At 60.2% G+C, this 57500-nt stretch carries 53 protein-coding genes (1 of these 53 running past the window's edge); 22 read left to right on the forward strand and 31 right to left on the reverse strand.

Annotated elements, in window-relative coordinates:
- Positions 1-404: 404 nt before the first annotated feature.
- The 14 genes from IC37_RS23130 to IC37_RS23200 all read right to left on the reverse strand — a co-directional run bounded on the left by IC37_RS23130 (position 405) and on the right by IC37_RS23200 (position 13308).
- Positions 405-776: a DUF6124 family protein gene (locus tag IC37_RS23130; RefSeq protein WP_030128275.1), complete on the reverse strand. Its 372-nt coding sequence runs from the start codon at positions 774-776 to the stop codon at positions 405-407.
- A gap of 516 nt (positions 777-1292) precedes the next feature.
- The gene (locus IC37_RS23135; protein ID WP_030128274.1) at positions 1293-2303 is read right to left on the reverse strand and encodes an iron ABC transporter permease; all 1011 of its coding nucleotides are present in this window, start codon (positions 2301-2303) and stop codon (positions 1293-1295) included.
- Positions 2300-3247 carry an ABC transporter substrate-binding protein gene (locus tag IC37_RS23140; RefSeq protein WP_030128273.1) on the reverse strand — a complete coding sequence of 316 codons (948 nt, stop codon included), beginning with the start codon at positions 3245-3247 and terminating at the stop codon, positions 2300-2302. The genes IC37_RS23135 and IC37_RS23140 overlap by 4 nt, the downstream gene beginning before the upstream one ends.
- Positions 3244-4032, reverse strand: a complete 789-nt coding sequence (locus IC37_RS23145) for an ABC transporter ATP-binding protein (protein WP_030128272.1) — start codon at positions 4030-4032, stop codon at positions 3244-3246. Before IC37_RS23145 ends, IC37_RS23140 begins: the two co-directional genes overlap by 4 nt.
- 190 nt (positions 4033-4222) lie before the next feature.
- Positions 4223-5602 carry a PepSY domain-containing protein gene (locus tag IC37_RS23155; RefSeq protein ID WP_030128271.1) on the reverse strand — a complete coding sequence of 460 codons (1380 nt, stop codon included), beginning with the start codon at positions 5600-5602 and terminating at the stop codon, positions 4223-4225.
- Between the two features lie 124 nt (positions 5603-5726).
- Entirely contained in the window at positions 5727-7724 is a 1998-nt protein-coding gene (locus IC37_RS23160) for a TonB-dependent copper receptor (protein ID WP_371916347.1), read from the reverse strand.
- Positions 7725-8068: 344 nt separating this feature from the next.
- Entirely contained in the window at positions 8069-8500 is a 432-nt protein-coding gene (locus tag IC37_RS23165) for a DUF2946 domain-containing protein (protein WP_030128269.1), read from the reverse strand.
- A 21-nt stretch (positions 8501-8521) separates the two neighbouring features.
- Positions 8522-9001 carry a copper chaperone PCu(A)C gene (locus IC37_RS23170; protein ID WP_030128268.1) on the reverse strand — a complete coding sequence of 160 codons (480 nt, stop codon included), beginning with the start codon at positions 8999-9001 and terminating at the stop codon, positions 8522-8524.
- A gap of 48 nt (positions 9002-9049) precedes the next feature.
- The gene (locus tag IC37_RS23175; RefSeq protein ID WP_030128267.1) at positions 9050-9448 is read right to left on the reverse strand and encodes a DUF2946 domain-containing protein; all 399 of its coding nucleotides are present in this window, start codon (positions 9446-9448) and stop codon (positions 9050-9052) included.
- A 116-nt stretch (positions 9449-9564) separates the two neighbouring features.
- Positions 9565-9888, reverse strand: coding sequence for a DNA-binding protein (locus IC37_RS23180; protein ID WP_030128266.1), 324 nt, complete (start codon positions 9886-9888; stop codon positions 9565-9567).
- A gap of 4 nt (positions 9889-9892) precedes the next feature.
- Positions 9893-10228 carry a type II toxin-antitoxin system RelE/ParE family toxin gene (locus IC37_RS23185; RefSeq protein ID WP_030128265.1) on the reverse strand — a complete coding sequence of 112 codons (336 nt, stop codon included), beginning with the start codon at positions 10226-10228 and terminating at the stop codon, positions 9893-9895.
- 56 nt (positions 10229-10284) lie between these two features.
- Positions 10285-11010: a cobalt-precorrin-6A reductase gene (locus IC37_RS23190; RefSeq protein ID WP_030128264.1), complete on the reverse strand. Its 726-nt coding sequence runs from the start codon at positions 11008-11010 to the stop codon at positions 10285-10287.
- Positions 11007-12104, reverse strand: coding sequence for a cobalt-precorrin-5B (C(1))-methyltransferase (locus tag IC37_RS23195; protein WP_030128263.1), 1098 nt, complete (start codon positions 12102-12104; stop codon positions 11007-11009). Before IC37_RS23195 ends, IC37_RS23190 begins: the two co-directional genes overlap by 4 nt.
- Positions 12097-13308, reverse strand: a complete 1212-nt coding sequence (locus IC37_RS23200; RefSeq protein WP_030128262.1) for a bifunctional cobalt-precorrin-7 (C(5))-methyltransferase/cobalt-precorrin-6B (C(15))-methyltransferase — start codon at positions 13306-13308, stop codon at positions 12097-12099. The genes IC37_RS23195 and IC37_RS23200 overlap by 8 nt, the downstream gene beginning before the upstream one ends.
- Before the next feature lie 144 nt (positions 13309-13452).
- Between IC37_RS23200 and cobG the strand changes: the two genes are divergently transcribed.
- From cobG to cobJ, 4 genes are read left to right on the forward strand one after another with little or no spacing between them, the layout of a single operon-like run.
- Complete coding sequence (cobG, locus tag IC37_RS23205; RefSeq protein ID WP_033864800.1) at positions 13453-14775, forward strand: precorrin-3B synthase; 1323 nt, start codon at positions 13453-13455, stop codon at positions 14773-14775.
- Entirely contained in the window at positions 14768-15394 is a 627-nt protein-coding gene (locus tag IC37_RS23210) for a precorrin-8X methylmutase (protein ID WP_008069015.1), read from the forward strand. Before cobG ends, IC37_RS23210 begins: the two co-directional genes overlap by 8 nt.
- Entirely contained in the window at positions 15394-16125 is a 732-nt protein-coding gene (locus IC37_RS23215) for a precorrin-2 C(20)-methyltransferase (protein ID WP_030128260.1), read from the forward strand. Before IC37_RS23210 ends, IC37_RS23215 begins: the two co-directional genes overlap by 1 nt.
- Positions 16125-17825: a precorrin-3B C(17)-methyltransferase gene (cobJ, locus tag IC37_RS23220; protein WP_030128259.1), complete on the forward strand. Its 1701-nt coding sequence runs from the start codon at positions 16125-16127 to the stop codon at positions 17823-17825. Before IC37_RS23215 ends, cobJ begins: the two co-directional genes overlap by 1 nt.
- A gap of 53 nt (positions 17826-17878) precedes the next feature.
- Here the strand turns inward: cobJ and IC37_RS23225 are convergent, their stop codons facing one another.
- Positions 17879-18475, reverse strand: a complete 597-nt coding sequence (locus IC37_RS23225; protein WP_030128258.1) for a MarC family protein — start codon at positions 18473-18475, stop codon at positions 17879-17881.
- A 260-nt stretch (positions 18476-18735) separates the two neighbouring features.
- Here IC37_RS23225 and IC37_RS23230 point away from each other — a divergent pair, with 260 nt between their 5' ends.
- The 3 genes from IC37_RS23230 to IC37_RS23240 all read left to right on the forward strand — a co-directional run bounded on the left by IC37_RS23230 (position 18736) and on the right by IC37_RS23240 (position 20951).
- The gene (locus IC37_RS23230; RefSeq protein WP_030128257.1) at positions 18736-19527 is read left to right on the forward strand and encodes a hypothetical protein; all 792 of its coding nucleotides are present in this window, start codon (positions 18736-18738) and stop codon (positions 19525-19527) included.
- A 66-nt stretch (positions 19528-19593) separates the two neighbouring features.
- Positions 19594-20316, forward strand: a complete 723-nt coding sequence (locus IC37_RS23235; RefSeq protein WP_030128256.1) for a hypothetical protein — start codon at positions 19594-19596, stop codon at positions 20314-20316.
- Complete coding sequence (locus IC37_RS23240; protein WP_030128255.1) at positions 20313-20951, forward strand: hypothetical protein; 639 nt, start codon at positions 20313-20315, stop codon at positions 20949-20951. The genes IC37_RS23235 and IC37_RS23240 overlap by 4 nt, the downstream gene beginning before the upstream one ends.
- 21 nt (positions 20952-20972) lie before the next feature.
- On the opposite strand, the gene IC37_RS23245 is transcribed toward IC37_RS23240, so the two are convergent.
- From IC37_RS23245 to gcbA, 13 genes are all read right to left on the reverse strand, one after another.
- Positions 20973-23747: a hybrid sensor histidine kinase/response regulator gene (locus IC37_RS23245; protein WP_030128254.1), complete on the reverse strand. Its 2775-nt coding sequence runs from the start codon at positions 23745-23747 to the stop codon at positions 20973-20975.
- Between the two features lie 99 nt (positions 23748-23846).
- Positions 23847-25142 (reverse strand): phosphoribosylamine--glycine ligase, encoded by a 1296-nt coding sequence (gene purD, locus IC37_RS23250; RefSeq protein ID WP_030128253.1) that lies wholly within the window; start codon positions 25140-25142, stop codon positions 23847-23849.
- 152 nt (positions 25143-25294) lie between these two features.
- Positions 25295-26902: a bifunctional phosphoribosylaminoimidazolecarboxamide formyltransferase/IMP cyclohydrolase gene (gene purH / locus IC37_RS23255; protein ID WP_030128252.1), complete on the reverse strand. Its 1608-nt coding sequence runs from the start codon at positions 26900-26902 to the stop codon at positions 25295-25297.
- Positions 26903-26983: 81 nt separating this feature from the next.
- Positions 26984-27304 (reverse strand): DNA-binding transcriptional regulator Fis, encoded by a 321-nt coding sequence (gene fis / locus IC37_RS23260; RefSeq protein WP_030128251.1) that lies wholly within the window; start codon positions 27302-27304, stop codon positions 26984-26986.
- A complete protein-coding gene (gene dusB, locus IC37_RS23265; protein ID WP_030128250.1) occupies positions 27301-28311 on the reverse strand; it encodes a tRNA dihydrouridine synthase DusB in 1011 nt (336 codons plus the stop codon). The genes fis and dusB overlap by 4 nt, the downstream gene beginning before the upstream one ends.
- 184 nt (positions 28312-28495) lie before the next feature.
- On the reverse strand, positions 28496-29716 hold the full coding sequence (locus IC37_RS23270) for a DUF3426 domain-containing protein (protein WP_030128249.1): 1221 nt from the start codon (positions 29714-29716) through the stop codon (positions 28496-28498).
- A gap of 30 nt (positions 29717-29746) precedes the next feature.
- On the reverse strand, positions 29747-30625 hold the full coding sequence (prmA, locus tag IC37_RS23275) for a 50S ribosomal protein L11 methyltransferase (RefSeq protein ID WP_030128248.1): 879 nt from the start codon (positions 30623-30625) through the stop codon (positions 29747-29749).
- Between the two features lie 327 nt (positions 30626-30952).
- Entirely contained in the window at positions 30953-32311 is a 1359-nt protein-coding gene (gene accC / locus IC37_RS23280; protein WP_030128247.1) for an acetyl-CoA carboxylase biotin carboxylase subunit, read from the reverse strand.
- A 17-nt stretch (positions 32312-32328) separates the two neighbouring features.
- On the reverse strand, positions 32329-32790 hold the full coding sequence (gene accB, locus IC37_RS23285; RefSeq protein ID WP_007907430.1) for an acetyl-CoA carboxylase biotin carboxyl carrier protein: 462 nt from the start codon (positions 32788-32790) through the stop codon (positions 32329-32331).
- A 48-nt stretch (positions 32791-32838) separates the two neighbouring features.
- Positions 32839-33291, reverse strand: a complete 453-nt coding sequence (gene aroQ / locus IC37_RS23290) for a type II 3-dehydroquinate dehydratase (RefSeq protein ID WP_007937215.1) — start codon at positions 33289-33291, stop codon at positions 32839-32841.
- 132 nt (positions 33292-33423) lie between these two features.
- On the reverse strand, positions 33424-35163 hold the full coding sequence (locus IC37_RS23295; RefSeq protein ID WP_030128246.1) for a protein-disulfide reductase DsbD: 1740 nt from the start codon (positions 35161-35163) through the stop codon (positions 33424-33426).
- A 97-nt stretch (positions 35164-35260) separates the two neighbouring features.
- The gene (locus IC37_RS23300; protein ID WP_030128245.1) at positions 35261-37207 is read right to left on the reverse strand and encodes a methyl-accepting chemotaxis protein; all 1947 of its coding nucleotides are present in this window, start codon (positions 37205-37207) and stop codon (positions 35261-35263) included.
- A gap of 51 nt (positions 37208-37258) precedes the next feature.
- The gene (gene gcbA / locus IC37_RS23305) at positions 37259-38929 is read right to left on the reverse strand and encodes a diguanylate cyclase GcbA (protein ID WP_030128244.1); all 1671 of its coding nucleotides are present in this window, start codon (positions 38927-38929) and stop codon (positions 37259-37261) included.
- Positions 38930-39254: 325 nt separating this feature from the next.
- Between gcbA and IC37_RS23310 the strand changes: the two genes are divergently transcribed.
- The 10 genes from IC37_RS23310 (at position 39255) to IC37_RS23355 (ending at position 48924) form a co-directional block, all read left to right on the forward strand.
- Positions 39255-40406, forward strand: a complete 1152-nt coding sequence (locus IC37_RS23310; protein WP_030128243.1) for a DUF2515 family protein — start codon at positions 39255-39257, stop codon at positions 40404-40406.
- A complete protein-coding gene (locus IC37_RS23315) occupies positions 40403-41140 on the forward strand; it encodes a hypothetical protein (RefSeq protein WP_256580786.1) in 738 nt (245 codons plus the stop codon). Before IC37_RS23310 ends, IC37_RS23315 begins: the two co-directional genes overlap by 4 nt.
- Positions 41119-41625, forward strand: a complete 507-nt coding sequence (locus IC37_RS23320; RefSeq protein ID WP_030128241.1) for an Hcp family type VI secretion system effector — start codon at positions 41119-41121, stop codon at positions 41623-41625. The genes IC37_RS23315 and IC37_RS23320 overlap by 22 nt, the downstream gene beginning before the upstream one ends.
- Complete coding sequence (locus IC37_RS23325; RefSeq protein ID WP_030128240.1) at positions 41622-42098, forward strand: hypothetical protein; 477 nt, start codon at positions 41622-41624, stop codon at positions 42096-42098. The genes IC37_RS23320 and IC37_RS23325 overlap by 4 nt, the downstream gene beginning before the upstream one ends.
- A 155-nt stretch (positions 42099-42253) precedes the next feature.
- Entirely contained in the window at positions 42254-43321 is a 1068-nt protein-coding gene (locus IC37_RS23330; RefSeq protein WP_030128239.1) for a DUF2333 family protein, read from the forward strand.
- Positions 43322-43324: 3 nt separating this feature from the next.
- Complete coding sequence (locus IC37_RS23335) at positions 43325-43894, forward strand: NUDIX hydrolase (RefSeq protein WP_030128238.1); 570 nt, start codon at positions 43325-43327, stop codon at positions 43892-43894.
- A gap of 178 nt (positions 43895-44072) precedes the next feature.
- Complete coding sequence (locus IC37_RS23340; RefSeq protein WP_007907444.1) at positions 44073-44444, forward strand: translation initiation factor Sui1; 372 nt, start codon at positions 44073-44075, stop codon at positions 44442-44444.
- Positions 44445-44667: 223 nt separating this feature from the next.
- Complete coding sequence (gene speA / locus IC37_RS23345; protein WP_030128237.1) at positions 44668-46581, forward strand: arginine decarboxylase; 1914 nt, start codon at positions 44668-44670, stop codon at positions 46579-46581.
- Between the two features lie 232 nt (positions 46582-46813).
- Complete coding sequence (locus IC37_RS23350; RefSeq protein WP_030128236.1) at positions 46814-48130, forward strand: type VI secretion system Vgr family protein; 1317 nt, start codon at positions 46814-46816, stop codon at positions 48128-48130.
- On the forward strand, positions 48127-48924 hold the full coding sequence (locus IC37_RS23355) for a DUF4123 domain-containing protein (protein ID WP_030128235.1): 798 nt from the start codon (positions 48127-48129) through the stop codon (positions 48922-48924). The genes IC37_RS23350 and IC37_RS23355 overlap by 4 nt, the downstream gene beginning before the upstream one ends.
- Positions 48925-48930: 6 nt before the next feature.
- Here IC37_RS23355 and IC37_RS23360 read toward each other — a convergent pair whose 3' ends face one another.
- Both IC37_RS23360 and IC37_RS23365 read right to left on the reverse strand, forming a co-directional pair.
- The gene (locus IC37_RS23360) at positions 48931-50271 is read right to left on the reverse strand and encodes an MATE family efflux transporter (RefSeq protein ID WP_030128234.1); all 1341 of its coding nucleotides are present in this window, start codon (positions 50269-50271) and stop codon (positions 48931-48933) included.
- Positions 50272-50461: 190 nt separating this feature from the next.
- Positions 50462-50755, reverse strand: a complete 294-nt coding sequence (locus IC37_RS23365) for a hypothetical protein (RefSeq protein ID WP_008011267.1) — start codon at positions 50753-50755, stop codon at positions 50462-50464.
- A 191-nt stretch (positions 50756-50946) separates the two neighbouring features.
- Here IC37_RS23365 and IC37_RS23370 point away from each other — a divergent pair, with 191 nt between their 5' ends.
- The 5 genes from IC37_RS23370 to IC37_RS23390 all read left to right on the forward strand — a co-directional run bounded on the left by IC37_RS23370 (position 50947) and on the right by IC37_RS23390 (position 55480).
- On the forward strand, positions 50947-51249 hold the full coding sequence (locus tag IC37_RS23370; protein ID WP_030128233.1) for a MazG-like family protein: 303 nt from the start codon (positions 50947-50949) through the stop codon (positions 51247-51249).
- Complete coding sequence (locus tag IC37_RS23375; protein ID WP_030128232.1) at positions 51249-51998, forward strand: methyltransferase domain-containing protein; 750 nt, start codon at positions 51249-51251, stop codon at positions 51996-51998. Before IC37_RS23370 ends, IC37_RS23375 begins: the two co-directional genes overlap by 1 nt.
- A gap of 12 nt (positions 51999-52010) precedes the next feature.
- Complete coding sequence (locus IC37_RS23380) at positions 52011-52637, forward strand: DUF4136 domain-containing protein (RefSeq protein ID WP_030128231.1); 627 nt, start codon at positions 52011-52013, stop codon at positions 52635-52637.
- 52 nt (positions 52638-52689) lie between these two features.
- Positions 52690-53247 (forward strand): DUF4136 domain-containing protein, encoded by a 558-nt coding sequence (locus IC37_RS23385; RefSeq protein ID WP_030128230.1) that lies wholly within the window; start codon positions 52690-52692, stop codon positions 53245-53247.
- 250 nt (positions 53248-53497) lie between these two features.
- Positions 53498-55480 (forward strand): TadG family pilus assembly protein, encoded by a 1983-nt coding sequence (locus IC37_RS23390; protein WP_030128229.1) that lies wholly within the window; start codon positions 53498-53500, stop codon positions 55478-55480.
- Here the strand turns inward: IC37_RS23390 and IC37_RS23395 are convergent.
- On the reverse strand, positions 55450-57500 hold the 3' portion of the coding sequence (locus IC37_RS23395) for an ATP-binding protein (RefSeq protein ID WP_030128228.1). The gene runs 718 nt beyond the window's last position; 2051 of the gene's 2769 nt are visible here — the last part of the coding sequence; its start codon lies off the right edge, out of view; its stop codon occupies positions 55450-55452. The genes IC37_RS23390 and IC37_RS23395 overlap by 31 nt on opposite strands.

Here is a 57500-nt window from a genome sequence, read left to right on the forward strand (position 1 = left end):
AAACAGTATTGCAGAAAAGGGGGTAACCATAGATGTGGGAGCGGGCTTGCTCGCGAAGGCGGTGTGTCAGTCACAGTGATGTTGGATGTGCTGCCGCCTTCGCGAGCAAGCCCGCTCCCACAGTAGATGTGTGTCGTACGTTGAATCTGTGAACGACAATAATCCCTGTGGGGGCGGGCTTGCCCGCGAAAGCGGGGGGGGGGCAGTCGCAGGGATGTTGGATGTGGTGCCGTCATCGCAGGCAAGCCAGCTCCCACAGGAGGAGCGGTCATATACAAAATCTGTGTACGACACAAATCCTGTGGGAGCGGGCTTGCTCGCGAAAGCGGTGGGTCAGTCACAGTGATGTTGAGTGTGCCGCCGTCTTCGCGAGCAAGCCCGCTCCCACATTGTTTGCGGTGTGTCTACGCCGGGTCGACGTTATCCAGCGCCCGGTTCACCGCCAGCTCCGCCAGCATGATGCTCTGTTGAATCGCCAGCGCCGTGTAGCGCTGCGGGCCGGTCAGGTCGTTGGCGAAATCGCTGGCCAGGACGCTCGCTGTGGCCAACGATTCGTAGGCGTGGGCCAGCAGGCTTTCGGTATCCATGTCCGGGGCGACCATGAACATCGTGCTGGGGCGACGGGGTTTTTCGGTGTATTGCGCGGGGGGATCGAGGTAGTAGTCGAGGGCGCGTTTTATGGCTTCGCGGTCTTTGAACAGATCGTCGTCGCGCGTTTTTTCCGCTTTGGGAGTGGTGGTGTCGATGGGTGGATCGGGAACTATCTTCTTGCTCATCGGGTGTTGTCTCTTAATTGGAGCCATCCTTTGTCGTTTCTCACGCGACGAAGGGGTGGCAGCTATGTGCGGAGTGAGAAACCGGTCAACACCCAAACCCGGCCGGACCGAAGTCCGCCCGCACACAGCCGCCATAGTGCATTGCGGGCAGCGGACAAGCCGGCGGCAATTATGGTGGTACTGGTGTTGGATTAATAGTGTTAACCGGGTTCTCACACCCGATCGCTGAGTATTCAGCGACAGCCCAAGACTAGAGGGCTCGCGTCCGACGAACAACCTGAAAAAGGCGTGGGAAAGTTCCGTGTTTTGACACATCCGTTAAACATTCAAAAGCGGAACGCGGAGCGTCCCTGGCGGCATTCCCCCGCGGGAGAGTGGGAACGATCAAAACAGGCACAGGATCGCAATTCCTGTGGGAGCGGGCTTGCTCGCGAAGAGGGCGGCACATCCGGCATCAATGTGTCTGACCGACCGCTTTTGCGAGCAAGCCCGCTCCCACAGTTTGAAAGCGGTGAGTCAGCGACGGCGCATCAGGCCGATGAAGAACAACCCGCCAATCGCCGCGGTGGCGACGCCGATGGGCAAGTCTTCCGGGGCGATCAGGGTGCGTGCGGCCACATCGACCCAGACGAGGAACAGGCTGCCCAACAAGACGCACACCGGCAGCAATCGCCGGTGTTCAGCCCCAACCAGACGACGCGCAATGTGCGGCACCATCAGCCCGACAAACCCGATAGACCCACTAATCGACACCAACACCCCAGTCATCAACGACGCAATCAAAAACACCCGCAGCCGCACGGTGCGAGCATTCAGTCCGAGGGTCACAGCCGTCTGCTCACCCGCCATTAACGCATTCAACGGCCGAGCCATCCCCAGCAACAACACCAACCCAAGCAACACACTAGCCGCCGGCACCGCGAGCAATTCCCAGCGTGCCAGCCCGAGCCCGCCAAGCATCCAGAACATCACCGCAGAACTGGCGCGGTGATCACCGAGAAACAACAGCAAATTGGCGATCGCCATCATCACGAACGACACCGCCACGCCGCACAACAGCAGCCGATCACTGTCCAGCCGCCCATCGCGATTGGCGATCATCAGCACGATCAACATGCTCAGCAGCGCGCCGATAAATGCCGCGATCGGCAAGGTCAGCAACCCGACAATCTCACCGACATGCAGCACCACGATCACCGCGCCGAGGGTCGCGCCGGAGGTCACACCGAGCAGGTGCGGATCCGCCAGCGGATTGCGCGTCACCGCTTGCAGCACCGCACCGATCAATGCAAGACCGGCGCCCACCAGCGCGCCGAGCAACATGCGCGGCACGCGGATCAGCCAGACGATATGTTCCTGCCCGGCCGTCCAGTCCGCAGCACCGAAACCAAAAATCTTGTGCAGCAATATTCGCCACACCACCTCCACCGGCACCCGCGCCGGGCCGAAGCCCAGCGACACCACGCACGACACCAACAACAGCGCGCCGAGGGCGGTCAGCAACAAGGCATAGCGACGATCGATCATTCGCCGTGGAAACCCTTGGCCAGGGTTTCGACCGCCAACACGTTGTCGATCCCGGGCGTGGCCTGCACGTACGGAATGACGATGAAACGCTGGTTCTTGATCGCGTCCACCGATTGCAGGGCCTGGTTGTTCAGCAGGAATTGCTCCTTTTGCGCGGCGGTGACTTCGCCGTAATCAACGATCACGATCACCTGCGGATTGCGCTCGACCACGTTCTCCCAATTTACCCGCGTCCAGCTCGCCTCGACGTCGTCGAGGATATTGCGCCCACCGGCGGCATCGATCAGCGCTTGAGGCATGCCGAGACGACCGGAAGTCATGGCCCGGTCTTCACCACTGTCGTAGAGAAACACCCGAGGCTTGTCCATTGGCAGATCCTTGCGCACCTCGGCGACTTGCGCCTGCATCTTGGCGATCACGGTGTTGGCGCGGTCCTGCACGTCGAAGATTTTCCCGAGGTTGCGCAGGTCGTTATAGGTGTCTTCCAGACTGGCTGGCGGGCGCTTCATGACGAAGGCGCAGGACTCGGTGAGTTCGTAGACGTTGATGCCCAGCGGTTGCAGGGTTTGGGGGGTGAGATCACCGCCGACACGCATGCCGTAATCCCAACCGGCGAAGAAGAAATCGACGTTGGCGTTGAGCAGGGTTTCCACCGACGGGTACTTGGCCGCCAACTCCGGCAAGCCATCGAGGATGATCTGCATCTCGGGTGTCACCGACTTCCAGCCCGTCACGCCGCTATACCCGGCCATCCTTGGTTTGAGACCGAGGGCGAGCATCATCTGGGTCATGTTGATGTCATGGCTGACCGCGTGTTTCGGCGCTGCCTTGAAGGTGACTTCGCGGTTGCAGCTCTGGACGGTCAGCGGGTAATGAGTGGCCTCGGCCAATGCTTGGGCACTGCCCAGCAACAGAGCGACGCAAAACAGGGAACGCAAAGTCATGGTTGGGTTATCCAGGTGATTCGTGGGTAGCCGTGCAAGGGGTGGTCATCGATCAGGGCGTCGACGCCGAACACGTTGTGCAGCAGTTGTGCGGTCAGGACTTCTTTGGGCGGGCCGCTGGCCACGATGCGCCCGTGATTGATCACGTACAGCCGATCACAGAAGGCCGCCGCCAGATTGAGGTCGTGAATACTCGCCAGCGTGCCGATCTGCAGACGCTTGACCAGTTGCAACAGCTCCAGCTGATAGCGGGGGTCGAGGTGATTGGTCGGCTCGTCGAGGATCAGCAATTGCGGTTGTTGAGCCAGCGCGCGGGCGAGGATTACCCGCTGTTTTTCACCACCGGAAAGGGTGGCGAAGGCGTGGTCTTCGAAGCCCTTGAGGCCGACCGATTCGAGGGCGTGGGTCGCGAGTTTTCGGTCTTCAAGGGTGTCGCCATCAAACAGGCCTTTGTGCGGCGTGCGGCCCATGGCGACCACTTCCTCGACGGTCAGGCCGAAGGCATCGGGGAATTCCTGCAACACCACCGCGATGCGTTGCGCGCACCAGCGTGAGGATTGCTTCCAGACGTTGTGGTGATCGAGTTTGACCTCCCCGCTTTCCGGTTTGCTGAAGCGATAGGCGCAACGCAAGAGGCTGGTTTTGCCGCTGCCGTTGGGGCCGATCAACCCGACGAACTCACCGGCGGCCACGTGCAGCGATGCGTCACGCAGCTGGAACTGGTGATGGCAATGGCCGTGGCCCAGGGGTGTCCAGGCGAGGTTCGAGAGGTTCAGCGAGGTCATTTCATTCCCAACGATCGTTCCCACGCTCTGCGTGGGAAGGCATCAATGGACGCTCTGCGTCCGCTTTTGGGACGCGGAGCGTCCCGGGCTGCATTCCCACGCAGAGCGTGGGAACGATCAATCGGCGGTGACTAAGAAAGATCGCGGTTCGCATTGTATTGGCTTTGCGCGTACGCGTATCTCGCCTGTTTCATGATGAAGGTGAGGTGGATTCAGTTTGCCGGCTAGAACGCGACAGCAGCACTCGATCCAATACCCACACGACCACCAGCGAAGCCCCCACCAACGGAAAAATCACCGCCAGCCCGAGCATGATAACCATCGCGGTTTTCCATTTCGGCAGGTCATGACGCAACGGCGGTACACCGAACTTACCCTGTGGCCGGCGCTTCCACCAGATCACTACACCGCTGACGGCGCTGAGCAAAATCATCAGGCAGATCAGCAGCACGATAATTTGATTGAACGGGCCGAACATCTTGCCTTCGTGCAGCATCACGCCGATTTCCGTGGCACGGGCGACCGTGCCGTATTGCTCGTAGCGCACGTCGGCGAGGACGTCGCCGGTGTACTGGTCGACATGCAGGGTGGCGTCGTTGCGTGGGTCGTCGGCGAATAGCGCGATGGTGAACACGCCCGTGGCCGTGGTCGGGAAGGTGATGCTGTAGCCGGGCTCGACCTTGCGCTGCACGGCGATGTTTTGCACGTCTTGCAGGCTGATGGTCGGTGCCGCTGGGCCGGCTTGCGTGCTGGCGTGGGCCATGTGTTCGGCGTGGTCGCCGGACATCGGCATCGGCGTGTTTTCCATGGCCCACGGAACGGTCTGGCGCGTGGCGCTGTTGAGGCTGCGGGCCTCGACGTCGGACTTCGGCACGTCATTCCACATGGCTACCGGGAAGCGGTTCCAGAGGTCGGCGTATTGCTTGCCCCAGAACCCGGTCCAGGTCATGCCGCTGAGCAGCATCACCAGCAGCAACGCCGCGCCCCAGAACCCGGTCACCGCGTGCAGGTCACGCCAAAGCACTCGGCCACGACTGTACAAGCGTGGCCAGAGAATCCCGGCGGACTGGCCGCGCGGCCACCATAAAAATACTCCGGAAACCACCAGCACGACGCCCCAACCGGCGGCCAGTTCCACCAGCCGATCACCGACGGTGCCGATCATCAACTCGCCGTGAATCGAGCGCGCGACTGCTTGCAGGTTCTTCTTCGCATCTTGCTCGCCGAGGATGTCGCCGTGGTACGGATCGATGAACACGTTCAGTTCATGACCTTCATTGATCACCACAAATTGCGCACTGCGTTCGGCGTTCACCGGCGGCAGGTACTGTTTGATCTGGCCTTGTGGATAGGCCTCTTTCACCCGCTTGAGCAGGTCGTCGGCGGAGACTTTGTGATGAGCGGCCGGGACATTCAGCAGGCTGCCGTACATCAACGGATCGAGTTGCGGTTTGAACAGGTAGATGATGCCGGTCAGGGCCAGCATCACCATGAATGGCGCGACGAACAGGCCGGCATAGAAATGCCAGCGCCAGGCCAGGTTGTAGAAATTCGGTTTGGGCTGTTTCATTCGTGTGCTCCGCTAGGCGTGGTTCTTTATTGTTTAGTGCGGTTGCTGCGCAACCGATCGCGGGCAAGCCCGCTCCCACAGGTTCAACGCCGCCCATGTGGGAGCGGGCTTGTCCGCGATGCTCTTAGAAGCTCATATCCACCTTGGTCCAGAGCGTGCGCCCCGGTTCGTTGATGGCTTGCGGATCATTGGCCGGAAAACCGAAACCGGCGTTGCCCGCCAGGTTCAAGTGTTCGGCGTAAGCCTTGCCAAACAGGTTGTCGACGCCACTGCTGACCTTCCAGTTCTTGTTGATCCGGTACGCGCCGTTGAGCGAGAACACGCCAAAACCCGAGCTCGTGTCGAAGTCTTTGCCGACCACGTTGCCCTTGTTCTGGTCGATACGGTTTTGCGCCGCAACCACGCGCCACAAAGCGCCAGCGCTCCAGTTGTCTTCGCTGTAGGTCAGGCCGAAACGTGCATCCAGCGGTGGCATCTGCGGCAGGGCACTGCCGTCGCTGCTGTTCTTGCCCCAGGCGTAGGCCAGGGTCGCGTCGGCTTTCCAGTTGGCCGTCAGCTTGTAGGCCGCACCGAGTTCGCCGCCCATGATTCGCGCGTCGATGTTCTCGGCTTGCGAGGTCATGCCCATCATCCCCGGCGTGTAGTTGAACAGGATGTAATCGCGCACCTGGCCGACGTAACCCGAGGCCCAGGCTTCGAGGTCTTCGGTCTTGTATTGCAGGCCGAAGTCGAGCTGGGTTGTTTTCTCCGGTTTGATCGAGTCGAACGCATTCACCGAACCGGCAGGGCCTGAGTTGGGCGAAAACAGCTCCCAGTAATCCGGGAAACGCTGGGAGTGACCGAGGCCCGCATACAGCGTGGTCGGGCTGTCAGCCAGGTCATGCTCGTAACGGACGAAACCGCTGGGCAAAGTGTCGGCGCGGGTGTCGTCGGCCGTCGGGTTTGGGCGGGCCATCATCCCGGAGCCGATGGTCTGCCGATAATCCTTGGCCGACGCGCGATCCAGTCGTGCACCGGTGATCAGCCGATCACGGTCGGCGGCGTACCAGGTCAGTTCGCTGAACACGCCGTAGTTGTGGAAGTCGGCGTCCTTGTTGCGCGGCACATCCTTGTAGGCGTCGACGCCCATCGCGCTGCGTTGGCGATGTTCGTTGGTTTGCGCATCCAGGCCACTGATCAGCTGCACATCGGCCCAGCGCCAGGTGGCTTTGATCCGCGCGCCGAGGGTCCGGCGGTCGACGTTGGAGGCCATGGGGCCGGCCATCATCCCCGTGCCGGACGGCGTGCGCAGGGTGTAGTTGTCCATCACGTGGTCGGCGTAGTTGTAGTAGACCTGCGCCTCGATCTTATCCAGCACCTCACCGATGTTTGACTGTTCGAAGCGCAGACCCAGGCTTTCGCGCAAGAACTGCGAACCGTCCATGCTGCGCCCGGCGTAACGGGCTTCGCCATCGCCCTTGCCGGCGGTCAGCTCCAGCAGCGTGTCGACGCTCGGGGTCCAGCCGACAGCGACGTCACCGTTCCACTTGTCATAGCGCGAGGGCACGGTGTCGTTGTTGCCGTCCTTGTAGTCGTCGGAATGCGCGGTGTTGCCGATCACGCGCACGTAACCCAGCGGCCCGCCGGCAGCGGCGTCCACTACTTTGTCGAAGCGCCCGTTGGAACCGGCCAGCACGCTGGCGTTTACCCGGGTGCCGAGTTCGCCGAAGCTTTCCGGCTCACGGTCGAACAGGACGGTGCCGGCCGATGCGCCGGGGCCCCAGAGCACGGTTTGCGGGCCTTTGATGACGGTGAGTTTGTCGTAGGTTTCCGGTGAAATGTACGAAGTCGGCGCATCCATGCGGCCGGGGCAGGCGCCGAGCATCATGCTGCCGTTGGTGAGGATATTCAGTCGCGAGCCGAACATGCCGCGCAGCACCGGATCTCCGTTGGTGCCGCCGTTGCGCACCAGCGCGAAGCCGGGGATGGTCTTCAGATAATCGCCACCGTCACTGGCCGGCACTGGTTGGCGCGGGTCCTTGGGGTTGGTGACGATGGTCAGTGGCGAACTCGGCGCGATGGCGGTGATCACCGTCGGGCTCAGTTCTTCGGTGTGGCCGGCGTGTTCATCGGCCAGCACCATCGGTGTCAGCAGCAAGCCGCAAAGAATGGCCGTGGCGCGCCTGAAACGAACGCGAGATTCGTTCAGGGCAAAAGAAGCCTGGGCAGCGCCCAAACGTGTGTCAGCAGAAAACCTGGACATGACAATTTCCATCGAACAGTCGTAAACGACACGGCCGGCAGCCGACACAATGCTTGTGGGAACCAGCTTTTTTGTGGCGAGGGAGCTTGCTCCCGCTGGGCTGCGCAGCGGCCCTTTTGTGAGTGCTGCGCACTCAAGCGGGAGCAAGCTCCCTCGCCACAAAAAAGCTCGCTCCCACAGGTTGCTTGGGTGTCTTCGGGCCGTGTGAAGTCGGAGGTGGGTGTTTACGCGACGATGGGCGGGGCGCGGGTGCGGGCGCCGGGGAAGAAGGTTTGCCGGGCGTGGCCCAGGCGGGTAGCGGGATTGGTGAAAGTGGTTGTCTGTGGACTGTCGAAGGCGACGAAGGACTGACCGCCAGTGAGCGCCGGGCAATTGAACAGCAGGCTGCAATAGCCGCACTTTTCCCAGAGTGCATGATGGTCAGTTTTGGGTGGGCAGTGCTCGGCGGCGACTTGCGCGCCATGCTCCATGGCCGACATGTCCATGCTCATGTCCATCGACATGGTCATGCTCATGGACATCGGGGCGCGCGAATCCATCGGCATCGACTGAGAAATCAGCGGACCGATAAAGATCATCAGCATGGCGAACAGGCTGATCCAGCTGCCGCGCGTCAGGCTCAATGACTGACGGCGGGACACGGACGGCCTACGCATGGGCGTTTTCAACGTGGGCGATTACTGGGCGTGCATGTGCTCTTGCATGCCTTCAGGCGCTTTTTTCTGCACCGCGACATCGACCGTCACATCGCCGGCCTTTTCGAAGTGCATCGTCAGAGGGAAGCGTTTGCCGTCGCTCAACAGGCTGCGGTCTTCGAGCTCCAGCAGCATCACGTGATACGCCATCGGGGCGAAAGTGACTTCGCCGCCAGCCGGAATTTCGACGCTGGGCACTTGCTGCATTTTCATCAAATCGTTTTGCATCACATGCTCGTGCAGCTGGGCAACGCCTGCGATCGGCGAGTCAACGCTCAGCAGTCGGTCGGCGGTTTTGCCGTTGTTGTGAATCACGAAATACGCGGCGACGGTGGGCGCGTTGGGCGGCAACTCTTGCGACCACGGATGGGCGATCTCAAGTTCGCCAGCCTTGTATTCGTGAGCATTGGCAAAACAGGCAGGCAGCAGCAATACAGCCAGAACGATGAGTTTGTTCAACATGGCAGTTCTCCAGAACGATTCAAAACGCAGGTCAATTGCGAGAAGGAATCACACCAGGGGGGACGCGCGGGGGTTGAGGCTCGGCCATTGCTGGCGCGGTGTTGGTGTGTCGAGGGCGGCAGGCGGCAGGCTTCGATTGGCCTCGAAACGCGCAAAATACAGCTGCGGCACATGCCCCGGTAACGCCACCAATGGCGCCGAGCCCGAGCAGCACCAGCAATGCTGCATGTTGGAATGATCGTCGCTCTGCGGGACTTTCTGCTCGATATCGCCCAGAGAAATCGCCACCAGTTTCGTGCCGCTGGAAGAACAGAAACTGCCCCACAGCAATTGTTCTGCAGGCGATTTCGCCGTCTGCGCCATCGCTCCGGACATCGGCATGGCGAGCATGTTGAACAGCACTGCAAAGCAGGCGATCCAGGCAAATGCGAGCCGTTGTCGGGACATGAGGACAGATCCGGTTAAGTGAGCAATCAGGCGCGACTATTTAGCCTGATCAGGGGCGATAAGTAAAAAGGCCGCGTGCGGTGTGGTGTCGCAGTAAAACTGCTGATGTGCATCTGTCAGTGTGCAGGTACGGCATGTACTTGCATGTCTACTCCTAGCGTAGCTCGAATAACCGCGAATATTGCGGCGAGGTTATCCATGCTTGGGTTGCCTTTGGCAGATAGCATTCGATGGAGACTTTTGCTGGGTTTTGCCGTTTCCTTCGCCAGTTCTTCGAAACCGACGGTAGCGTTCACGAGGTCGCGCAATATGATCCTGGCCATTTCCGGCTCACCATTGAGAAACAGAGTAGCAGCCTCATCCAGCAATGCCTGTGCGAACTCAGGATCACGCTTGGCACGTTCGGCAATGGTGTGTTTGTAGCTTCGGGTGAGAGCCATGAAGTTACCTCCGGTTCCGTTCAGCTTTTTTTCGAGTTCGAAATTCGGCTATTAGTGTTTTTGCCTGTTTTATGTCGGTTTTTTGAGTGGACTTATCGCCACCGCCGAACAGGATGATCAGGCGCTTTCCCTCTTGTACCAAATAGATTCTATAGCCAGGTCCCCAATTGATTCGGTATTCACCGAGACCGTCGAACCACTTGATGTTGGAGGTGTTGCCTAATTCCAATCGAACCATAGCGTTGGATACCTTGAGAGCTGCCTGTGGACTCAAGGTTGAGAACCAATGTCCGAACGGGCTTGTTTCGTTTTCTTGCAAGTATTCTTCGAGTGTGATCACAGGCGGCCTTGAAGGTAACAAATAGGTTACTGTTCATGCAAGCCAATGATCCTGCCTTACGGAGTGAAGGTCGCCAACGCAACAAGTGTTTCTTCAAGCGTCAGAAACTCCCGCTCAACCCCCGGCAACACCGGTCGCTTCAACACCAGCACCGGCACTCCACGCTCCCGCGCCACTTCCAGTTTCGGTTCAGTGGCGGTGCTGCCGCTGTTCTTGCTGATCAGCACGTCGATCTGCCGACGCTCGAACAGCTCGCGTTCATCCTCGATCAGAAACGGCCCACGCGCGCCGATCACTTCGCAGCGCTCGTTGCCCGGATAAACGTCCAGTGCACGCAATGTCCAGAATTGCTCCGACGGGATTTCGTGCAGGTGCTGCAGCGGTTCGCGTCCGAGGGTGAACAGCGGTCGGCGAAAGGGTTTCAGTGCTTCGATCAGTTCGGCCCAGTCGCTGACTTCGCGCCAGTCATCCCCGGCTTGTGGTTGCCAGGCCGGACGTCGCAGGGCCCAGCATGCAATACCGCACAATTGCGCGGCGGTGGCGGCGTTCTGGCTGATTTGCGCTGCGTAGGGGTGGGTCGCATCCAGCAGCAGGTCAATGCCTTCATCCCGAATGAACTGCGCCAGACCTTCAGCGCCACCATAGCCGCCAACGCGAACCTGGCAGTTCAGATCCGTCGGCACGCGACCGACACCGGCCAGGCTATAGATGTGTTCTGGCCCCAGGGTTCGGGCGATGGCCAGGGCCTCAGTGATGCCGCCGAGCAACAACACGCGCTTCATTGAAAAACTCCTGCATGGCCGACAATCCCGCCCTGGCGATCGATGGCGAACACTTCGACCTGAACCTGCGCCGGCACCACGCTGCGGGCAAAGTCCAGGGCGTGCTGACACACCGCGTCGCCGAGGGCGATCCCGGCAGCGCTGGCCATGGCCAACGCCTGCTGACTGGTATTGGCTTCGCGGATCGTCTGTTGCAACGCCTCATCCGCGCCGACCGCCGCAGCCCATTCGGCCAGTTGCGGCAGGTCGATGCTTGAATGCCGACTGTGCAAATCCATGTGCCCGGCCGCCAGTTTGCTGATTTTGCCGAAGCCGCCGCAGAGGCTGAGTTTATCCACAGGCACTTTGCGCAAATGCTTGAGCACCGCGCCGACGAAGTCGCCCATTTCGATCAGGGCGATTTCCGGCAGGTCGTAGACTCGGCGCATGGTGTCTTCGCTGGCGTTGCCGGTGCACGCGGAGATGTGCAGGTAACCATTGGTTTTGGCGACGTCGATGCCCTGGTGGATCGAGGCGATGTAGGCCGCGCAGGAGAACGGCCGGACGATGCCGCTGGTGCCGAGGATCGACAAGCCGCCGAGAATTCCCAGTCGCGGGTTCATGGTTTTCAGCGCCAGGGCTTCGCCGTCCTCGACGTTCACTGTGACCTCGAAACCGCCCGGGTAATCCAGCTCCTCGGCCAGTAGGGTCAGGTGCTCGCTGATCATTTTGCGCGGTACCGGGTTGATCGCCGGTTCGCCGACATTCAGCACCAGCCCGGGCCGGGTGACGGTGCCCACGCCACGGCCGGCGCTGAAGCGAATGCCAGGCTCGCTGTGCAGGCGCACTTGGGAAAAGAGCAGGGCGCCGTGGGTCACGTCCGGGTCGTCGCCGGCATCTTTGATCGTTCCGGCTTCGGCGCCGTTGTCCATCAGTCGACAAAACTCCAGGCGCATCTGCACCCGTTTGCCTTTGGGCAAAATGATCTCGACAGCGTCCGCTTCGACGCCACTGAGCAGCAGGCGTGCCGCCGCGAGACTAGTGGCGGTGGCGCAGCTTCCGGTGGTCAGGCCGCTGCGCAGCGGGGCGGGTTGTTCGGCGGTTTCGTCACGCATCGAGGGGTTTCGTCACGTCCAGCAAGGTGATCGGCAGTGCCTGACGCCAGGTGTCGAACTCGCCCAGCGGTTGTGCCTGAGCGACGTGAATGCGGGTCAGTTCACCGCCATGCCGTTCGCGCCAGGCCATCAGGGTCACTTCGCTTTGCAGGGTGACGGTGTTGGCAATCAGTCTGCCGCCCGGTTTGAGTTGCGCCCAGCAAATGTCGAGCACGCCTTCGCGAGTGACGCCGCCACCGATGAAAATCGCGTCCGGGCGTTCGAGTCCGGCCAAGGCTTGTGGTGCCTTGCCGCGAATCAATTGCAGACCGGGGACGCCCAAGGCATCCCGGTTGTGTTCGATCAACAACTGCCGCCCTTCATCCGCTTCGATGGCCAGCGCCCGGCAACTCGGGTGAGCGCGCATCCATTCGATGCCGATGGAACCGCTGCCGGCGCCGACGTCCCACAGCAGTTCGCCGGGTGTCGGTGCGAGGCGGGCGAGGGTGATGGCGCGCACATCGCGCTTGGTCAGTTGGCCGTCGTGCTGGAAGGCAGAGTCTGGCAACCCGGCGAGGCGCGACAGGCGAGGTGTGTTCGGTTCGGCGATGCATTCGATGGCGATCAGGTTCAGATCGGCGATCACCGGCTCGCTCCAGTCGTTGGCGACACCCTCGATGCGTCGTTCGGCTTCGCCGCCCAGATGTTCCAGCACGATGAGGCGACTCGGCCCGAAACCACGCTCGCGCAGCGACGCCGCGATGGCCGCCGGACTCTGGCCGTCGTTGCTCAACACTAGCAAGCGCATACCACTGAATACATGGGCATTGAGCGCGGCGATGGGGCGGGCGACCACCGACAGTGTCACCACATCCTGCAACGGCCAGCCCAGGCGAGCGGCCGCCAATGACACGGAAGACGGGGCGGGCAGGATCAGCATTTCCGCGCCGGGCAGTTGCCGCGCCAGGCTGGCACCGACGCCATAGAACATCGGGTCGCCGCTGGCTAGCACACAAACCGGCTCGCCACGCAGTGCCAGCAATGGTTCAAGGGAAAACGGACTCGGCCACAATTGCCGCTCGCCGCGAATGCATACCGGCAGCAAATCCAGTTGCCGCTGGCCGCCGAAGATTCGCGAGGCGCCCAATAGGGCGCGACGGGCATTTTTGCCCAGGCCCTTGAAGCCGTCTTCACCGATACCTACTACTGTCAGCCAGGGTGACATCTGCCGTCCTCAAAAAAAGTCCTCAAACGGACTGTTCCGACGGGCAGGCTTTTCATGCCGTCGGACAAAGCAGGCATAATACCGCGCCTTCGCCCGCGAAGCGCCTTTCCCACACAGCCGGTCGCCCCTTTGAACGAACGCCCGATGTCCACCGCCTTACGCCCCTCGGCCTGCCCGGGGTTGCTGCGTATTGTCCCGGCGCTGGACGGCGGCATCTGTCGGATCAAATTGAGCGGTGGTTCGATCAGCGCCGCCCAGGCTGAAGCGATGGCCAGCGCAGCGGAACGGTTTGCCGGGGGCGTGATCGAGGCGACCAACCGGGCCAACCTGCAGATTCGCGGGATTGGCAGCGAGCAGACGGCCTTGATCGACAGCCTGCTCGCCGCAGGATTGGGCCCGCGTACCGCGGCGGGCGACGATGTGCGCAATCTGATGCTCAGCCCGAGCGCCGGGATCGACCGGCAGATGTTGTTCGATACACGCCCGCTGGCCGAACGGATCCTCACCAGCCTGCAAAGCCATGAGCGTTTTCACCAGTTGAGCGCCAAATTTGCCGTGCAACTCGATGGCGGCGAAGGCCTGGCGATGCTCGAACATCCTCACGACCTGTGGTTGAGCGCCGTTGAGCAGAAGGGCGAGTGCGTGCTGGCCTTCGGTCTGGCGGGTTGCCCGACCCAGACTCCGTTGGGCGCGGTGCGACTGGAAAACGGCCATGCGCTGGTGATCGCGGTGCTGGAGCTATTCCTCGATCTGGCGCGTCCCGACCAGACGCGCATGCGTCATCTGCTGGCCGAATATCCGGTGGCCGGGTTTGTCGCTCAAGTGGCCGAACGTGTGCCGCTACTGCCCATCGTGAGCGGGTCGCGCGTTACGAACTCGAACGTTCTGCACTCGAGCGTTCTACACATTGGCGCTCATCCTCAGCGTGAAACCGGCCGTGTCTATGTCGGCGCGACACCGCCTCTGGGCCGACTCGATCCCGCCATGCTGCGGGGCGCGGCACAACTGGCCCGTGAACGGGGCGATGGCAGTCTGCGCTTCACGCCTTGGCAAAGCCTGCTGCTGCCCGGTATTCACGAAGGCGACGCTGTTGAAGTTACCCACAGTCTTGAACAACTGGGCCTGCGTTGTTCGGCAGACGATGCCTTGGCGCATCTGATTGCCTGCACCGGTTCGGCGGGTTGCGGCAAAGGCCTGTCCGACACAAAGGGCGATGCCCTGCAACTGGCGGCGTTGCTGCAACGTCACGGCCAAGTCTTGAATGTGCATCTGTCTGGCTGCGCGCGTTCCTGCGCGGCGGCGCACATCACGTCAGCGACTTTGCTGGCAGTCTCGCCCGGTCACTACGACCTCTATTTTCGCGACGCAGCGCAGCCGGGTTTCGGCGCGCTGCACGCACGCAATCTTACTATTGAAGCGGTCGCGGCCTTGCTCGACGCCCGCTCACGGAGCCCCCTTGATGCTTGATTACATCCGCGACGGTCAGGAGATCTATCGCAACTCCTTCGCGATCATTCGTGCCGAGGCCAACCTTGCGCGCATCCCGGCCGATCTGGAGAAACTCGCGGTGCGGGTGATCCACGCCTGCGGCATGGTCGAGGCCATCGACGGGCTGCAGTTTTCCGAAGGTGCCGGCAAGGCCGGGCGCGATGCGCTGGCGGCTGGTGCGCCGATTCTGTGCGACGCGCGGATGGTCAGCGAAGGCGTGACCCGCGCGCGTTTGCCAGCCAATAACCAAGTGATCTGCACCCTGCGCGACGACAGCGTCCCGGAGCTTGCCCGCGAGTTGGGCAACACCCGTTCCGCCGCCGCGCTGGAGCTGTGGCGTCCGCACCTGGAAGGCAGCGTGGTGGTGATCGGCAATGCGCCGACCGCGCTGTTTTATCTGCTGGAAATGCTCGACGCCGGCGCCCCGAAACCGGCGCTGATCCTCGGCTTCCCGGTGGGCTTCGTCGGCGCCGCGGAATCCAAGGCGATGCTCGCGGCGGACAGCCGTGGTGTGCCTTTCGTCATCATGCAAGGCCGGCTGGGCGGTAGTGCCATGGCCGCCGCCGCCGTCAACGCCCTCGCCACGGAGATCGAATGATGCAGCAACCTGGACGTTTGATTGGCCTGGGCGTCGGCCCCGGTGATCCGGAACTGATTACCGTCAAAGCCTTGCGCCTGTTGCGCGAATCGCCGGTGGTGGCGTACTTCGTCGCCAAGGGCAAGAAAGGCAACGCCTTCGGCATCATCGAAGCGCATCTGCAAGACGCACAAACCCTGCTGCCGCTGGTTTATCCGGTGACCACCGAAGCGCTGCCGGCGCCGCTGTCGTACGAACAAGTGATCAGCGATTTCTACGATGCGGCTGGCGAACAACTCGCCGCGCATCTGGATGCGGGCCGTGACGTGGCGGTGATCTGCGAAGGCGATCCGTTCTTCTACGGCTCTTATATGTACCTGCATGATCGTCTGGCCGAGCGCTATGAAGCCGAAGTCGTGCCGGGTGTCTGCTCGATGCTCGGCGGTGCGTCGGTACTCGGTGCACCGCTGGTGTATCGCAATCAGAGCCTGTCGGTGTTGTCGGGTGTGCTGCCGCACGAAGACCTCAAGCGGCGACTGGCAGATGCCGATGCCGCGGTGATCATGAAACTGGGGCGCAACTTTCCCAAGGTCCGTCAGGTGCTCGAAGAGCTGGGTCTGGCGGAGCGTGCGCTGTACGTGGAGCGCGCGACCATGGCCAATCAGAAAATCGTGCCGCTGGATCAGGTCGAGCCAATGTCCTCGCCGTACTTCTCGCTGATCATCGTTCCCGGTGAAAGGTGGCAAGGCTGATGGCCCATTCCGCTCCGGCGATTGTCATTCTCGGCAATGGCAGCCTCGCGACCGCGCGCAAGATTCAGCAGGTGTATCCGGGCGCACTGATCCATGGCCTGGTCGAACGGGTCGAAGGCGCGGACCGTGTTTATCACGAGTTCGGCGCGACCCTGCGCGAACTTTATCAACAGGACACGCCGATCATCGCGCTGTGCGCCGCCGGAATTGTGATCCGCACCCTGGCGCCATTGCTGTTGGAAAAAGGTGCTGAGCCACCGGTGCTGGCCGTGGCCGAAGACGGTAGCGCGGTGGTGCCACTGCTCGGCGGTCTCGGTGGGGTGAATGTCATGGCACGCGAGATTGCCGCTGGCCTCGACGTCGCGGCGGCGATCACCACCAGCGGGGAGCTGCGTTTCGGCACGTGCCTGCTCAATCCACCCAGCGGCTATGCCTTGGGCGATCTGGAGCTGGGCAAGCGCTTCGTCTCGGACTTGCTGGCCGGCGAACACGTGCGCATCGAAGGCGCTGCGCCCTGGTTGGCGCAAGCACAGTTGCCAGAAGACCCTCAGGCGCATTTGTCGATCCATGTCGGCAGCGCCGAACGGACGCCGGCCGCTAATGAACTATTGATCTACCCGCGCAGTGTCTTGCTGGCGGTCAGCGCGAGTGTGGCGGATTTGCCCCAGGCGATTCGCGCGGCGCTGCGTCAGGCCCAAGTCGCCGGGCAATCGCTGGCGTGCTTGCTGGCGCCAGCCACGGAAATGGCCAACCCGACGTTGCGCGAAGCGGCGCTTGAGTTGGGTGTGCCGCTGCGTTTTGCATCGCCCGCCAGCGATGCCGGCGAGTTGGCTCGCACGGCCGTTCCCAACGCGACAATTATCCCGATCGACGCGAACCTTGCACTGGCGATCGCCGAACAGCCCCTGGACGTTGCACAAATTGGTCGCCCTCGTGGTCGGCTGGCCGTGATCGGTCTGGGCCCGGGTGCTGCCGAATTGATGGTATCTGCGGTGAAGGCTGAACTGGCCAAAGCCACGGATGTGCTCGGCTATGAAACCTATGTACGCATGGCAGGCCCGTTTCGGCCGGATCAAGTGCTGCACTGCACCGACAATCGCGAGGAGATGCAGCGTGCCCGCCACGCCTTCGAACTGGCGGCCCAAGGGCGTTCGGTGATTGTGGTCTCGTCCGGTGACCCCGGCGTGTTCGCCATGGCGGCCGCAGTGCTCGAAGCGTTGCACGAGTCGAATGACCCGGCCTGGCACAGCGTCGATCTGGAGATTCTGCCGGGGGTTTCCGCTTCGCTGGCGACCGCCGCTCAGGCCGGTGCGCCGTTGGGGCATGACTTCTGCGTGATGTCGCTGTCGGACAACCTCAAGCCATGGTCGATCATCGAGAAGCGTCTGGACCTGGCCGCCGAAGCCGATCTGGCGCTGGCTTTCTATAACCCGATTTCCCGTTCGCGGCCTTGGCAGTTAGGCCGTGCTCTGGAAATCGTCGCGCAGCATCGCACGCCGCAAACCCCGGTGGTTCTAGGGCGTGATATCGGTCGGCCAGGCCAGACGCTGCGGGTCACCACGCTCGGCGCGCTCACACCAGAGCAAGTGGACATGCGCACCATGGTGCTGATCGGCTCGTCCACCACCTGCGTGTTTCCCCGCGCCGAAGGTGGCGACTGGGTCTACACTCCGCGCTGGTATGGCAGCAAACCCTGCTGAACGCTGGCGGCCCGTTCGTGCCGCCTCCATTACCTGCCTTTTTTGCAGCCGGGTCAGGGAACCAGATAACCCCTGACCCCGGTAAAAATAATCTGTGCTGCCAGTGCACACACGAATAATCCCATTAGCCGACTGACGATCTGCAGGCCCTGGTCGCCCAGGATCCGTTCTATCCGGCTGGACAGATAAAGCACCACGCCGACCGTAAAACTGGCCAGCGCAATACTGATAATGGCCGTCAGTTTGTCGTCCCAATGTGGCTGACTCACGCCCATGACCAGCAGGGCGCCGATGGTCCCGGGGCCGACCGTCAGCGGAATGGTCAGCGGCACGATGGTCACATCCTGCTGCACATTGTCGGTCTGCACCACCGACTTGCCCTGGGCCATGCCCAGCGCCGAGATGAACAGCACGCTGCCGGCGCCGATGCGGAATGCATCCACGGTAATGCCGAACACGTCAAAGATCACCCGCCCGAACAGGTACAGCAAGATGCTGGAAACCAACGTGGCGATCGCCACTTTCCAGGCCAGGCGTCGCTGCTCCTTGCGCGAATAGCCGCGAGTCAGGCTGATGAAGCAGGACAACACGAAGAATGGGCTGTAAAGCACCAGCATCTTCAGATAAACGCTGAACAACACGTGGAGCATGATTTCGGCTCACCGCAGGAGAAGGTCGAACCGGAGTCTATCAGCCCTCCAATTACCTGTCGGCATTTGATTGGGCAGTGCCGTTTTTTGTGTGCGTGACTTTTCGATTTGATATGGGTTAGTTGTTTTGTTGGGTTTGGTTGCTGTTGCTGATCTAAATATTTGGAGTTACAAGTCAGATATTGTGGTGCCTGGCTTGTTTGGTTAATGTTGTTTTCGCAAGTTATGGAGTGCTTGCTTAATTGATAAGGGAGATGATGATGAGTGTAAATATGATCGACAGCGCTACTGTGGCTGCCTATATGAAGCGTCTGGAAAGTTACGAAATTGATGAGGTGCCTGTTGTGCGTTCTCGCACTTTTGTGTCGAATGAAATTGTTATTGAAGAACCTTCGAAGGGGGCTGTTGTTGGCGAAGGCATTTTGTCCTTCACAGGTAACCTGTCCGCGCAAAACCAGGAAGATGCCCTGCACGCTTTTCTTTTCGCCAGTCTTGTGGCGAATAAGCAATATCCTCACGAATATCAGGGCAAAGAGTGGTATTACACATTCGTCGAAGTCATGACCTCTGCCGGCTGGCTGACAACGCAAAAATATTATAATGATCTGAACATTGGCGGTAATACTGTCCGGATGGATCAGTTGGTGCTGGAAATCCTCGGCTCGGTAGTCGCAGGGCTCGCGATACCAGGCAGTACTTCTGCATTGATGCTGAAGGTCGCCGGCGATGCCATCATCGCTTTGAAAAAGAAACAAACAGCGCTGACGCTGTTTGAACGAAATATGCTGGAGCATGGCGTAGGCGGTATGGCTGCCGGTACCTGCACCGAAGTTGATGGTGAGGTAACGATGGTGCTTGGAACAGTACGTTTCATTCGGAAAAACACATCGACCCAAGTCCTGTTTCTGGATTGGGATAGTCGTGAGGTAAAACTGTATAAAGGCGAATCTGTTTTCCGGAAGATTCCCTATATTGCCGACCAGGTTCGCGATATTATCCGGACAAAGCTTGGCTTGAATGCAGTTAATAAAATCGAAAGCTACGAGATCTGATCTCCTGTTTTTGATGGGGTGGTCGTGTGTCGACCGCCCTTCTTTCTATTGTCGCAGGAGTTGTATATGGCCAAGGATTATTCGGTGTTTGTTAATGCCGCTGCTGTCGTTTTATTGGCGGGTAAATCGGTGGGCTCGACAACTAATGACCTGATGAACTCGGTCCTGCTTGCCCAACTGGTCGCTAATAAACGTATCGAGGCCACCCGCACCATCGATTGGTATGACACCTATGTGGGAGTGCTGGGTGATTTCTGGTTAACGAGTGTCAGAAGCAGACAGGATATTCAGCTGAAAAAAAACGATATCGCTTCGCCGGTTGAGTGGGTCACCGCCGTACTGGCAAGTGGCATCGAGGCGCAGCAAGTCATGACGTTGTTGGAGGTCGTCGCCCGACTACCAGACTCTTTGCCCGGCATGAGTTTGTTGCGCAAGCATGTGCAAAAAGAATCCGATAGTGAACTGGCAGATATCCCCTCGCAACCCAGGCCTGTCCGCTTGTTGGTGATCGTGGCGCAAGATAACGGTTCGATGAGCAGCGTCTGCCTTCAATTCAAAACACGGCAAATGCTTGACCTCAATCCCTGGGGGCAGCGCTTCCATGCCGAGGATATGGAAGGTTGCGTTTCGGCGCATTTTTTCCATGCGCACTTGTCCGAGACATTGTATGCACCCGTCCGCGAAGCCATTGCCGGCAAGGTTGAGGGAAGACTGAGCGACACCATTGCGGATATCACCGAGGCGATCAACGCTTCAGCCGTTCTGCCCATTGAGGAGGGCGGATCATGACGTTTATTTTTCCGCAGGCTGCGGTGGTAGGCGGCAGTGTCGTCGCGTTTGCCGCCGGTCTGCCCGAGTCGCACCGGGAAGACATTTACTTGAGCACGATGTTCGCGCAAAGGGCTACTCGGGCAGCCTACAACGACGGGTTGTCGGGCAATTGGTTCGACTACTATTGCAATCAGCTCAGGTTCATCGGCTGGGACGTGCCGCGTCCGGAAGGGTTGTCGCCTATCCAGGGTGGATCGATGGGGGCGGCGGCGGCGCAGCATATTGCGATACGCCTCGGCGAGGGTTTTTCCGAGCCGACCAATCGGGCGCTGGTGGCGCTGGAAAGGAATGCATCAGCACTGGATCTGTTCGAATCGACGAGTCTTTCTCAGGATGCAGGTTTCTTTCAGATGATTCCTTGCGTACAGAAGGACGCCCACCGGGTTGAAATGGGGATTTACCACCGTCAGTTCCAGTTTCGCCGAGAGACATCACGATTTTTTTTCATTGATCAGGATGACTTGGTGCAGAACAGTACAGAGCAACTATCTGTCATTACATTCAATACGCTCTACTACGCGCAATTCCGGGAAAAGGTGAAAAAATCGGTGTTGTCCCAGACGTTCAAGTATCTGAGTTCGCTGGAAATCTGAAGGCTGGGTTCAAAAAACGACTCAGAATGTCGATGCTGTACGATTCTGCTGATCACGCTGGGCAACCCAATGCTCGACCAGGTCGCGTAGCTGCGACAGCTCGACCGGCTTGGCCATGTGCCCGTCCATGCCGGCCTGACGCGCGCGCTCTTTGTGCTCGGCAAGGATGTGTGCGGTCAACGCCACCACGGGGGTGCGAATCCGCTGGTTGCCGACTTCCCAGGCACGCAGTTGCTGGGTGGCGGAGAAACCGTCGAGGATCGGCATTTCACAGTCCATCAGCACCAGGTCGTAGCGCTGGGCCTTCATCGCCATCAGGGCTTCTTCGCCATTGCTGGCGGTGTCCGGTTGCAGGTTGAGCTTGCCCAGCATGCCGCGTATGACCTTGGTCGAGATGCTGTTGTCTTCGGCCACCAGGATGCGGAAATCGCTGGGTACCTTGACCGGAAGGGTCGGACCGGTGGGCAGGTGTTGTGAGACAGGCAAGCCTTTGTTGCGCTGGTTCAGCTCGTCCGCCAGCGTGGTCTTGAGTGTGTAGCCAGCCACCGGTTTGGCAAGAATGCGTTTGATCCCGCAGTTGCGCGCGATGATCTTGCTCGGAGCGTTGCTGATGCCGGTGAGCATGATCAGCAGAATGTCATGGTTCAGGCTCGGGTCTTCCTTGATCTTGGCGGCCAGTTGCATGCCGGTCATGCCGGGCATGTTCTGGTCCAGCAGGACCACGTCGAAGTAATCGCGCAAGTGGGCTTTGGTGCGCAGCAGCGCCAAGGCCTCCTTGCCGGACGGCACAGCGCTGACATTCAGGCCCCAGGCGCTGCACTGCTGCACCAGCACTTTGCGACAGGTGTCATTGTCGTCCACGACCAGTACGCGTGCGCCTTGCAGCGGACCGTCCAGGTCCGAGGTCGGATGTTCGAGACGGTCCGGGTCCAATGGCAGGGTCAGCCACAATGTGCTGCCCTGGTTGGCGCCGCTCTTGATGCCGAACTCGCCTTGCATCAAACGGATCAACTGACGGGCGATGACCAGCCCAAGATTGCCCCCCAGGCTGGTGGCCGAGAGAAAGTGCTTGCTGTGCAGTTCGGCATGCATCAGCGCGTCGCGTTCTTCCGCCTCCATTGGCTGGCCACTGTCCTGTACGGCGATGCGTAGCCGCGGTTTGGCGCTGCGTTCATCCAGGGCAACGACGATCAGGATCTCGCCTTCATCGGTTTTCTTCAGGGCGTTTTCCAGCAGGCTCAGCAGGGTCTGGCGCAGGCGAGTCGGATCTCCGCTGATGACGCGTGGTACCTGCGGCTGGATAAAGCTGATCAGCTCGACGTTCTGCTGTTCGGCCTTGGCGCGGAAGATGCTCAGGCAGTCTTCGATCAGGGCGTTGAGGTCGAACTGCACGTCGTCCAGTTCGATCTGCCCGGACTCGAGTTTGGAGATGTCGAGAATTTCGTTGATCAGTGTCAGCAGCTCGTTGCCAGCGCTATGGATGGTCTGCACATAGTCGCGTTGCTTGACCGACAGCGGTGTGCCCAGCAGCAGTTCGGTCATGCCGAGCACGCCATTCATCGGGGTACGGATTTCGTGGCTGATCTTTGCGAGGAATTCGGCTTTGGCGTTGATCTCGGCGTTGCTGGCGGCCAAGTCACGACTGATGCTGAAACGGTCTTCGGTGATGCTGCGCTGTCGCTCGCCCAGGGCAACACTCATCAACAGGCCACTGATACAGATAAACACCAGCAGAATGATGATCAGGCCTTGCGGAGCGACAAGGGTCAGCCCCTGCAACGCCGGCAGGATAATCAATGTGCCGAGGTTGAATACCACCATGGCCGCCACGAACAGGCGCGCCGGGCGATAACCTTTTTGCCAGTGATGGGCACTGACGAACAACATGCTCAGACCGGCCAGAGCAACCAGCCCATACGTGATCAGGTTCAGTGGCAATGTGTTGACGAACAGCAACAGCAGGCCGCAGACCATGATGAACAGGATGTCCCCCAGCAGCAGTTTGTTCAGCGGGTGAGGGCCGAGTGGGGCGAAGAAACGGTAGGTGAACATCAGACCGCAAGGCGCGGTCATCAGCAAGGCGAGGTAGGCACCGGGTGTCTGCACGGCGGACCAGTTCGGCAACCATGGCCGAGCCAGGTTCAGTAGCAACACCAGGCTGAGCATCAGCAACCCTTCGCATGCTGCCAGCCAGAGGCTGCTGCGCGAGCGGGTGTAGATGTAACGGGTGAGGTTATGCAGGATCAGCATCCCGAGGCAGCCAAAGAGCAGGCCGTAGATCAGCGTCTGGTTCTGGGTGGCGGCGGTCATGACCGCCGCTTGCAAGGTGATGTAAGGCCGTAGCTGGTGTTCGGAGACCAACCGCAAATAGACGTCGAGGGTTTTGTCGCTTTGTGGCAGCGGCAACATGAAGTCGCTGCTGGGCAGGGGGCGTTCGGCCTGGGGCTGCCCGGTACCGGTATTCGATTGATCGATCAACTGGTCGCCGTCGAGCACATACAGGTTGAGGTGTGACAGGTCCGGTGCGAACACTCGCAGCAACTGCTCGTGTTTGCCTGGTGCGAGTCTGAAACGCAGCCAGAGCGCACCCTCGGGCGCGGCCGCGGTGAGGCGGTCGAGTTCGGTAGGGCTGAATTGATTGGTGTAGCGGCTGGAGCGGATGTCGCTCAGCTGCAGATCGCCCTGTTCGTCAAGCAATACCGCCCAGCCACTGCCTTGCGCGGCTTGGGCCGGGAGCATGCAGAGCAAGGTCAGCAGAGTGACGGTGAGGCCTATGGCAATCCTGAGCCAGCGCACGGCGAAATCCCTTCGTAGGTTGATGCCAGAGTATAACTATGCGCGGCGCCGGAATAGTCAGGCAAGGGCCGCAAGCCCTTGCCTGGCCGAATGGATGGCTTATTCCTGATTTTCGCCACGCTCGCGGGCAATGGCGCGGTAGCCAATGTCCTTGCGGTAGAAGCAGCCTTCCCAGTCGAGTTTAGCCGCCAGTTTGTAAGCCTGCTGCTGGGCTGCATCGACGCTGGTGCCCATGGCGGTTGCGCACAGCACCCGACCACCGGCGGTCACCACCTGACCGTCCTTGAGCGCAGTACCGGCATGGAAGACTTTGCCTTCCAGTGTCGCGGCTGCATCCAGGCCGTTGATGGCAGCGCCTTTGGCGTAATCACCCGGGTATCCGCCAGCGGCCAATACAATGCCGACACTCGGACGTGGATCCCATTGCGCTTCGACCTTGTCCAGCGCTTGCGCCAGGGCTGCTTCGACCAGCAACACCAGGCTCGACTGCAAACGCAGCATCACCGGTTGGGTCTCAGGATCGCCGAAACGGCAGTTGAACTCGATAACTTTTGGGTTACCAGCCTTGTCGATCATCAGGCCGGCATAGAGGAAACCGGTATAAATGTTCCCTTCCTCGGCCATGCCACGCACGGTCGGCCAGATCACCAGATCCATGACCCGCTGGTGGACTTCGGCCGTGACGACCGGGGCCGGGGAGTAGGCGCCCATGCCGCCGGTGTTAGGGCCGGTGTCGCCGTCGCCGACGCGTTTATGATCCTGGCTGGTGGCCATCGGCAACACGTTCTTGCCGTCGACCATGACGATGAAGCTGGCTTCTTCGCCGTCCAGAAACTCTTCGATCACTACGCGCGAACCGGCATCACCGAAAGCATTGCCTGCGAGCATGTCGCGCACGGCGTCTTCGGCTTCGGCCAGGGTCATGGCAACGATCACGCCTTTACCGGCGGCCAGGCCATCGGCCTTGATCACGATCGGTGCGCCTTTTTCACGCAGATAAGCCAGGGCCGGCTCGATCTCGGTGAAGTTCTGATAATCGGCGGTCGGGATCTTGTGGCGCGCCAGGAAGTCTTTGGTAAAGGCTTTCGAACCTTCCAGCTGAGCAGCGCCTGCGGTCGGGCCGAAGCAATCCAGGCCCCGGGAGCGGAACAGATCGACGACACCGGCGACCAGCGGCACTTCCGGGCCGACGATGGTGAGGGAAACGTTTTTCTCCGCGAAATCTGCAAGCTGCTCGAGGGCGAGCACGTCGATGGCGACGTTCTCGCACTTGGCTTCAATGGCGGTGCCGGCGTTGCCCGGGGCAACGAAAACTTTCTGCACGCGCGGATCCTGAGCCACTTTCCAGGCCAGGGCGTGTTCACGGCCACCGCTGCCAATGATCAAAACATTCATTTCAAAAACCTCGGATGACGCTAATTCTGGATAGCACCGCTGGTGCTTTGTGTGGGAGCGGGCTTGCTCGCGAAAGCGGTCTGTCAGTCACATCAATGCTGGATGTGCCGCCGTCTTCGCGAGCAAGCCCGCTCCCACATTCGATCGTCGTATTAGTGACGGAAGTGGCGCATGCCGGTGAATACCATGGCGATGCCGGCTTCATCAGCAGCAGCAATCACTTCGTTATCACGCATCGAGCCGCCCGGCTGAATCACCGCAGTGATGCCGACCTTGGCCGCATTGTCCAGACCATCGCGGAACGGGAAAAAGGCGTCGGAGGCCATCACCGAGCCTGCTACCTGCAACCCGGCGTGTTCAGCCTTGATCGCGGCGATACGCGCGGAGTTCACTCGGCTCATCTGACCGGCGCCGACACCGATGGTCTGACGGTTCTTGGCGTAGACGATAGCGTTGGACTTCACGTACTTGGCGACTTTCCAGGCGAAGATCAGGTCGTTGATTTCCTGTTCGCTCGGGGCGCGCTTGGTCACCACTTTCAAGTCTTCGCTGCCGATCATGCCGATGTCGCGGCTCTGTACCAGCAAACCGCCGTTGACACGTTTGTAGTCCCAGGCCGGAGCGCGATCAGCCGACCACTCGCCGCAGGCCAGCAGGCGCACGTTGGCTTTGGCTGCAACGATGGCGCGAGCTTCTTCGCTGACGCTTGGGGCGATGATCACTTCGACGAACTGACGCTCGACGATGGCTTTGGCGGTTTCAGCATCCAGTTCGCGGTTGAAGGCGATGATGCCGCCGAACGCTGACTCGGTGTCGGTGGCGTAAGCCAGTTCGTAAGCCTGACGGATGCCGCCTTCGGCGTCCGGGCTAACGGCCACGCCGCACGGGTTGGCGTGCTTGACGATCACGCAGGCTGGCTTGACAAAGCTCTTCACACATTCCAGTGCGGCGTCGGTGTCGGCCACGTTGTTGAACGACAGCTCTTTGCCTTGCAGTTGGGTCGCGGTGGCGATGCCGACTTCGGCAGGCTTGGCTTCCACGTAGAACGCCGCGCTCTGGTGCGGGTTTTCGCCGTAGCGCATTTCCTGAGCCTTGATGAACTGGCTGTTGAAGGTGCGCGGGAATTCGCTGCGGCCTTCAGTGCTTAGGGTTTCAGCCGCCTGGTTCACGGTGCCCATGTAGTTGGCGATCATTCCGTCGTAGGCGGCGGTGTGTTCGAAGGCCTTGAGCATCAGGTCGAAACGCTGAGCGTAGGTCAGGCCGCCGGCCTTGAGGCTTTCCAGGACGTTGGCGTAATCGCTGGCATTCACCACGATAGCCACGTCTTTGTGGTTCTTGGCTGCCGAACGGACCATGGTCGGGCCGCCGATGTCGATGTTTTCGATGGCGGTCGGCAGGTCGCAGCCTGGCTTGTTGATAGTGGCTTCGAACGGGTACAGGTTGACCGCAACCAGATCGATCGGCTTGATGCCGTGCTCGTTCATGATGGCGTCGTCGATACCGCGACGACCGAGGATCCCGCCGTGGATTTTCGGGTGCAGGGTTTTCACCCGACCGTCCATCATTTCTGCGAAACCGGTGTAGTCCGCGACTTCCACTGCGGCAACACCGTTGTCGCGCAGCAGCTTGAACGTCCCGCCGGTGGAGAGGATTTCGACGCCCAGGGCTTCGAGTTCTTTGGCGAATTCAAGGATCCCGGTCTTGTCGGAAACGCTTATCAAGGCGCGGCGGATCGGCAGGCGGGTAGTCTGGTCGGTCATTTCAATGTCCATCAAAAGCTAAGGAGTCAGCAAAAAAGGCGACCGGTTTCACGCGGGCGCCTTTCTGGTTTGATTGAATGCTTACAGCAAATCGTACTGCTTGAGTTTCTTGCGCAGGGTGCCCCGGTTCAGCCCGAGCAGCTCGCTGGCCTTGGTCTGGTTGCCCTTGACATAGTTCATCACGCATTCGAGCAGGGGAGCCTCGACTTCGGAGAGCACCAGGTTGTACACATCCGTGACGGCAGCGCCCTCAAGGTGGGCGAAATAATTGTGCAGCGCCTTCTCGACATTCCCGCGAAGGGTCTGACCTTCTTCGCTCGGCGTATTGAGGTGCTGTTTCAAATTCACGTTGTCGCTCACGGGTGTTGTTCCACTCACTAAAGTCTCGGTCATCATCGTCATGCGGCCACCCCTTCTCCGTCCCCTGTCAGGCTCTTGTAACGTTCGGCGAAGAACGCCCGAACGTAGGCGCATTGTGCTTCCGTATCTTCCAAACGATTGAAGTGGGCGCGGAACTCCCTGGCGCCCGGCAAGGTTGCGAGATACCAGCCCACATGCTTGCGAGCTATGCGCACGCCCATGACGTCGCCGTAGAAGGCATGCAGCGCAGCCAGATGCTCAAGCAGAATACGTTCCACCTCGATCAGTTCCGGTGCCGGGAGTTTTTCGCCGGTACGCAGATAATGGTCGATTTCACGAAAAATCCATGGCTGCCCCTGGGCAGCCCGACCCACCAACAGGCCATCGGCACCGGTCGCGTCGAGTACGTACCGGGCCTTCTCGGGCGAATCGATATCGCCATTGGCGAAGACCGGAATCGACACCGCCTGCTTGATCGCGGCAATGGTGTCGTATTCGGCAACTCCTGTGTACAAATCGGCACGGGTGCGGCCATGTACCGCCAATGCCGTAATGCCTGCCTGTTCGGCGATTTTCGCCACGGTCAGACCGTTCTTGTTCGCCCGGTCCCAGCCGGTGCGGATCTTCAGGGTGACCGGCACATCGACTGCGGCCACCACGGCCTGCAGGATCTCGGTCACCAATGCTTCATCCTTCAACAGGGCGGAACCGGCGGCCTTGTTGCAGACCTTCTTCGCCGGACAGCCCATGTTGATATCAATAATCTGTGCGCCCAGTTCAACGTTGGCCCGGGCTGCATCCGCCAGCATCCGCGCATCCCCACCGGCGATCTGTACCGAGCGGGGCTCGGGATCACCTTCGTGGATCATGCGCATCCGTGATTTGCGGGTGTTCCACAAGCTCATGTCGCTGGTGACCATTTCCGAGACTACAAGGCCCGCGCCCAGTCGCTTGCACAGCTGACGAAAGGGCTGATCGGTGACACCCGCCATGGGGGCGAGAATCAAGCCGTTGTGCAATGTATATGGACCGATGCGTACCGCCGACATAGGACTTCCCTGTTGTGGGGCCGGATCATGAGAGTTCGAAAAAGGGTTGGCATGATACCCGCTCTCGATGACTGGATAAAGGCTGAATTGAACAAAATCTGAACAGTTATTCTGTTATCGCCAGCGGTTTGGTTGAACCGTCAAAGTCAGAAAACTGCCGTCAAGCCTGTAACGCTTGAGCGTTTCATTCGGGGGAATGAAAGCTCAGGCTGTAGTTCACCGCTTTGGAGCCTGGATCGAGAATGTCCAGCGCGATGTGGATCGGCGTTTGTGGTGGCATTTCCGCCAGGCCTTCGAGGTCGCCGTTGAGGTACTCGCCAGGCTTGAAGCGACGGCTGGCGATCAGGTGGCCGTTGAGGTCGGCAAAGCGCAGCTCCAGCAGCGGGAAGGGCTGAGAGAAGGACGCACGGTTGTAGATGATGGCATCGACCACCAGGGCGCCGTTGAAGTCCGGGTGGCTGCGGACCACCAGGTTGCTGCTTTTGACCTTCGCGATGTCGACTTTGGAGGGCACGGTACAGCTGATGTGCGGGCACAGTTGCTGGAACCACGGACGGTATTGGTCCTGGCGTGCCAGTTCGTCAAAGTGGTAGGCGACATATTGGCCAGCGAGGCCGGCGGCGCCGAGCAGGATCAGCAGCAGCCAGAAAAAGCGCCGCCCCCAGGGTGAGCGACGTTTTTGCCAATCCAGTTGCAACGGGTCGTCGGTCAGATCCTCCAATACTTCCGCGCGCAGGGCTGGTTCGCTGCGTTCGCGTCGCTTGCGCAGAGGCTCGACTGAGGGCAGGTCGTCGTCGACTTCATCGGGCGTCGCCGACAGGCTGCCAAAGGGGATCGGGGCGTCGAGCGGGTCGTGCAGGCGCAGCTGTTGTATCTCGGGCTCGTCGTCCAGCTCCACGGGCTCCAGGGATAGCGAAGGCTCGGTGCGTGAGTGTTTGCTCGGCTCGATCGTCGGTTCTGGTGTGGGCGCTTCGGCGGTTTTTGCACGATCGGCGGCCGATTCACTGAAGAGGCTGTCGGACCAAGGGGCTTCGTCGTGCTCGGTGGTATCGCGGCGAGCGCTGAGGCTGTCTTCGCGGGGCCGAGTGAATTCTGTTGTGGGCTGGATTTCCCGCTGTTCAAGCCGGGCGAGCTCTTCGTCCAGGTCCAGGCTGTCCAGATCCATTTCTGCAGCGGTCCATTGCTTTTGGCTGATGGCTCGCTGCACTGGCGGTTCGGCGGGCGCCGGTGCAACCGGTTTGACCGTCTCCTTGCCGGCTCGCTGCTCGAGTAACTGCCTGGCGGCGTTGAACACCTGTAAGCACGAGCCGCAACGAACCACTCCACGGGCCACGCTCAACTGAGCATGGCTGACGCGGAAGCTGGTTTGGCAATGCGGGCACTGGGTGACGAAGCTATCGGTCATGCGGCCATCCGGTTTATGCAGGCGCTCATTCTAGCGCCGACGGCCAGTGATGCGTACCCAGCCGTCGCGATTGGCGATCGGGTCCAGATCGAAGTCCTGGGCGTAGGCGGTGGCGACTTCTTCACCTTGTTCGGCGAGGATGCCCGACAGCGCCAAACGACCGCCCGGCTTGACCAGGCTGGACAGTTGCGGCGCCAGCGAAACCAGCGGGCCGGCAAGAATGTTGGCCACCAGCACGTCGGCCTGAACCTGTGGCAGATCTTGTGGCAGATACAGTGGGAAGCGTTCGTCAGCAATGTTGTTGCGCCCGGCATTGTCGCGAGAAGCTTCCAGCGCCTGCACGTCGATGTCGGTGCCGACGGCTTCCTTGGCGCCCAGCAGCAGGGCGGCAATCGCCAGAATCCCCGAGCCGCAACCGAAGTCGAGCACGTGGCAACCTTTCAGGTCTTGACCGTCGAGCCATTCCAGGCACAGCGCGGTGGTCGGGTGAGTGCCGGTGCCAAACGCCAGGCCCGGGTCCAGCAGCAGGTTCACTGCGTCAGGCTCAGGCGCGGCGTGCCAGCTCGGGACGATCCACAGGCGCTGACCGAAACGCATCGGCTGGAAACCGTCCATCCAGCTGCGTTCCCAGTCCTGGTCTTCGATGACTTCGCTGTGATGCTCGGGCAGCGGGCTGCCGGTCAGCAACTCGAGGTGGGCCAGTACGCTGGCAGCTTCGGTGCCGCCTTCGAACAAGGCCAGCAGGTGCGTGTGCGACCACAGCGGGGTGGTATTGAGTTCCGGCTCGAAAATCGGCTGATCTTCGGCGTCCATGAAGGTCACCGACACGGCGCCCACTTCAAGGAAAGCGTCTTCGTAGGTTTCGGCTTGTTCTGGGCTGATGGCGAGACGGACTTGCAGCCAAGGCATGGCGGGCACCTTTGAAAAATATAGATTGCAGCCTAGCGGGCTGCGAGAAGCGCGCAAGTTTACGCGAGCGCGAGGCAGAAGACGACCGTGTAGCCACGCATCGGGGGGCATCCAATACCTGTGGCGAGGGAGCTTGCTCCCGCTGGGGCGCGAAGCGGTCCCAAAATGGCAGATATGGATCCGTCTGGCACGGTCCGGTTGAATGGTCTTGCGGTCGCTGCGCAACCGAGCGGGAGCAAGCTCCCTCGCCACAAGGGGGACGGTATTCAACAATCCCCAGAAACAACAAAGCCGCTCGAAAGCGGCCTTGTTGGTATGGATCACAGCTTAATGCTTTTCGCCAGCCAGCTTGTGTTCCAGGTAGTGGATGTTGATTCCACCTTTGCAGAAGCCTTCATCACGGACCAGATCGCGGTGCAGCGGGATGTTGGTCTTGATCCCGTCGACAACGATTTCGTCCAGCGCATTGCGCATGCGCGCCATGGCTTCGTCACGGGTTGCGCCGTAGGTGATCAGTTTGCCAATCAACGAATCGTAGTTCGGCGGAACGGCATAACCACTGTACAGGTGCGAATCGACGCGAACGCCGTTGCCGCCTGGTGCGTGGAAATGCTTGACCGTGCCCGGGCTAGGCATGAACGTTTTCGGGTCTTCGGCGTTGATCCGGCATTCCAGCGCGTGACCGCGGATGACCACGTCATTCTGGGTGAACGACAGTTTGTTGCCAGCGGCGATGCTGAGCATCTCCTTGACGATGTCGATGCCGGTGACCATTTCCGATACCGGGTGCTCTACCTGGACACGAGTGTTCATCTCGATGAAGTAGAAGTGGCCGTTCTCGTACAGGAACTCGAAGGTGCCAGCGCCACGATAGCCGATGTCGATGCAAGCCCTGACGCAGCGTGCGAGGACTTCCTCGCGCGCGTTCTCGTCGATGCCCGGTGCCGGCGCTTCTTCGAGAACCTTCTGGTGACGACGTTGCAGCGAGCAATCGCGATCGCCCAGATGGATGGCGTGGCCCTGTCCGTCGGAAAGTACCTGAACTTCCACGTGACGTGGGTTGGTCAGGAATTTTTCCAGATAGACCATCGGGTTGCCGAACGCTGCGCCCGCTTCGGAGCGGGTCAGTTTCGCCGAGGAGATCAGGTCTTCTTCCTTGTGCACGACGCGCATGCCACGACCACCGCCGCCGCCAGCGGCTTTGATGATCACCGGATAACCGACTTCGCGACCGATGCGCAGCGCGGTTTCTTCGTCTTCAGGCAATGGGCCGTCGGAGCCCGGAACGGTTGGAACACCGGCGGCGATCATGGCGTGCTTGGCCGATACCTTGTCGCCCATCAGGCGAATGGTGTCGGCTTTCGGGCCAATGAACGCGAAGCCCGAGTTCTCGACCTGTTCGGCAAAGTCGGCGTTTTCCGCAAGGAAACCGTAGCCTGGGTGAATGGCGGTAGCGCCGGTCACTTCGGCGGCGGCGATGATGGCCGGAATGTGCAGGTAAGAGTGCGCGGCCGAGGCCGGACCGATGCAGACGGATTCGTCTGCCAGGCCCAGGTGCATCAGCTCTTTGTCGGCCTTGGAGTAAACGGCGACAGTCTTGATGCCCATCTCTTTGCAAGCGCGCAGAATCCGCAGGGCGATCTCACCGCGGTTGGCGATCAGAACTTTTTCCAACTTCGCAGTCATCAAAGGCTCTCCACGATTCAAACGATGGTGAACAGCGGTTGGTCGTACTCAACCGGCTGGCCGTCTTCGACGAGGATGGATTCGATCACACCGCTGGCTTCAGCTTCGATGTGGTTCATCATCTTCATGGCTTCGACGATGCACAGGGTATCGCCTTTCTTCACGGTCTGGCCGACTTCAACGAAGGACGGCGAGCTTGGCGAAGATTTGCGATAGAAAGTGCCGACCATCGGCGAACGGGCAACGTTGCCGTTCAGCGTTGGGGCTGCCGGAGCTGCAGGAGCGGCGGCGGCAACCGGAGCAGCAGCAACAGGCGCAGGCGCAGGCGCATGCATCGGAGCCGGAGCGTAGTACTGCTGAGCCGGCGTCTTGCTGTGACGGCTGATGCGTACGGACTCTTCGCCTTCCTTGATCTCGAGCTCGTCGATACCGGACTCTTCCAGCAATTCGATCAGTTTCTTAACTTTACGGATATCCATGAATCATCAACTCCCAAGGGTCGGTCAGGGGCGTTTAACGCTTGTTGTTCAAGCCGTTGCCTGTCTTTCAAGCTGCTCTAGTGCGGCCTCCAGGGCCAGTCGATAACCGCTGGCGCCAAGGCCGCAGATCACTCCCACCGCAACGTCGGAGAAGTAAGAGTGATGGCGGAAAGGTTCGCGTTTATGCACGTTAGACAAATGCACTTCGATGAATGGGATGCTCACTGCCAGCAGCGCGTCACGTAATGCGACACTTGTATGCGTAAAAGCTGCTGGATTGATCAGAATGAAGTCCACACCTTCGCCGCGAGCAGCGTGGATGCGGTCGATCAATTCGTATTCGGCGTTGCTTTGCAGGTAGAGCAAATGGTGGCCGGCATTGCGCGCCCGCTGTTCCAGATCCTGGTTGATTTGCGCCAGGGTGGTTGCACCGTAGACGCCCGGTTCCCGGGTGCCGAGCAGGTTCAGGTTGGGGCCGTGTAAAACCAATAGGGTCGCCATCTGCTGCTCCTTTGTGATCTGTGTGCAATTGTCAGAACCCCGCGACTATGCCGCAAAGCCTTTGTGACTGTCCAGTTCTATGCAATAGCCAGCACGATGGCCGATGTTTGCGCGAAATATATGACCGGGTGATTAAATCCGGTCATTTACTTGTGCAACACGTTCGGCGAAGTTTTTCGCGTTGATCTCGCCGATGACCCGCACATCGGTACGTTCGATGCCATCCTTGTCGAAAAACATCAGCGCCGGAGGACCGAATAACTTGTAGCGGTCGAGCAGGGCGCGTTGTTCGGCGTTGCTGGCGGTGATGTCGAAACGGATCAATCGATAGCCTTTGAGGTGTTCGACGACCTTGGCATCGTTGAGGACTTCGTGTTCGATGACTTTGCAACTGATGCACCAGTCGGCGTACCAGTCGAGCAGCAGTGGCGTGCCGGAGGATTTGGCTTCGGCGAGTACGCGGTCCAGTTCGGCTGGAGTGGTGATGGTTTGCCAGTTGCCGACGATTTGCGGTTGACCGTTGCCCGCGACGATACGCGGTTGGCCAATGGGGTTGAGTGGATCGGTCTGGCCGCTGAACGCGCCGTACCAACAGGCCAGGGCGTAAAACAACAGGAGCATCCCGAGCAATTGCCCCAGGCGTTTTCTCGGCGGTTTATAGACGAATTCCAGCGCGCCCATAAACAACCCGACGCCACCGGCGAGCAAGCCGATCAACAGCAAGGTGATCTGGCCTGGCAATACCCGGCTGAGCAAACCGATCGCCAGCCCCAGTAGCAGCACACCAATCGCGTTTTTCACGTAGATCAGCCAAGGTCCGCTTTTCGGCAGCCAGGCCGCGCCGCCGGTCGCCACCAGCAACAGCGGCGCCCCCATGCCCAGGCCGAGCATGAACAATTTCAATCCGCCGCCCAGAGCATCGCCGCTGGCGCTGATGTACAGCAGCGCGCCGGCCAGTGGTGCCGATACACACGGCGAAACCAGTAGGCTCGACACCACACCCAGCACCGCCGCGCCCCACAGTGAGCCGCCTTCGGTACGCCCGGCAATCCGGTCCAGGCGGCTGCTGATGGCGTAGGGCAGTTTCAGTTCGAATACGCCAAACATGGCCAGGGCAAACACCGCGAAAAACATCGCGAACGGCACCAGCACCCAGGCCGACTGCAAGCGCGCCTGAAGATTCAGCTGTGCGCCGAACATTCCCATCAGGGCACCGAGCAGAGCGAAACAGACGGCCATCGGTAGCACATAAGCCAGCGACAGATTGAAACCGCGTAAACCACCGACCTGTCCACGCAGGACCACTCCGGAAAGGATCGGCAGCATCGGCAGTACGCAGGGTGTGAAGGTCAGGCCAACACCTGCGAGGAAAAACAGCGCCAGTTCGCGCCAGCTCCAGGCGGTGGTCGCGGCGCCGCTGCCATCAATACTCAGGCGTTCGGTCTCGGGTGGGTAGCACAGGCCTTTGTCGGCGCAGCCCTGATAGGTCACGGCCAGCGTAAAGGCGCGCGAATCGGTGCGCGGCAGTTCTACATCGAGAATCCCGTGGTACACCTCGACGTCGCCGAAGTACTCATCGTGCTTTTGTTCGCCCTTGGGCAGTTTCGCTGCGCCGAGGCCAACGTCAGCCGGTTCGGCGCGAAACTGGAAGCGATGACGATAGAGGTAGTAACCCTCGGTAGCGACGAAACGCAGCTTGATCGATTGCGGCGTGCTTTCTACCAGGCTCAACTGAAAGGCTTCGCGCACCGGCAAAAAATCGGCGCTGTTGTTTATCGAGCCCAGAGTGGAACTGGGCCGACTGTCCAGCAACCCGGCGGCAGAGGCCGGCAGGACGAGCACTAAAAACAGCAGGCAGAGCAAACGGCGCATGACAATCTCGCGTATCGAAAGTGTGGGCATGATAGCGGACGATGGGCGGGTGTGCAGGCGGGTGTGCAGGCGGGAGTCCTGCGGCGATGGCGGACTGTCAGACGCGAAAGGCCTGAACGGCTGTATGCAACCGCCCGCCCAACACCAACAAGTTCTCCCCTTGTTCACGCCCCTCGCCGATGCGCAGCAAGTTATCCCCACCCAATTGGTGAATCCGCTCACTGTGATCGCGAATTTCGCTGACAGCGCCGCTCTGTTGGGCAGTGACATCGGCGATGCGCACGGCGGTGTCGGAAATGGTCTGGATTGCCCCGACGATTTTATCCAGCGCACCATCGGCCGCCTGAGCCTGATTGGCCGTGGCTTCGGCATGCTCGACCTGGGCGCGCATGCCTTCGACCGATTGCCGCGCGGCGGTTTGCAGGCCGGCAATCAGCGTCTGGATCTCGGCCGTGGCCCCGGCGGTGCGTTGCGCCAGTGAGCGAACCTCTTCGGCCACCACCGCAAACCCTCGGCCCATTTCTCCGGCGCGGGCCGCTTCGATGGCGGCGTTCAGGGCCAGCAGGTTGGTTTGGTCGGCGATCGAGCGGATTACCGTCAGCACACCGCCGATGGTCGCCGACTCTTCGGCCAGATGTTCGATCATCTGTGCGTTGCCTTGCACTTCACCCACCAGCGCATGCAGCCCGGTGAGGCTCAGGCCGATCACTTTCTGACCGTGCTCCACCGCCAGTCCTGCATGACGACTGGCATTGGCGGCCTGGCTGGCGTCACCGGCGACTTGTTGAATCGTCGCTTCGAGTTCGCCAAGAGAGTCGCGGATCAATGCAGTGTCGCCGGCCTGATGCTCGGCGCCGCTGTGCAGGTCATTGCTCAACTCGGCCAGCGTCCGGCTGCTACCGGCGACTTGCTCGGCGTTGAGGCGAATGGTGCCTACCAGGTCGACCAGATAGGCGCGCAAGCGATTGAGTGAGGCTTGAATGTCATGCAGTTCGCGGTTGGTCGCGCCCAGTTGAATGTCGCGGCTGAAGTCACCTTCGGCCCAGGTCGACAGCGCTGGGGCGAGGTTGGTCAGGGTTCGGGCCAGGCGTCGCTGCAAGGTATCGATGAGCAATGCGATCAGCAGAATCAGCCCGATCATCATCCCTTGCATCAGCCGCACTTCGCTCTGGATTTGCCCGTGCTGGGCGCGCACCACCGGTTCCAGCCCGGCGATGGACTGCTGCACGGCGGTGATTTTCAGGTGCGTCGCGGCGCTGAGGTCGGTGCGTTTCTGGATCTGCTCACGAGTGCGCGTCAGTTCCGAAGGGTAGCGGGTGAGCAGGCTGTTGAGTTCGCGTTTGAGGCCGACGCCGGCATCTTCGGCGACGGTTTTCTCGGTGTTATCCAAACCCATCATCGCGGCGAAATCATCGGTGTTCGATTCGGTGCTGGCGGTCACGCCAAGCAGCGGTAAAGCGTCCAGTTGCTCGGCTTGAGTGCGGATGTTGGCGACTTCGCGTTCGACATCGGCGGCCAGTTCGCTGCGACCACTGCTGACCAGTTTGTCCCGAGCCAGGGACAGTTTGCCCAAGTGTTGGGACGCGGCGAGCAATGGCGTCAGATATGCCGCGTTGCCGCTGGCGTATTGGCTGAGCTGATCGAGGCTGGCGCCGAGTTCGCGTTCGGCTTGCAGCAGCAGCGCCTGTGGGTCGCCAGCGAGTTTGCCGGCAGCCAGCAGGTCGGTTTTGCAGAATTCAGCCAGGTTCGAAAGGCTCGGACGCAAGGTGTCGGCCAATGCCGGTGGCAACTCACCGAGTTCCTTTTGCGAGGCGTCGAGGGCCTGACTGGCGCTGCTCAGGCGCAGGGCATTGCCGCTGGCCAGGTAATCCTCGACGTTGCGCGCCACTTCATTTTGAAACTGCTGAGACAGTCCCAGATAACGCTCCATCAATAGATAAGGGCGTTCCAGGGCTTTTTGCGACCACCAGAGCGTGGCGCCAAGGGCCACGCACACGGCGACCAAAAGGAGAGTATTGAGGTTGGTCAACAGCTTCAGGCGCATCGTGATCTACCAACGGCAGAATGGTAAGTGCCTGAAGTTATTGCGTTTCTGTTACATGGTTATGACCGAATGGGTCGATTCCGATGAAAAAGTGGCACTTTGCTTTGACTCCCGCGCAGCTTGTACGCGGTTACGTCCGGCGTTCTTCGCACGGTACAGCGCTTCGTCCGCCTGGCTGGCCATCAGCAGGCTGTCAGAGTCTTCGCGCAATTCGACGACGCCGGCGCTGAAAGTGCACCAGAGATCCTGAGGCTGAGCCGGGTAATGAATTTCGGCAAAGCGCTGACGGATTTCATCGAGCACGTTGTAGGCCGATTCGATATCAGTGTCCGGCATGACGATGGCGAACTCTTCACCGCCGTAGCGGCCAATGAAGTCGGTCTTGCGCAACCGTTGCTTGAGAAACAGCGCCAGGCTCTTGATCACCCGGTCGCCCATGGGATGGCCGTGGCTGTCATTGACCCGTTTGAAGTGATCGATGTCGAGCATCGCAAAGCTCAGCGGCTTGTTTTCGCGACGGGCGCGGAATGAACAGTCTTCGAGCAATTGCAGAATGTGGGTGTGGTTGTACAAGCCGGTCAGGCTGTCGCGCACCATCCGCGCTTTCAGATTGCGTGCCCGTGCCGCGCGGTTGCGCACGGTGGTGATCAGGTGCCGTGGCTTGATCGGCTTGGTCAGGAAGTCGTCGCCGCCCTCGCTCATGGCGTCGAGCTGCTTGTCCAGGTCGTCTTCGGCTGACAGATAAATGATCGGCACGCTGACATAGCGATCGTTATGCCGGATCACCTTGGCCAGTTCAGTACCGGTGCAGGCCGGCATGTACATGTCGAGGATGATCAGGTCCGGCTGGAAATCCGCCAATTCGGCCATGGCCTGGATCGGTTCGATCAAGGTTCGCGTGACGATCCCGGCGCTGTTGAGCAGGCGTTCGGTGTGCAACGCCTGGGCGCGGGAGTCATCGATGATCAGCACTTTATAAGGTTCGTACTGGGCAACGCAGGTCAGGACTTCGATCTTTTCCAGCAGGCTCGAGGCTTCGAGGGTGCCGGTGAGAAATTCCTGGCCGCCGGCCCGCACGGCGGCGAGACGCGTCGGGGTATCGGTTTCGTGCAGGCTGAAAAACAATAGCGGCAAGGGCTGATCGAGGCCTTCCTGGGCTTCGGCCGCCAGTTTCAGGCCGATGCCGGCGCCACTGAAGTCGACGTCCATGACAATCGCCGCCGGCAAGCGCTCGACCATCGCGGTGTGGAACGCGGCGACACTGTCGAGGGATTGAGCGCTGAGCCCGAAAAATTCTAGTTGCTTGGCCAGCCGCTCGGCCCGGTCGTGATCCTGCAACATCACGTAGATCGGTTTGCGCAGCGGCGGCAGAAAGGTGTGTTCGAACTGATCGCCATGGCGCAGACCAGTGCGGGACAGGCGCTGCATCAGGCGATTGAGCTCAGTGATCAGTCCGCTGCTCAGGCGTCCGCGATTGGCGTCCACCGCTTCCAGCGACTGGCCGATGTGGCGCGCCAGTTGGGTGTGTTCCGGTTGTTCGAAACGTTCGGCAAAGCGCAGCAGGCGCAGATTGGCCTCACTCAGCTCCGACAAGTCGGTGGTGGACCATTCGTTACGTTGCAGGCGTTGCCATATCTCAAGAATCTGACGAGCCTGATGAATTACCCGCTGGGCAAAGTGGTGCTTGAGGCGCTCGCGGCTGGGGTCTTCTGGCTCGGTCATATCCTGACTACTAGTTAGGGTGCATGCTGAGATCAACTGGTGGCTCTATGCTAGCATCTCTTTTCGATTGCATGAGTGTCGTACGTCAATAATCTATAAAGCGACGTTATTCAGTTTCGGACTGAGCGGTCTGGAAATCCTTACCGGTTGTCGGCAGATGCCCGTGGCAGGGGTGTTTCAGGACTTCTCCGGTCTGTCTGTATGAAATATCTGTAGCTCCGGCGAGCCTGGCCTATCAGGAAATTCTGATTTTTCGCCGGCTGGCTTCGAACGGGATTATCGGCTGGTAGGGTTCGGGGATTCCCCTAGACGCCATTCCCCGACCATGACCCAATGTTTCAAAGAACAACCCTGCGATGAGCAGCGCCTCAACCACAACAGCACCCCCGTGGCTGACTGTGAATGCGAAGTGGTGGAGCTATACGGCAGCAGGACGCTTGTTACCGATGTGCCGATTCTAACGTGCGCATGCCTGTGGCGGCGTTACCAGCGCGAAGCTGAAGAAATCGTTGCTCCCAGCGGGGTTCTGATCGCTGATCCAGTGGAGCGCAATCGTGCGATCAATGCGGCTTACGCCCGGCTATGGCTGCATGACTCGAGGTTTCAATGGGCTGGCTTGGCTGCATTTGCCTCCAAACAGGTCGGTTGTGGATTGCTTCACGCGGCGGACAGTATTGATCTCATTCGCGAGGAGCATGAGGCGCGGCAGCGATTGCGCCAGAGCCGCAGTGAATCCGGATTACTGACGCCGGGCAGGATGGCCGAGCAGGCGGATGAGCTGCGTGACTATAAAGAAGCGGATGCGCGCAATCCTGTTCCTTCTGTGGATTTTCGTTCTGAAGGAGAGGAGCTATCGCTAGTGCAGCAGCAGTTCCGGCATGTGCACGACATGATGGCGCTGGGGAATACCACGCTGTTTCTGGATGTTTTTCCGTTGCATGAGTTTTATGCGAAGCGGGGATTGGCAGAGTTGAAGCAGTGCCTGGAAACACGCGAAGCCATTTATGGACATCCGAAGCACCCGGTGCTGTGGCCGGTGGGCCAAGAGCAGCTGACGTTCGGGGTAGATTACATCGAAATTTTTCGGGGGTTTGAGGCGATTGAGGCAGGGGACATTGCCGGGAGCGTCGCGCATTTAGCCTGGCATGAGCAGCAAAATATTCTACAGCCCACGATTTATCAGAATGGGCAACTGGTGGCTTTACTGCGTGGCAACCATGTTTCTTATGTGACCGGTTTTCCTTCAGGCGTAGCCCAGGCAATTGAGTTGACGCTCTCCAGCCAATGTCAGCGTGTTGATGACGGACGCACCATTGGTTTCAGCAACAGTCCGCTAGCAGACTTGTCGGATATCAAGCAGCGAATGCCTTTCGTACTTCGGGCAGCGGCACGCTTTGATCAGATGCTCAATAACACAAACCGTAGTGTGCTGGAGCAGTCGATCACCGAAATCGCATCAGGGCAGGGAAGACGATGAGTTTGCCGCAAGGTATTGGCCGCTGGCGGCTCGGGGCAGGCTTACTGCTTCTGACTGCCCTGATCTGGGCGGCTACGAATCAGTTAGTTGAGTCTCTATCGCAAGAGCCAGTCATCGCATTGGAGGTGGGCGGCACCTATGAAACCTTGCGCAAGCATTCTTCAGTCCCCTTCAGCCCGAGGGTCCCCGGGCATGTCTGGATGGGCCTTCCCAAGACGGATGCACGGCTTCGACTCATCGATCCGGAGTATGAGTTCGTAACGCCCAGAGCGCGCTTTTTCACTGTTGTATTTGACGACAATGTCGTCAGCAGTATCCGCATGTCTCCGCAGGTTGAGCCTTTGCTGCTCGATGATGCCCTGAAGGTAGCGCTGGATTTACAAGAACAGTGGCGCGAGGGCGGATGGAGGGTGGCCGGCAGGAAACGCTATCCACCCTTTGCTGACACGCCTGAATGGCGAGCGCAGTTACGAGACGTCAATAAAGGAGGAAAGGTCTACTGGAAGGCTGGCAAAAAATATCAAGTCACGATGCATCTGCACCGATTCAAATACGACAAGAAACCCGACGAAGAGCGCTACCTCATCACGCTATCGATCGGCAAACCGTGGACCCCTTTCGCAGAAGATGGGGACGAAGAAGCTCTAATCGAACTGGATCAATCCATCCCGGACACCCCTTTATTCCCCACAAAAACCAAAGGAGCCCCACCATGCCAACCCCCGCCTTCATGACCCTCCACGGCGAACGACAAGGTCTGATCAGCGCAGGCGCCTTCACCGAGGCGTCCGTCGGCAACGTCTACCAACTGGGCCGCGAAGACCAGATCATGATCCAGGCCCTGAGCCACGGCATCTTCGTTCCCAAAGGATCAGGCGCCGGGCGTCGGATGCACAAGCCGTTAATCATCACTAAGACCATCGACAAAGCATCACCGCTGATCAACACCGCTTTATGTACTGGAGAGTTACTCAAAGAGTGCCGTGTTGAGTGGTATCGCACTTCGGCTCAGGGAACGCAGGAACACTTCTACACCATGGAGCTTGAAGACGCTGTGATCATCGGCGCCGAAGTGTTCATGCCGCATTGTCAGGACCCCGGCACCGCTCACCTCACTCAACTGGAGAAGGTCCACTTCAGTTACCGGCGAATTTACTGGCGGCATGAGATCAGCCGAACCATGGGTTGCGATGAATGGAGCGCCGAGGAACACGCATGAGGCTGGTCAATGAACGCGATCTGTCCGAGTCAGAGCGACAACATGTCTGGTCCAGTGAGCAAGCGCTGGATCTGGTTTGCCAGGCGCTGCTTGACCGGCAACCCATCGAAGGACTCGCCGAGCTGCGTGCCGGCCTATTGATCGACCTCGACAGCGAGGTGCTTCACCAGATCGAGCGGGAAGAATGGTGGTTGGTCAGGGCAGAAGCCGATTACATTGAATGGACAATGCCGGAGCGGGCTTTTGATCCAAAGATGATAGAGCTGATGCAAAATCCGCCCGCCCAGCCCTCGAGATCGCCAAGAGTCTTTCGGCTCATAGACAGCGTAACGGGTGAGCCGCTGGCACAGCGTCACTACATCGCAACGGTGGATGGGGACACTTCTGCGCGCAGAACCGACGGTGAGGGAATCGCACATCTGTTTACCTCGGCTGAGGTGCAGCAGATTTCCATGAAGATCATCGGCGTTTAACTCGGGCAGGGCGGCTGAGTTCATTAACACACGGTTTTCCCAGATCCCTGACGGTAATTTGTCCGGATAAGCCCAACGGCAGGTGCCGGTCAAAGGCACGTTGTTGTATGGTTGTGGTCGAACCGATGAACTCAAGTGATTGAAAGGATATCGCCATGCTGGACTGGAAGAACCGCACAGGCAGCGCGCCTGAGCGTGCCGCTGAACCAAAATCGGCCACCCGCAGTTATTTTGGCGGCCTGTTGTTCAGCCGGGCGCTGGCTACGCTAATCGTTCTTTACCTGCTGGTAGCGATCGCGCTGGGCTGGTACTGGAGCCAGGAACCGGCGCTGTTCCCGGTTCAGCAGAATGCCCAAGTGGCGGCCGAGAAAGAAGGCAAGCAGATGGTGGTCGGGTACACCACGGTGGAAACCCTCAAGACCGTTGCCGGTACTTTGTTGACCAAGCCGGGTGGTTATATTTCCAACGACCGTTTCCCGCCGGGTCTATGGATGGACAACATGTCGAGCTGGGAATATGGCGTGCTGGTCCAGGTCCGCGACCTGAGCCGTGCACTGCGTAAAGACTTCGCCCGTTCCCAGTCACAATCCGCCGAAGACGCCGACCTGGCCAAGGCCGAGCCGCGTTTCAACTTCGACAACAAAAGCTGGGTGCTGCCATCCAGTGAGTCCGAGTACCAGGAAGGCATCAACTCCCTGAGCCGCTATCAGGCACGTCTGTCGGGCCCTGATCAGAAAAGTGCGCTGTTCTATGCCCGCGCCGACAACCTGAACAACTGGCTGGGTGATGTGGGAACCCGTTTGGGTTCGCTGTCGCAACGGCTGTCGGCCAGTGTTGGCCGGGTCAAGCTCAACACCGCGCTGAAAACCGAAGTCCCGGCGCTCGGTCAGGTGCCGCAGGTTGACGAAGAAGTCGTCGAAACCCCGTGGCTGCAGATCGATAATGTGTTCTACGAAGCCCGCGGTCAGGCGTGGGCGTTGTCCCACCTGCTGCGTGCCATCGAAGTCGATTTCGCCGATGTGCTGGCGAAGAAAAACGCCACCGTCAGCGTGCGCCAGATCATTCGTGAGCTGGAGGCTTCGCAAGAGCCGGTCTGGAGCCCGATGATCCTTAACGGCAGCGGCTTCGGTGTGTTGGCCAACCACTCGCTGGTCATGGCCAATTACATCTCCCGGGCGAACGCCGCGGTGATCGATTTGCGTCAATTGCTCAATCAGGGTTGAGTCATGGCTGATAGTTCCGTCGATAGCATGCGTGAGGCCGCCCACCGCGCGGCCTCAGATGCCGAACAGATCGCCTGGGTCGACGAGCAGGACAACCTGCTCGGCGCGCTGGTGCGCTCCGACCTGCGCGAACGCGGGCTGATCGGGCGCGGCACCTACATCATGCTGTTTAATTCTGCCGGTGAACTGTGCGTGCACCGGCGCACCCTGAGCAAAGCGATATACCCCGGTTACTGGGACGTGGCGGCCGGCGGCATGGTGCTGGCCACTGAGACTTACGCCGAATCGGCGGCCCGTGAGCTGGAAGAGGAATTGGGCGTGAGCGGTGTGGAACTGACTGCCCATGATCACTTTTTCTTCGAGGACACCGGCAACCGGCTCTGGTGTTCGGCATTTTCGGCGGTGTGGGATGGTCCGTTGATCCTGCAGCCGGAAGAAGTACTGGAAGCGCGCTTCATTTCCGTCGAACAGGTGATGCTGGAAATCGAGAAAAAGCCTTACTGCCCGGACTCTCTGGCGGCGTTGAAGCGCTATCTGAAGGCTCAGCAAAGCCACGTCGCAAAGAAGGCATAAATTGGCGCCGATTGGCTCTTAGCAATCGGCGTTTTTGCCGTTACACTGCGCGACCTTTTCAAACTGAACCGGTAATGCCCGGCTCAGTAGCGCTGCCCCTGCCTGAGTGGGGCTTCGCGGTCGATGGCTCCCTCCCGGGTTGCCGCGACCAGTCTTTGTCCTCCCAAGAGGATTGCCGGTGGCCAAAAAAGCCGCATCCTTCGCCGCCCTTGGTGGCCTGGTATTTTCCACCGACGCAGGTCGTCATTGCCCGGATTGCAGTCAACCGGTGGATGCCTGCATCTGCAAACAAACCGTTATCCCGGCCGGCGACGGCATCGCTCGCGTGCGTCGTGAAAGCAAGGGGCGTGGCGGTAAGACGGTGACCACCATCACCGGTGTGCCGTTGGCCGAAGACGCGCTCAAGGATCTGGCCACCACGTTGAAAAAACGTTGTGGGACCGGTGGGGCGTTGAAAGACGGAATCATCGAAATCCAGGGCGATCATGTCGAGCTACTCTTGGCCGAGCTGATCAAACACGGTTTCAAAGCGAAGAAGTCCGGCGGCTAGCAGCCTCTGTGAAAACCACCCTCGGCTTGATCCGGCCCCGATTTAATTCTGGTCTGGCGTCGTCTACATGGTTTTCACAGAGCCTGTTCTGACCGGTTTCTAAACTCAGCGCTGAATGCGAGGTCTATGCCCCTTGCATGCAGGCTAATCGTCATTTTCATTCTTTAGACTGCGCCGGCCTGAACCCAGGCGACGCTCTATGACTTCTTTATAGGGGACTTCAATGTCCGTACGACGCACACGCAAAGACGATGGCAGCCAATGGACAGTTGCGGACAGCCGCAGTGTTTACGGGATTCGCCATTGGGGGGCCGGGTATTTCGCGATCAATGACGCCGGTCGCGTCGAAGTTCGTCCGAACGGTCCGACCAGTTCGCCTATCGACCTCTTCGAGCAAGTCGACCAACTGCGCAAAAGCGGTTTGTCCTTGCCGCTGCTGGTGCGTTTCCCTGACATCCTGCAAGACCGCGTGCGTCAGCTGACGGGTGCGTTCGACGCCAACATCGAACGCCTGGAATACCAGAGCAAGTACACTGCGCTGTACCCGATCAAGGTCAACCAGCAAGAAGCGGTGATCGAAAACATCATCGCTACCCAAGACGTTTCCATCGGTCTGGAAGCCGGCTCCAAGCCTGAGTTGCTCGCCGTTCTGGCGCTGGCGCCGAAGGGCGGCACCATCGTCTGCAACGGTTACAAGGACCGCGAGTTCATCCGTCTGGCGCTGATGGGCCAGAAGCTCGGCCACAACGTGTTCATCGTGATCGAGAAAGAATCCGAAGTCGGTCTGGTGATCGAAGAAGCGGCGTCGCTCAAGGTCAAGCCGCAGGTCGGCCTGCGCGTGCGTCTGTCGTCCCTGGCATCGAGCAAGTGGGCAGACACTGGCGGTGAAAAATCCAAGTTCGGCCTGTCGGCGGCGCAACTGCTGTCGGTGGTCGAGCGTTTCCGCGCTGCCGGCCTGGACCAGGGCATCCGCCTGTTGCATTTCCACATGGGTTCGCAGATCGCCAACCTGGCGGACTACCAGCACGGCTTCAAGGAAGCGATCCGTTACTACGGCGAGCTGCGCAACCTTGGTCTGCCGGTGGATCACATCGACGTCGGCGGCGGTTTGGGCGTGGACTACGACGGTACTCACTCGCGTAACGCCAGTTCGATCAATTACGACATGGACGATTACGCCGGTGTCGTGGTCGGGATGCTCAAGGAGTTCTGCGACGCGCAGAACCTGCCGCACCCGAACATCTTCTCTGAAAGCGGCCGCTCCCTGACCGCTCACCACGCCATGCTGGTGGTTCAGGTAACCGACGTCGAGAAACACAACGACGACGTGCCGAAGATCGATAACAAGGAAGAGCTGCCGGAAACCGTGCAGTGGCTGGTTGATCTGCTCGGTCCGACCGACATCGAAATGGTCACCGAGACCTACTGGCGCGCCACGCACTACATGAGCGACGTGGCCACTCAATACGCCGATGGCAAGCTGACCCTGGCGCAAAAAGCCCTGGCCGAGCAATGCTACTTCGCCGTTTGCCGCCGCCTGCACAACTCGTTGAAGGCCCGTCAGCGCTCCCACCGTCAGGTGCTCGACGAACTCAACGACAAGCTGGCTGACAAGTACATCTGCAACTTCTCGGTATTCCAGAGCCTGCCGGACACCTGGGCCATCGGCCAGGTCCTGCCGATCCTGCCGCTGCACCGTCTCGACGAAGAGCCGCTGCGCCGTGCCGTGCTGCAAGACCTGACCTGCGACTCCGACGGCAAGATCAAGCAGTACGTCGACGAGCAGAGCATCGAGACCAGTTTGCCGGTGCACGGTTTGAACGAAGGCGAAGACTATCTGCTGGGGATCTTCCTGGTGGGTGCCTACCAGGAAATTCTCGGCGACATGCACAACCTGTTCGGTGACACCGACTCGGTGAACATCTACCAGAACGCCGACGGTAGCGTGTACCACGCCGGTATCGAAACCCACGACACCATCGAAGACATGTTGCGTTACGTACACTTGTCGCCGGAAGAGCTGATGACCCACTACCGCGACAAGTGCGCCAGCGCCCGCATCAGCGCCGCCGAGCGCACCCAGTTCCTCGATGCCTTGCGTCTGGGCCTGACCCGTTCTTCTTACCTGTCTTCTTGAGGTAAGGCTCCGTTCTCATCGGGTTGTCTGAAAATTCTCCATACGTTGGGGAAATTTCAGATGACCTGGTGCGACACTTCTCTCTTTTCAAGCGAAATGACCCACAGGCCGGGCTATCCAGCGATGTGGTCTTCTTTTCGCGTAGGTCATTTCCTAAGTTGTACTTCGGCACTCTACTCGGCCATGTCTCTCAGCGAGAATCCCCGGCCGCCCCTCCTGTAGAGAATCGCCGATGTTCGATCCAGCCAACGAGCCATCATTTCGTCTGGATATAGCGGGTCTTCCCGACCCCTTTGAGGTCTTGGCCTTTACCGGTAGCGAAGCCATCAGCGAGCCTTTTATGTTCGACGTGGATCTGCTGAACAGTGACCCGACGCTGGACCTTTCGAGCCTGCTGTACCGCTCGGCCTTTTTGCACTTCGGGCCCTTGGGGCAGGGTATTCACGGGCAGTTGCTTGGCCTCGTTCAGCTCGGCCATGGCGGTGAGCCTAGGCTATGTCGTGTCCGTCTGGGGCCCAGGCTGGCGTGTCTGGCCCAGCGCTTCAATCAACGAATCTTCAGCCATCGTTCGGTGCCGGAGATTCTCGCTCAGGTGCTCAAGGAGCACGGCATTGCCGGCCATGATCAGCGCTTCGACCTGAGTGGCGATTACCCGCCCCGTGATTTCTGCACGCAGTACCGGGAATCGGACCTGCAATTTCTCCAGCGTCTGTGCGCCCAGGAGCGGCTTCATTACTACTTCGAACACTGCGCACGCGGACACTGTCTGGTTTTCGGTGATGGCCAGTTTTGCCGTGGCGAAGAAGGCAACTTCGAGGGGGAGGGCGAGCGGCCAGGCGTGCATCAGTTCAAGCTTCACGGTTGCGGGCAGATCGCCGAAGGCCAGACGAATCTGGCGACGTTGCGCAGTGGTCAACTGATGTCGCTGTCCGGCCATCCGAGTGCGGACTGGAATCGTCTCTGGCTACTGACCCATGTCGAGCATCAGGGAGGGCAGGAACCGGGGCTTCCTTATAGCAACCAACTGCGCGCCGTTGTGCAGGAAATGCCTTTCGTGGCGGCTGATTCGGTCGTGAAACCCAGGATGCACAGCCTGCAGCGGGCGTGGGTGGTCGAGGTCGATGAGTCTCAACCGGATCTGTCCAGACCGGTAGCGGTGCAGTTCGACTGGCTTTATCAGGGTGAGGGCGCAGCGCCCAGCCACTGCTGGTTGCCGTTGGCTCCCGAGCTGGCCGGCGCCGGCACCTTGCCGTTGAGTGAAGGCGCGCAGGTGCTGGTGAGCTTTATCGAAGGCGACCCGGACCAACCCTTGATCAGCGGATTTCTTCCCGGCGCAGCGTCTAGCACAGAGCCAGTCATACCCGACCTGCAACCCCCCTTGACGACCGATGTCAGCCCGGCGATCGAGGGCTTGCAGGGCTTGCTGCAAGCCAGCGAACCCTTGGTGCTCCTGTGCCTGCTGCCCGGCGGCGGCAGTTTCAGTCATTGCGCGCAGTCCTTTTGCACCTGTCGGGCGGCGATGCTGCTTGGCCAGAGCGGTGCGGCATGATCGCCGCTCAGGCAACCGACCCGGCCCCGCAATGGCTGTTGCTCGATGTGCCAGGCATGCCTCAGGCCGGTGCGAGTTTACGGCAACAGTTTGCTCATGCCCGATGGTTCCGTCTGTTCGAAGGCACCGAATTTCACCCGTTGCGTGAACTCGGACCGGTGCTGGTCGACCTTCGCGAATGCCCTGCACTGGCCAAACTGTGCCAAAGTGCACCGCATACCTGGAGCGGGTTACTGCTGGTCAGTGAAGCATCGCCATCGCAGCTACTGGAGCATTTGCGACGCATGCTCGCGGTCACTTTGGGTCTGCATCACCGGGCTTTGTTGAGTTACTACAATCCACACACGGCAAGTTATTTTTTCGATGCCTGCGATGCTCAAGAGCTCAGTCGCTGGCTAGGTCCGATCGAGCAGTTGCGCTGGTTCGGCGGCACCTGGGCCGACCGGGCCATTGGCTGTCAAGGCTGGCAGCAGTTGTTGAATCCGCGGCTTGCCGTCCGGCCGCTGGCCATCGAAGAAAACCTCACCCCGCGTCAGCGAGATACCTTGCAAACCTGCCTGCTGGAACAACACGCCTGGCACTGGAGCCGATCCTCCGGCACCGACTACTACACCTTGTGGGCTTACCTGCAGGAAGGGCTGGCGTTGGGTTTCAGCGAACGTCCGGTGCTCGATGGCTGGTTATGGCTGCGCTTGCAACACCCCAACGCAGTGCCTGGGCAGCCGTTGTCGGGAATCACCCAGCAAGAGCGTCTCGATAGCCTGCGCACCCTGTGGCAGAACGATCAACCCTGACCCCCGTCATCCGTTGAGCCAGCTGTCGTGCTTGCGCAAGTACCAGGCGAACGCGCCAAGGGTCAGGCTGCGCAGCAACATGAACAACAGGAAGGTTATCCACAATCCATGGTTGCCCAAGCCTTGCAGCGCCCAGGCGAAGGGCAGCAGCAGGATCACCGTCAGCAGCATGCCGTTGCGCATTTCCCGGGCGCGGGTGGCGCCGATGAACAGACCGTCGAGCAGGTAACTCCAGACGGCAATCAGCGGCAGTACCGCGAGGTAAGGCAGGTAAAGGAATGCGGTGTCGCGCACGCTCTGGATGTCGGTCTGCATCTCGATGAACAGGTGCCCGGCGAACAGAAACAGCAAGGCAAACCCCAGACTCGCCAGCAATGACCAACCGCACGCCACCACCAATGAGCGGCGCAGGGCTTCTCGGTCGCGAGCACCGATGGCGTGCCCGCACAGTGCTTCGACTGCGTGGGCCAGACCGTCCAGCGCATGGGCGGTCAGCAGCAAACCGTTGAGCAGCAATGCGTTGGCGGCGACCGTGGCATCGCCCAGTCGAGCACCCTGCACGGTGATCAGGAAAAACACCGACTGCAACGCCAGGCTGCGGATGAATATGTCGCGATTGACCGCCAGTAATGGGCGCCAACTCTGCCACAACGCCAGCGCGGCCCAGGCGATATGGCCGGGGTAGGCGCGCAGGGCCTTGCGGGTCATGAACAGGCCGATCAGTGCGCCGGTCCACTCGGCGATCACCGAGGCCCGCGCCGCGCCGACCACGCCCCAATCCAGGCCGAGCACGAACCACAGGTTCAGCGCGATGTTGATCAAGTTGGTGCTCAGCAGAATCGCCAGCGGCGCCCGAGCGTTCTGAGTGCCGAGGAACCAGCCCACCAGCGCGTAGCTGGCCAGCGCCGCGGGCAGACCGAACAGCCGTGTGTGGAAGAAGTCGCGGGTGAGCTGATCCAGCTCCGCCGACGGTTGCATGAAGTGCAACGCGACTCCGCTCAATGGCACGCCAAGTGCCCCTGACAGAATGGCCAGGCCCATGGCCAACAACAGACCTTGCAGCAAAATCTGCCGCAACGCTGCGCCATCCCCGCGCCCGGCAGCCTGAGCGGCGAACCCGGTGGAGCCCATGCGCAGAAAACCCATGGCCCAGGCAAGAAAGGTATACAGACTGGCGCCCACCGCAACGGCGCCGAGTTGATGAGCATGGGGCAGGTGGCCGATGACGGTACTGTCGACCAGCGCCACCAGCGGTACAGAAATGTTCGAGAGAATCATCGGTGCGGCGAGCGCCCAGACTCGACGATGGGTCGGATGGTCGCGCCAGTCGGCAATCAGGTTGGACATGCAGGCTCCTTGGGGGCGCCTGCATTGTAGCGACAGATTGTGTTCAGCTAAGCGAACGCAATCTACAAAACATCAGAGATCTAATGTGGGAGCGGGCTTGCTCGCGAAGGCTTTCTTCCATTCAACATGTCAGTCGACTGACACACCGCTTTCGCGAGCAAGCCCGCTCCCACATTGAATGGGGGCAGCCTTAATGAACAATCCAGCTCAGCAACCACAACCCCAACAGCAACCAGATAATCCCCATGATGATCGACGCGTTCATGAAGGCGCGGATCGCTGCCCACAGCAGCATCAGCCCGATGATCAGCGTGATGATGCTGACGATCGAAGTGTCCATGCCCAGCGCCTGGGCCAATCCTTCGACAAAATTGCTGCCGGCGTTGCTCAACAGGTTGAACAGACCACTGAGGGCATCGATGATAAACCGGATGGCCGAACCGATTATCTGGCCGAGCCATTCGAAAAAGCTTTCTACCTGCATGTGTACGTCCTGATGGAGTAGTGGCGTGGTTGCCGGATCCGAGCCTTGGGCTATTGATCGTGCTGCCGAGTTCCCGTAGGAGCTGCAGAAGGCTGCGATCTTTTTGAGTATGGCGCAAGTGCGCAGGCACAACGCTGCCACTTGCCTTCACCCGCCATCCCCCTGAAGCTATACGCCTTCAGGAGAGCCCGATGAACCTTGTTGAACTGACCGAACGCCTGCACGCCATTCGTGACCGCAATGACTGGCGGCAATTTCACAGCCCGAAAAACCTGGCCATGGCCGCGAGCGTGGAAATGTCCGAACTGGTGGAGATTTTCCAGTGGCTGAGCGAAGACCAGTCGCGCCAGTTACCGGCGGACAAGCTCGCCCATGCCGGGCAGGAAATCGGCGACATCGTGCTGTATCTACTGCTGCTGTGCAGCGAGTTGGGGTTGGACATGAATGACGTGGTGCGCAGCAAACTCGCGGACAGCGAACGGCGGTTCAGCTGATGAGCGACCGTCATTTCGATCAACTGGCGACCCGCTTCGCCGAAAAAATCTACGGTGGCGCCAAAGGTGCGATTCGTCTCGCGGTGCTACAGGCCGACCTGGCCGAAACCCTGCCGGACCGCCCGTTGCGCGTACTGGATATCGGTGCCGGCCTGGGCCACATGTCGTTGTGGCTGGCCGAGCGCGGTCATCAGGTGACCCTCGCCGAGCCCGCCGAACCGATGCTTGAAGGCGCCCGCCAGCGCTTCGCCGAAGCGGGGCAGACGGCGACGTTCATTCAGGCGCCGTGGCAGGATCTGCTCGGTCAGCTCACTGAACCCTACGACTTGGTGCTGTGCCACGCCGTGCTGGAATGGCTGGCCGAACCCCATGCGATTTTGCCGGTGCTGCATCAGTTGACGAAGCCTGACGGCTGGTTGTCCCTGGCGTTCTACAACCGCGATGCGTTGATCTACCGCAACCTGCTCAAGGGCCATTTCCGCAAGATGCGCAAGAACGACATGGCCGGTGAGAAGCAGAGCCTGACCCCGCAGCAGCCACTGGATCCACGGGAATTGGCGGCGCAACTTGAGAGCATGTGGCAGGTCGAAACCCAGAGTGGGGTGCGGGTTTTTTACGACTATATGCCGGTGGAATTCCAGGCCCGCGTCGAACTGCCGGACTTGCTGGAAATGGAACTGGCTCACCGCCGTCACCCAAGCTTCGCCGGGCTTGGGCGCTATTTGCACTGGATCTGTCGGCCGATCTGATCGGAGCTCGCAATGAAAAGTCGTTCAGGGTTGCTGGTGATCTGTCTCGGGTTGGCGGCCTGTCAGGGCAGCAACCCTTATGTCGCGACGTCCAATCCTCTGCCACCGGCACCGCCCCAGGCCGCCACCACCTTCGACCGCAGCGCCTACCCGGCGCCGCCACGGGATTACGGGCGCTATCGCAGCTGGGCCTGGCTCAACGGGCGCCTGCCACCGGGCACTGCCTGGGCAGACTCGGCGCAGGTGGCCGAGGCGGTCAGCAATGCCCTCGATCAACGCGGCTTGCGCCCGCTGCACGACAACCGTCCGGCGGACCTGTTAGTCAGCGCCGATTTGCGCTTGGAAACCCGCTTGCGTCAGGTTCAGGACGACTATGGTTACGGTGGCGGTTACTACGGCGGTGGTTATGGCGGTTACAACCGCTACGGCAGCGGTTATGGCATGTACAACACCGTGCCAGTCATCCGTACTTATCAGGTACAAGTCGTGGTGGTGCAGGTCGATCTGTTCGACGCGGGCACCGGCCAGCCGGTATGGAGTGCCAGTGCCGAAACCAGCAATCAGGGCAACCAGAGCGGGCGTGCCGATGCCATTCGCGAAGCTGTCGAAAAGGCCATGTCGGCGTATCCTCCTAATTAGCTTCCCGTAAGGAAGCATTCCGTAGGTGCATGTCTTCTATCGGAGAAAAATCATGTCCCGCCGTCTCGTTTTACTGGCCATGGCCGCGCTGCTCACTGCCTGCGCCGTCAACCAGGTCAATCATGACTTCGATGCCAGCCGCGACTTTGCCGCCTATCGTAGCTGGAGCTGGAAAGAGCCCGCCGTGCAATACCGTCCCGATGATCCACGGATCAAGAGTGACCTGACCGAACAACGTATCCGCCAATCCGTTGCCGATCAGCTGGATCAGCGTGGCTTGCGTCCGGCCGCTGCCGGTGCCAGTTCGGATCTGAAAGTGCAGGCCTACCTGATCGTCGAAGATCGCCAGCAACAGGTGAGCACTAACTATGGCGGCGGTTATGGTGGCCCATGGTACGGCTACTGGGGCGGGCCGATGTACACCGAAACCCGCAACGTCAGCTATAAGGTAGCGACCATCCAGATCGACCTGCTCGATGGCAAGGACGGCAAACTGGTATGGCGCGGCAGCGACGAGCAGACGCTCAGCCGCACACCGAACCCGCAGGATCGTAGCAATAAAATCCACGAGACGGTCGGACGGATATTGGCAAACTATCCACCGCGCTGAACCCTGAACTATCCAACACCATAGATCCATTGTGGGAGCGGGCTTGCTCGCGAAAGCGGAGTGTCAGACGACATCAATATCGACTGAACGGCCGTCTTCGCGAGCAAGCCCGCTCCCACATAAACCCATTCCCACATTGAGTTTTTGTCATCTGGGATGGCGCGTTGCCAGCAATCTGGCAGACCCTTGTCTACACTGCTTCTCACCAATGGAGGTAACCCTCGGCAGTGTGCCGGCAAAGGAGTGCGCCATGTCTCCCTGCTTGCAGTTTCGTAGCCCGGCCCGGCAACGGGGAGCGATCGGTTTGATGGCAGTGCTGGCCCTGGGCATGGCCTTGGTATTCCTGCTGATCGTGGTCGACAGCGGCCGCCTGTATCTGGAAAAACGCAGCTTGCAACGAGTGGCGGACATGGCCGCGCTGGAGTCGGCTACGCGCAACGGTGATTGCGCCGTGGGTGCCACCGCTACCGCCTATGCCACCGCCAGCGCAAACCGCAACAATTTCTCCCTTCCTGACCCCGCGCGCAGCCTGACGGTGGCCTGTGGCGCCTTGACCCTGGACGCCAACAATCTTCGGGTTTTTACGGCTAATCCGAGCAGCAGCGAAGCCATTCGGGTGATTGCCAGCCATTCGGTCCCGCAGAGTTTCGCCGGTGGCATTGGCGCCCTGTTCGGCGGCGCTCCAGCCGGGGCGACCCTCAACCTGACCGCGACCGCCGTCGCGACGTTGCCGCCACCGCTGGCCTCGTTGACCATCCGCAGTACGGTGTTGACTATCGATACCAGCAAGTCGACCACCCTCAATGCACTGTTCGGCGGGTTGCTGGGCGGCAATCTGAATCTCTCTGTGGCGGGCTGGCAGGGGTTGATGAACACCAATATCAGCCTGCTCAATTACCTCGATCGACTGAAGGTCGACCTCGGCCTCAACGCCGCCGGGTATGACCAGGTGTTGGGCACTTCGGTGGCTGTCAGTCAACTGATCCAGACTGCCGTCAATGTGCTGGACCCCGGCGGCACGCTCGGCGCGACGGCGACCATCGTCGGTCTGCAAGCACTCAAGGTTGCCGCTGGCTCGACGACCGTAGTGCTGGGCAATGTGTTGCACGTCGAGAACGGCAGCAATATGTCGGGGTTGGCGACTAACGTGAGCGTGTTCAACCTGATCGAAGGCATCGTGCAACTGGCCAACAAGAAAAACGGCCTGGTGGCGACCCTGCCGATCAATCTGGCGGGGCTGGCACAAATCACGGCCCGGGTGCAGGTACTGGAACCGCCGCAACTCTCGGCAATCGGCAACCCGAAAAACGCGGCGCTGGATCCACTGGGACCCAACCGGATCTATGTGAGAACCGCGCAGGTTCGCACCTTGCTGTCGATCGACTTGCCGGCACTCGACGCCATTGTGGCGCTGGTCAATGCGGTGACCGATCTGGCAGGACCGCTGACCAACACCCTCAACGCGTTGCTCAATCTCAACCTGGTGGCGGTGCTCAATTCACTGACTTGTGCCTTGGGCGTGCCCTGCCAGACACCCAGCATCATCGTGTTGCCGGGGCCGATACGGCTCGACGTGGCGCTGGAGGTCGCCAGCGCCAGCAGTTACGTCACGGCCTACAGTTGCCTCAGCAACACCAACAAAACCCTGACCACCAGCACCAGCACATCGCTGGTGAACCTGAAAATCGGCCGGATCGATTCGGCCAGCATGTTCGGCAGCAACACCACGCCGCCGACGGTCACGGTGCAGCCGTTGAAGGTGATCGATATCGGGATCAAAACCTGTCGCCGGCTTCTGTTCTTGCCCATCACCTGCGATCCGCGTGTGCCCGGCGTCGGTGGTGGCATCGATATCGTTGCCGACACCAGCGTGGCGGCGAACGCCAACATTTCCCACGTCTACTCTGCGCCACCCGCCAGCAGCCTGCCGGAAATCAACCAGCCACCGTTCTACTACTCGTTTACCACCAGCAGCATCGTCAGCAGTCTGCTCAACACTCCGCTTAACATTCACGTGGATATGTATGGCCCGTCGGGCAGTCTCGTCAGCGGTCTGGGGACTATCCTGAGCAGTGTGACCACTTTGCTGGTCAGCGCGCTCAACAGCGTGCTCAGCCCGTTGCTCGACAGCTTGATCAACACCTTGCTGGTAAGCCTCGGGATCGATTTGAACAAGGTCGACGTCGGTGCCAACCTCAGCTGTCACTCGGGGCGCGCGACGCTGGTGATCTGATCGTCCGTGACAATCGGCAACTCGATACAAAACCGCGCGCCCTCGGTCGAGTTTCTTACACTCAACTGACCGCCCATGTTTTCGACGATGCCGTAACTCACCGACAACCCGAGCCCGGTGCCGACGCCCACCGGTTTGGTGGTGAAGAACGGCTCGAAAATCCGTTCCAGCAGCCGTGGATCGATACCGCCGCCGTTGTCCTCGACCCACAGTCGCACCGAGTATTCATCACGTTCGGCATACACCGAAATCCACGGTTTGAACTCCCGGTCGGCTTCGCGCTTGCTCAACAATGCATCCCGCGCATTGATCATCAGATTGATCAGCACCTGTTCCAGTTGATCGACGTAACCGCGTACCTGCGCTTCAAATCCGGTCTCGCTGACCCGCAGATCGACGCCTTTGCCGCGCATGCCTTCGGAGAGCAGTGACAGCGTGCCCTCGATGGCTTGAGCCGGATTGAACGGGTGCTGCTCGATCTCCGAACGCCGACCGAATACCCGCATGTGATCCACCACCCGCGCCGCTCGCTGGACTTGCGCGTCGATGCGGTTGAGTTTGTCTGTCAGGTAATCGATTTGCGCATCGCCATTGCTCAAGCGCTTGAGCACATTGACGATGGCCATGCGCATCACGTTCAGCGGCTGATTGATTTCATGGGCCAGCCCGGTGGCCATTTCGCCGAGGGTGGCCATTTTCGCGCTCTGGGTGAGCTGTTGCTGGGCACGCCGGACTTCGGTGTTGTCGCGGCCCACGGCCTGAATTTCCAGCAAGCGACCCTGTTCGTCGAACACCCCGCGATCCGACCAGACCCACCACGCGTGTTCCCGTCCCGGCAGTTGCAAGTTGATTTCCGCGGTGCTGACCGGGAACTCCGGGCTCAGTCGGCTAAGCCGTTGGAGGAACGCTTCGCGCTGTTCCGGCGACATCCAGCTGGCCAGGTTCACCCCCGGTAATTGCTCAGGCTGGCATTCCAGGTAGGTCGCCAGCGGGCGGTTGCCGAAGGTCAGTGTCAGGTCTGGAAGGTAGCGACAGATCATCGCCGGAGAATCTTCCACCAGGATCCGATAGCGCTCTTCACTCTGTTTTACTTTCTCGGCGGCCAGGGTCGCTTCGGTGACATCCAGCCACAGCCCCACAGCTTCCACCGGCAGCCCGAGGTCGTCGCGCAGCAATTTGGCTTCGTCGAGCAGCCAATGGTAATCGCCATGACTGTCGCGCAGCCGATAACGGGCTCGCACTGAACCTTCGCGCAGCAGTTGCCGAGTGCGCTCGAAATAGCCGTCGCGGTCCTCGGGGTGGACCCGTTCCACCAGCGCGCCAGCGGCACAATCGGCGAGCGACCAACCGAGCAGCGGCAACAGGCTGTCGCTGAAAAATGTCGGCTGCAACGCACCTTCGACATAGCGCTGCACGTAGATCACCGCCGGTGAGCTGGCGATCAGGTTGTCCAGCCGGGCATGGGCGGCCGCGGCGTTCTGCTGCTGATTCTTGATGTCACTGATGTCGAGCATGAAGCCCACCAGCCGCCGGTTTCTGCCGATGCCCAAGGCTTGGCCTTGCAGTCGATACCAGATCGGCGTTTGTGCCGCGTCGGGGCGATGCAGGCGCACGCATAGCAGCAACGGCGCGCCTTCGTCCTGCAAGGTTTGCAGGCGAATCGTCAGCTCTTCACGGTCGGCGGGGTGGATCTGTTCGAGCCAGTCGTGCAGCGGCAAACGAGCGCTCGCAAGGTTCAACGTATTGGCGAGCGACGGCGCCAATTGCACCTCGGCCTGGTCGCTGAAGATCTCCCACCAGCCGGTGCCGAGCAAGGCTTGCAGAGACTCCAGCCGCTCCAGTTGCAGATGGTGCTGATGCTCGCGCAAGCGCTCAAGCAGCGGCCCGGCCAGGGCGGCGGCGAGTTGCAACCAGTCGCGCTCGCTCAGGTCGGGGGCACGCTGTTGCCCAGAATAGAAACCACAGAGCAACCAGGCGACCACGCCCTGGGCATTGTGGTAAGGCACCGCGAACCCTTCGG

It is taken from the genome of Pseudomonas sp. QTF5, assembly GCF_000512695.2.
In the GTDB taxonomy this organism is placed as follows: Bacteria; Pseudomonadota; Gammaproteobacteria; order Pseudomonadales; family Pseudomonadaceae; genus Aquipseudomonas.

Bases quoted from the DNA above. Each gene is read 5' to 3' on its own strand.
- IC37_RS23390 (WP_030128229.1), top strand. From the start codon at position 53,498: ATGTCTCCCTGCTTGCAGTTTCGTAGCCCGGCCCGGCAACGGGGAGCG.
- fis (WP_030128251.1), bottom strand. From the start codon at position 27,304: ATGACGATGATGACCGAGACTTTAGTGAGTGGAACAACACCCGTGAGC.
- IC37_RS23170 (WP_030128268.1), bottom strand. From the start codon at position 9,001: ATGTTGAACAAACTCATCGTTCTGGCTGTATTGCTGCTGCCTGCCTGT.
- IC37_RS23165 (WP_030128269.1), bottom strand. From the start codon at position 8,500: ATGCGTAGGCCGTCCGTGTCCCGCCGTCAGTCATTGAGCCTGACGCGC.
- IC37_RS23295 (WP_030128246.1), bottom strand. From the start codon at position 35,163: ATGCGCCGTTTGCTCTGCCTGCTGTTTTTAGTGCTCGTCCTGCCGGCC.
- IC37_RS23240 (WP_030128255.1), top strand. From the start codon at position 20,313: ATGACGTTTATTTTTCCGCAGGCTGCGGTGGTAGGCGGCAGTGTCGTC.
- IC37_RS23270 (WP_030128249.1), bottom strand. From the start codon at position 29,716: ATGACCGATAGCTTCGTCACCCAGTGCCCGCATTGCCAAACCAGCTTC.
- cobJ (WP_030128259.1), top strand. From the start codon at position 16,125: ATGGCCCATTCCGCTCCGGCGATTGTCATTCTCGGCAATGGCAGCCTC.
- IC37_RS23335 (WP_030128238.1), top strand. From the start codon at position 43,325: ATGGCTGATAGTTCCGTCGATAGCATGCGTGAGGCCGCCCACCGCGCG.
- IC37_RS23190 (WP_030128264.1), bottom strand. From the start codon at position 11,010: ATGAAGCGCGTGTTGTTGCTCGGCGGCATCACTGAGGCCCTGGCCATC.
- accC (WP_030128247.1), bottom strand. From the start codon at position 32,311: ATGACTGCGAAGTTGGAAAAAGTTCTGATCGCCAACCGCGGTGAGATC.
- IC37_RS23160 (WP_371916347.1), bottom strand. From the start codon at position 7,724: ATGGTGCTGGCCGATGAACACGCCGGCCACACCGAAGAACTGAGCCCG.
- IC37_RS23180 (WP_030128266.1), bottom strand. From the start codon at position 9,888: ATGGCTCTCACCCGAAGCTACAAACACACCATTGCCGAACGTGCCAAG.
- IC37_RS23365 (WP_008011267.1), bottom strand. From the start codon at position 50,755: ATGCAGGTAGAAAGCTTTTTCGAATGGCTCGGCCAGATAATCGGTTCG.
- IC37_RS23385 (WP_030128230.1), top strand. From the start codon at position 52,690: ATGTCCCGCCGTCTCGTTTTACTGGCCATGGCCGCGCTGCTCACTGCC.
- IC37_RS23370 (WP_030128233.1), top strand. From the start codon at position 50,947: ATGAACCTTGTTGAACTGACCGAACGCCTGCACGCCATTCGTGACCGC.
- IC37_RS23130 (WP_030128275.1), bottom strand. From the start codon at position 776: ATGAGCAAGAAGATAGTTCCCGATCCACCCATCGACACCACCACTCCC.
- gcbA (WP_030128244.1), bottom strand. From the start codon at position 38,929: ATGACCGAGCCAGAAGACCCCAGCCGCGAGCGCCTCAAGCACCACTTT.
- purD (WP_030128253.1), bottom strand. From the start codon at position 25,142: ATGAATGTTTTGATCATTGGCAGCGGTGGCCGTGAACACGCCCTGGCC.
- prmA (WP_030128248.1), bottom strand. From the start codon at position 30,625: ATGCCTTGGCTGCAAGTCCGTCTCGCCATCAGCCCAGAACAAGCCGAA.
- IC37_RS23320 (WP_030128241.1), top strand. From the start codon at position 41,119: ATGCCAACCCCCGCCTTCATGACCCTCCACGGCGAACGACAAGGTCTG.
- accB (WP_007907430.1), bottom strand. From the start codon at position 32,790: ATGGATATCCGTAAAGTTAAGAAACTGATCGAATTGCTGGAAGAGTCC.
- IC37_RS23210 (WP_008069015.1), top strand. From the start codon at position 14,768: ATGCTTGATTACATCCGCGACGGTCAGGAGATCTATCGCAACTCCTTC.
- IC37_RS23350 (WP_030128236.1), top strand. From the start codon at position 46,814: ATGTTCGATCCAGCCAACGAGCCATCATTTCGTCTGGATATAGCGGGT.
- IC37_RS23360 (WP_030128234.1), bottom strand. From the start codon at position 50,271: ATGTCCAACCTGATTGCCGACTGGCGCGACCATCCGACCCATCGTCGA.
- IC37_RS23300 (WP_030128245.1), bottom strand. From the start codon at position 37,207: ATGCGCCTGAAGCTGTTGACCAACCTCAATACTCTCCTTTTGGTCGCC.
- IC37_RS23315 (WP_256580786.1), top strand. From the start codon at position 40,403: ATGAGTTTGCCGCAAGGTATTGGCCGCTGGCGGCTCGGGGCAGGCTTA.
- IC37_RS23200 (WP_030128262.1), bottom strand. From the start codon at position 13,308: ATGTCACCCTGGCTGACAGTAGTAGGTATCGGTGAAGACGGCTTCAAG.
- IC37_RS23215 (WP_030128260.1), top strand. From the start codon at position 15,394: ATGCAGCAACCTGGACGTTTGATTGGCCTGGGCGTCGGCCCCGGTGAT.
- IC37_RS23225 (WP_030128258.1), bottom strand. From the start codon at position 18,475: ATGCTCCACGTGTTGTTCAGCGTTTATCTGAAGATGCTGGTGCTTTAC.
- IC37_RS23235 (WP_030128256.1), top strand. From the start codon at position 19,594: ATGGCCAAGGATTATTCGGTGTTTGTTAATGCCGCTGCTGTCGTTTTA.
- IC37_RS23155 (WP_030128271.1), bottom strand. From the start codon at position 5,602: ATGAAACAGCCCAAACCGAATTTCTACAACCTGGCCTGGCGCTGGCAT.
- IC37_RS23380 (WP_030128231.1), top strand. From the start codon at position 52,011: ATGAAAAGTCGTTCAGGGTTGCTGGTGATCTGTCTCGGGTTGGCGGCC.
- IC37_RS23330 (WP_030128239.1), top strand. From the start codon at position 42,254: ATGCTGGACTGGAAGAACCGCACAGGCAGCGCGCCTGAGCGTGCCGCT.
- cobG (WP_033864800.1), top strand. From the start codon at position 13,453: ATGTCCACCGCCTTACGCCCCTCGGCCTGCCCGGGGTTGCTGCGTATT.
- speA (WP_030128237.1), top strand. From the start codon at position 44,668: ATGTCCGTACGACGCACACGCAAAGACGATGGCAGCCAATGGACAGTT.
- IC37_RS23310 (WP_030128243.1), top strand. From the start codon at position 39,255: ATGACCCAATGTTTCAAAGAACAACCCTGCGATGAGCAGCGCCTCAAC.
- IC37_RS23140 (WP_030128273.1), bottom strand. From the start codon at position 3,247: ATGACTTTGCGTTCCCTGTTTTGCGTCGCTCTGTTGCTGGGCAGTGCC.
- IC37_RS23135 (WP_030128274.1), bottom strand. From the start codon at position 2,303: ATGATCGATCGTCGCTATGCCTTGTTGCTGACCGCCCTCGGCGCGCTG.
- IC37_RS23230 (WP_030128257.1), top strand. From the start codon at position 18,736: ATGAGTGTAAATATGATCGACAGCGCTACTGTGGCTGCCTATATGAAG.
- IC37_RS23375 (WP_030128232.1), top strand. From the start codon at position 51,249: ATGAGCGACCGTCATTTCGATCAACTGGCGACCCGCTTCGCCGAAAAA.
- IC37_RS23145 (WP_030128272.1), bottom strand. From the start codon at position 4,032: ATGACCTCGCTGAACCTCTCGAACCTCGCCTGGACACCCCTGGGCCAC.
- dusB (WP_030128250.1), bottom strand. From the start codon at position 28,311: ATGTCGGCGGTACGCATCGGTCCATATACATTGCACAACGGCTTGATT.
- IC37_RS23355 (WP_030128235.1), top strand. From the start codon at position 48,127: ATGATCGCCGCTCAGGCAACCGACCCGGCCCCGCAATGGCTGTTGCTC.
- IC37_RS23195 (WP_030128263.1), bottom strand. From the start codon at position 12,104: ATGCGTGACGAAACCGCCGAACAACCCGCCCCGCTGCGCAGCGGCCTG.
- IC37_RS23325 (WP_030128240.1), top strand. From the start codon at position 41,622: ATGAGGCTGGTCAATGAACGCGATCTGTCCGAGTCAGAGCGACAACAT.
- aroQ (WP_007937215.1), bottom strand. From the start codon at position 33,291: ATGGCGACCCTATTGGTTTTACACGGCCCCAACCTGAACCTGCTCGGC.
- IC37_RS23175 (WP_030128267.1), bottom strand. From the start codon at position 9,448: ATGTCCCGACAACGGCTCGCATTTGCCTGGATCGCCTGCTTTGCAGTG.
- purH (WP_030128252.1), bottom strand. From the start codon at position 26,902: ATGACCGACCAGACTACCCGCCTGCCGATCCGCCGCGCCTTGATAAGC.